General features: G+C 39.3%; 56 protein-coding genes (1 of these 56 running past the window's edge). 5 read left to right on the top strand and 51 right to left on the bottom strand.

Going from position 1 to position 51757, the window contains the following annotated elements:
* Positions 1–7: 7 nt before the first annotated feature.
* From PAV_RS32995 to PAV_RS31810, 11 genes are all read right to left on the bottom strand, one after another.
* Entirely contained in the window at positions 8–1423 is a 1416-nt protein-coding gene (locus tag PAV_RS32995) for a GGDEF domain-containing protein (protein WP_005552721.1), read from the bottom strand.
* Positions 1424–1461: 38 nt separating this feature from the next.
* Entirely contained in the window at positions 1462–2271 is an 810-nt protein-coding gene (locus tag PAV_RS32990) for a restriction endonuclease (RefSeq protein WP_005552719.1), read from the bottom strand.
* A gap of 30 nt (positions 2272–2301) precedes the next feature.
* Positions 2302–2538 carry a hypothetical protein gene (locus PAV_RS31850; RefSeq protein ID WP_005552716.1) on the bottom strand — a complete coding sequence of 79 codons (237 nt, stop codon included), beginning with the start codon at positions 2536–2538 and terminating at the stop codon, positions 2302–2304.
* A gap of 37 nt (positions 2539–2575) precedes the next feature.
* The gene (locus tag PAV_RS31845) at positions 2576–3439 is read right to left on the bottom strand and encodes a tyrosine-type recombinase/integrase (protein ID WP_005552715.1); all 864 of its coding nucleotides are present in this window, start codon (positions 3437–3439) and stop codon (positions 2576–2578) included.
* Positions 3440–4897: 1458 nt separating this feature from the next.
* Positions 4898–5704 carry a zeta toxin family protein gene (locus PAV_RS31835; RefSeq protein ID WP_005552711.1) on the bottom strand — a complete coding sequence of 269 codons (807 nt, stop codon included), beginning with the start codon at positions 5702–5704 and terminating at the stop codon, positions 4898–4900.
* 41 nt (positions 5705–5745) lie between these two features.
* The gene (locus PAV_RS31830) at positions 5746–6369 is read right to left on the bottom strand and encodes a TraX family protein (RefSeq protein WP_005552709.1); all 624 of its coding nucleotides are present in this window, start codon (positions 6367–6369) and stop codon (positions 5746–5748) included.
* A gap of 12 nt (positions 6370–6381) precedes the next feature.
* A complete protein-coding gene (locus PAV_RS32985; protein ID WP_005552708.1) occupies positions 6382–7275 on the bottom strand; it encodes a Fic/DOC family protein in 894 nt (297 codons plus the stop codon).
* Positions 7272–7448 (bottom strand): hypothetical protein, encoded by a 177-nt coding sequence (locus PAV_RS35165; RefSeq protein WP_005552706.1) that lies wholly within the window; start codon positions 7446–7448, stop codon positions 7272–7274. Before PAV_RS35165 ends, PAV_RS32985 begins: the two co-directional genes overlap by 4 nt.
* A gap of 18 nt (positions 7449–7466) precedes the next feature.
* On the bottom strand, positions 7467–8141 hold the full coding sequence (locus PAV_RS31820) for a toprim domain-containing protein (protein WP_081505881.1): 675 nt from the start codon (positions 8139–8141) through the stop codon (positions 7467–7469).
* Entirely contained in the window at positions 8084–8611 is a 528-nt protein-coding gene (locus tag PAV_RS31815; RefSeq protein ID WP_040737499.1) for a CHC2 zinc finger domain-containing protein, read from the bottom strand. Before PAV_RS31815 ends, PAV_RS31820 begins: the two co-directional genes overlap by 58 nt.
* Positions 8612–8627: 16 nt before the next feature.
* Entirely contained in the window at positions 8628–8906 is a 279-nt protein-coding gene (locus PAV_RS31810; RefSeq protein ID WP_005552705.1) for a helix-turn-helix domain-containing protein, read from the bottom strand.
* Positions 8907–9361: 455 nt separating this feature from the next.
* Here PAV_RS31810 and PAV_RS36755 point away from each other — a divergent pair, with 455 nt between their 5' ends.
* Positions 9362–9460, top strand: a complete 99-nt coding sequence (locus PAV_RS36755; protein WP_238555957.1) for a putative holin-like toxin — start codon at positions 9362–9364, stop codon at positions 9458–9460.
* Between the two features lie 75 nt (positions 9461–9535).
* Here PAV_RS36755 and PAV_RS31805 read toward each other — a convergent pair whose 3' ends face one another.
* The 19 genes from PAV_RS31805 to PAV_RS31730 all read right to left on the bottom strand — a co-directional run bounded on the left by PAV_RS31805 (position 9536) and on the right by PAV_RS31730 (position 29336).
* Positions 9536–10009: a hypothetical protein gene (locus tag PAV_RS31805; RefSeq protein ID WP_005552703.1), complete on the bottom strand. Its 474-nt coding sequence runs from the start codon at positions 10007–10009 to the stop codon at positions 9536–9538.
* 66 nt (positions 10010–10075) lie between these two features.
* The gene (locus PAV_RS31800) at positions 10076–10525 is read right to left on the bottom strand and encodes a hypothetical protein (RefSeq protein WP_005552701.1); all 450 of its coding nucleotides are present in this window, start codon (positions 10523–10525) and stop codon (positions 10076–10078) included.
* A gap of 452 nt (positions 10526–10977) precedes the next feature.
* Positions 10978–11046, bottom strand: coding sequence for a hypothetical protein (locus tag PAV_RS37845; protein WP_390916103.1), 69 nt, complete (start codon positions 11044–11046; stop codon positions 10978–10980).
* 113 nt (positions 11047–11159) lie between these two features.
* Entirely contained in the window at positions 11160–11357 is a 198-nt protein-coding gene (locus tag PAV_RS31795; protein ID WP_005552700.1) for an S-layer homology domain-containing protein, read from the bottom strand.
* Between the two features lie 24 nt (positions 11358–11381).
* Positions 11382–14024, bottom strand: a complete 2643-nt coding sequence (locus tag PAV_RS31790) for a cadherin-like beta sandwich domain-containing protein (RefSeq protein ID WP_040737497.1) — start codon at positions 14022–14024, stop codon at positions 11382–11384.
* 52 nt (positions 14025–14076) lie between these two features.
* Positions 14077–16422, bottom strand: a complete 2346-nt coding sequence (locus tag PAV_RS31785) for a DUF5704 domain-containing protein (RefSeq protein ID WP_005552696.1) — start codon at positions 16420–16422, stop codon at positions 14077–14079.
* A 103-nt stretch (positions 16423–16525) separates the two neighbouring features.
* Positions 16526–17368, bottom strand: a complete 843-nt coding sequence (locus tag PAV_RS37450; RefSeq protein ID WP_338010925.1) for an Ig domain protein group 2 domain protein — start codon at positions 17366–17368, stop codon at positions 16526–16528.
* 18 nt (positions 17369–17386) lie between these two features.
* Entirely contained in the window at positions 17387–18325 is a 939-nt protein-coding gene (locus PAV_RS31780) for a copper amine oxidase N-terminal domain-containing protein (protein ID WP_005552692.1), read from the bottom strand.
* Positions 18326–18743: 418 nt separating this feature from the next.
* Complete coding sequence (locus PAV_RS31775) at positions 18744–19736, bottom strand: hypothetical protein (RefSeq protein WP_005552691.1); 993 nt, start codon at positions 19734–19736, stop codon at positions 18744–18746.
* The gene (locus PAV_RS31770) at positions 19723–20277 is read right to left on the bottom strand and encodes a hypothetical protein (protein ID WP_005552689.1); all 555 of its coding nucleotides are present in this window, start codon (positions 20275–20277) and stop codon (positions 19723–19725) included. Before PAV_RS31770 ends, PAV_RS31775 begins: the two co-directional genes overlap by 14 nt.
* Positions 20278–20297: 20 nt before the next feature.
* A complete protein-coding gene (locus tag PAV_RS31765; protein ID WP_005552687.1) occupies positions 20298–20687 on the bottom strand; it encodes a hypothetical protein in 390 nt (129 codons plus the stop codon).
* A gap of 68 nt (positions 20688–20755) precedes the next feature.
* Complete coding sequence (locus tag PAV_RS31760; protein ID WP_005552686.1) at positions 20756–21247, bottom strand: hypothetical protein; 492 nt, start codon at positions 21245–21247, stop codon at positions 20756–20758.
* A 127-nt stretch (positions 21248–21374) separates the two neighbouring features.
* Complete coding sequence (locus PAV_RS31755; protein WP_005552684.1) at positions 21375–23432, bottom strand: hypothetical protein; 2058 nt, start codon at positions 23430–23432, stop codon at positions 21375–21377.
* Complete coding sequence (locus PAV_RS31750) at positions 23432–25288, bottom strand: hypothetical protein (protein WP_005552682.1); 1857 nt, start codon at positions 25286–25288, stop codon at positions 23432–23434. Before PAV_RS31750 ends, PAV_RS31755 begins: the two co-directional genes overlap by 1 nt.
* A gap of 1 nt (position 25289) precedes the next feature.
* Positions 25290–25913, bottom strand: coding sequence for a hypothetical protein (locus PAV_RS31745; RefSeq protein ID WP_005552680.1), 624 nt, complete (start codon positions 25911–25913; stop codon positions 25290–25292).
* A 38-nt stretch (positions 25914–25951) separates the two neighbouring features.
* Positions 25952–26128: a hypothetical protein gene (locus PAV_RS35160; protein WP_005552679.1), complete on the bottom strand. Its 177-nt coding sequence runs from the start codon at positions 26126–26128 to the stop codon at positions 25952–25954.
* A gap of 2 nt (positions 26129–26130) precedes the next feature.
* Positions 26131–26832 (bottom strand): hypothetical protein, encoded by a 702-nt coding sequence (locus tag PAV_RS32980; RefSeq protein ID WP_005552677.1) that lies wholly within the window; start codon positions 26830–26832, stop codon positions 26131–26133.
* 20 nt (positions 26833–26852) lie between these two features.
* A complete protein-coding gene (locus PAV_RS31735) occupies positions 26853–27965 on the bottom strand; it encodes an SAF domain-containing protein (RefSeq protein ID WP_005552676.1) in 1113 nt (370 codons plus the stop codon).
* Positions 27966–27983: 18 nt separating this feature from the next.
* Positions 27984–29336, bottom strand: a complete 1353-nt coding sequence (locus PAV_RS31730; RefSeq protein ID WP_005552675.1) for a hypothetical protein — start codon at positions 29334–29336, stop codon at positions 27984–27986.
* Positions 29337–29599: 263 nt separating this feature from the next.
* Here PAV_RS31730 and PAV_RS32975 point away from each other — a divergent pair, with 263 nt between their 5' ends.
* On the top strand, positions 29600–29914 hold the full coding sequence (locus tag PAV_RS32975) for a helix-turn-helix domain-containing protein (RefSeq protein WP_005552673.1): 315 nt from the start codon (positions 29600–29602) through the stop codon (positions 29912–29914).
* A 4-nt stretch (positions 29915–29918) separates the two neighbouring features.
* On the opposite strand, the gene PAV_RS32970 is transcribed toward PAV_RS32975, so the two are convergent.
* The 21 genes from PAV_RS32970 to PAV_RS31615 all read right to left on the bottom strand — a co-directional run bounded on the left by PAV_RS32970 (position 29919) and on the right by PAV_RS31615 (position 48443).
* A complete protein-coding gene (locus PAV_RS32970) occupies positions 29919–30905 on the bottom strand; it encodes a M23 family metallopeptidase (protein WP_005552672.1) in 987 nt (328 codons plus the stop codon).
* Positions 30905–32749: a VirB4 family type IV secretion system protein gene (locus PAV_RS31715; RefSeq protein WP_005552671.1), complete on the bottom strand. Its 1845-nt coding sequence runs from the start codon at positions 32747–32749 to the stop codon at positions 30905–30907. The genes PAV_RS32970 and PAV_RS31715 overlap by 1 nt, the downstream gene beginning before the upstream one ends.
* Entirely contained in the window at positions 32746–33429 is a 684-nt protein-coding gene (locus PAV_RS31710; protein ID WP_005552669.1) for a TraC-like domain-containing protein, read from the bottom strand. The genes PAV_RS31715 and PAV_RS31710 overlap by 4 nt, the downstream gene beginning before the upstream one ends.
* Positions 33430–33468: 39 nt before the next feature.
* Positions 33469–33822: a PrgI family protein gene (locus tag PAV_RS31705; RefSeq protein WP_005552668.1), complete on the bottom strand. Its 354-nt coding sequence runs from the start codon at positions 33820–33822 to the stop codon at positions 33469–33471.
* 1 nt (position 33823) lies between these two features.
* On the bottom strand, positions 33824–34720 hold the full coding sequence (locus PAV_RS31700) for a conjugal transfer protein TrbL family protein (RefSeq protein WP_005552666.1): 897 nt from the start codon (positions 34718–34720) through the stop codon (positions 33824–33826).
* A 35-nt stretch (positions 34721–34755) separates the two neighbouring features.
* Positions 34756–35100 (bottom strand): hypothetical protein, encoded by a 345-nt coding sequence (locus PAV_RS31695; RefSeq protein ID WP_005552665.1) that lies wholly within the window; start codon positions 35098–35100, stop codon positions 34756–34758.
* A gap of 21 nt (positions 35101–35121) precedes the next feature.
* Positions 35122–37020, bottom strand: a complete 1899-nt coding sequence (locus PAV_RS31690; protein ID WP_005552663.1) for a VirD4-like conjugal transfer protein, CD1115 family — start codon at positions 37018–37020, stop codon at positions 35122–35124.
* Positions 37020–37361 carry a hypothetical protein gene (locus tag PAV_RS31685; RefSeq protein WP_005552661.1) on the bottom strand — a complete coding sequence of 114 codons (342 nt, stop codon included), beginning with the start codon at positions 37359–37361 and terminating at the stop codon, positions 37020–37022. The genes PAV_RS31690 and PAV_RS31685 overlap by 1 nt, the downstream gene beginning before the upstream one ends.
* Before the next feature lie 243 nt (positions 37362–37604).
* On the bottom strand, positions 37605–40292 hold the full coding sequence (gene mobP3 / locus PAV_RS32965) for a MobP3 family relaxase (RefSeq protein WP_005552659.1): 2688 nt from the start codon (positions 40290–40292) through the stop codon (positions 37605–37607).
* Between the two features lie 5 nt (positions 40293–40297).
* Positions 40298–40696 (bottom strand): hypothetical protein, encoded by a 399-nt coding sequence (locus PAV_RS31675; RefSeq protein WP_005552657.1) that lies wholly within the window; start codon positions 40694–40696, stop codon positions 40298–40300.
* A 446-nt stretch (positions 40697–41142) separates the two neighbouring features.
* The gene (locus tag PAV_RS31670) at positions 41143–41466 is read right to left on the bottom strand and encodes a hypothetical protein (protein ID WP_005552655.1); all 324 of its coding nucleotides are present in this window, start codon (positions 41464–41466) and stop codon (positions 41143–41145) included.
* 569 nt (positions 41467–42035) lie between these two features.
* Complete coding sequence (locus PAV_RS31665) at positions 42036–42362, bottom strand: hypothetical protein (RefSeq protein WP_005552654.1); 327 nt, start codon at positions 42360–42362, stop codon at positions 42036–42038.
* 742 nt (positions 42363–43104) lie between these two features.
* The gene (locus tag PAV_RS31655; protein ID WP_005552651.1) at positions 43105–43614 is read right to left on the bottom strand and encodes a hypothetical protein; all 510 of its coding nucleotides are present in this window, start codon (positions 43612–43614) and stop codon (positions 43105–43107) included.
* 215 nt (positions 43615–43829) lie between these two features.
* Positions 43830–44390, bottom strand: coding sequence for a YkgJ family cysteine cluster protein (locus tag PAV_RS31650; protein ID WP_005552650.1), 561 nt, complete (start codon positions 44388–44390; stop codon positions 43830–43832).
* 264 nt (positions 44391–44654) lie between these two features.
* Positions 44655–44864 (bottom strand): hypothetical protein, encoded by a 210-nt coding sequence (locus PAV_RS31645; protein ID WP_005552649.1) that lies wholly within the window; start codon positions 44862–44864, stop codon positions 44655–44657.
* Between the two features lie 49 nt (positions 44865–44913).
* Entirely contained in the window at positions 44914–45228 is a 315-nt protein-coding gene (locus PAV_RS31640; RefSeq protein WP_005552648.1) for a hypothetical protein, read from the bottom strand.
* Positions 45229–45408: 180 nt separating this feature from the next.
* Positions 45409–45714, bottom strand: a complete 306-nt coding sequence (locus PAV_RS31635) for a hypothetical protein (protein ID WP_005552647.1) — start codon at positions 45712–45714, stop codon at positions 45409–45411.
* A gap of 36 nt (positions 45715–45750) precedes the next feature.
* Positions 45751–45990, bottom strand: a complete 240-nt coding sequence (locus PAV_RS31630; protein WP_005552646.1) for a hypothetical protein — start codon at positions 45988–45990, stop codon at positions 45751–45753.
* 79 nt (positions 45991–46069) lie between these two features.
* Positions 46070–46246, bottom strand: coding sequence for a hypothetical protein (locus tag PAV_RS35155; RefSeq protein WP_157267452.1), 177 nt, complete (start codon positions 46244–46246; stop codon positions 46070–46072).
* 464 nt (positions 46247–46710) lie between these two features.
* A complete protein-coding gene (locus PAV_RS31620; protein WP_005552644.1) occupies positions 46711–48060 on the bottom strand; it encodes an FtsZ/tubulin family protein in 1350 nt (449 codons plus the stop codon).
* A gap of 17 nt (positions 48061–48077) precedes the next feature.
* Positions 48078–48443, bottom strand: a complete 366-nt coding sequence (locus PAV_RS31615) for a hypothetical protein (RefSeq protein WP_040737484.1) — start codon at positions 48441–48443, stop codon at positions 48078–48080.
* A 498-nt stretch (positions 48444–48941) separates the two neighbouring features.
* Between PAV_RS31615 and PAV_RS31610 the strand changes: the two genes are divergently transcribed.
* The 3 genes from PAV_RS31610 to PAV_RS31600 all read left to right on the top strand — a co-directional run.
* On the top strand, positions 48942–49586 hold the full coding sequence (locus PAV_RS31610; protein ID WP_005552642.1) for a hypothetical protein: 645 nt from the start codon (positions 48942–48944) through the stop codon (positions 49584–49586).
* Positions 49587–49829: 243 nt separating this feature from the next.
* Positions 49830–51440, top strand: coding sequence for a CPBP family intramembrane glutamic endopeptidase (locus PAV_RS31605; RefSeq protein WP_157267450.1), 1611 nt, complete (start codon positions 49830–49832; stop codon positions 51438–51440).
* An 18-nt stretch (positions 51441–51458) separates the two neighbouring features.
* On the top strand, positions 51459–51757 hold the 5' portion of the coding sequence (locus PAV_RS31600; RefSeq protein WP_005552639.1) for a hypothetical protein. It continues 415 nt past the right edge of the window; 299 of the gene's 714 nt are visible here — the first part of the coding sequence; it begins with the start codon at positions 51459–51461; its stop codon lies off the right edge, out of view.

Raw genomic sequence — 51757 nt, 5'->3', positions numbered from 1 at the left:
TTTCCAACTATGGTCTGCTACGTGGAAACGGATTTTTAACTTTCATTTGTTGAATAATAACTTCTTGAATGCTCTGTTCCTCATTATTTAAGCCTTCAGACTCTTGGTCGCGTAAGTAATCAACTGAACTTAAACGGTGCTTAGGTACCGGTTCATCCGTTTCAAATGTACTTAGATGTGTCTCATTAGGCTCTTGATGCACCATGATTTCATGGCCTGCTTCTGTATCACTTTGCATCGGAACGTTAATCTCATCAGAAACATCTGACATATCCACTCTATCTTCTTCATTTGAAGACGATTGAGGGACAGAAGCATCCCCTTCGCTCCACTCCTGGCTAAATTGAACAACACGGTTTTTACCCAATCTTTTTGCCATATACAAAGCATCATCAGCCTGTTTAATGTAATCTTCTGCACGCTCGGTTTCATGATCAAAGATGCTAAAGCCAACACTGACCGTTATAGGATGTACATCTTTTGATAGTTCCTGTACTTGTTCACGAAACTGCTCTGCGATTTGACTAGGAGAAACTCTAGTGTTTGTGATTAATGCAACTAATTCTTCACCACCATAACGACCAGCGATCCCATATTCTCCAACACATTTCTTTAATATCGCCGATGTTAAACGTAGTATCTGATCTCCGACTAAATGCCCTTGTGAATCATTAAGTTTCTTGAAATTATCAATATCCACAAAAATAATCGAGCTTCCGCTTCCGCTATTCATGGTTTCCTGAACTTTCCGGATGAAATATGACTTGTAGTACAGCCCCGTCAGTCCATCTGTAACAGATTGATAAGATGCTGCATGAACAAGATCCACTACGCGACTATAGAAAATCAAAAATAATGTGAAGTGAAAGACGGCTTGGAAAAGCAAAGAAATAAAGATTAGCGCTTGATAGTTTGCAAACACACTCACAGTAGCTAAAACAACTGAAATGATATAGGTAGTAAGAGCGATTAAAAACATGTTTTGTTTCGGTAATTTTGGAAGCACCAATTTATAAAAAAGCACTCCACAAGCTAATGAGAACGCCACACTTACAATTGGAATTACTGTCCCTTTAACGAATAATGCTGCTAGGAACAAAATCATCCCCAGAAGTACAGCCCCAGCAAAATAAAGGAGCTCTTTCCTTGCTTTTTTCAGAAAAAAGACATAATAACCACACATGGTACAGATGCACGTTGTATTCAAAAGCAACATTTGCCTTGTCATGACATTTATATCTGCACGACTAAGAAGCACGGTCAAAAAGATTATCCATAGTACAAGCGATGCTCCGGAAGTTATCGAAAACAGTTGATAATCCTTTGTTCTCCATCGGAGAAACAAATTTAACCCCATCGTAAAAATCACAGCAAGCAGCGTTACAGAAAGCAACGCTGGAATCAAGTTCAAATGAACCGACATTCTTCAACCACCTATTCCTCATCCGTCAAATATTTACTCTACTCATAGCAATTGCATTTTCTACGGCCAGAACTTAATGCTTCATTGTGGCTTTCAAAAATCACAGCATCAGAACGAGCTTTAAGGTTCCTACCGTGTTTACAGCTTATATCATGAAAGACTTTTGAATCCGGTGCAGCGTAATATATGGATTTACTCATACTCTCTTTACTGCTGTTATACAGGTACATATTTTCAATCAGCTTTTGTCTTCCCCATAGCTCGATGCCTAGCTTCTCTGCAGCTTCTTTCACCTGTTTAGTGAAGTCACGATTCGTAACAATCCAAGCCTGGTTGCAATTCCAAAGTGCTTTCGCTGTGTGAACTTGCTGAACAGCTTCGAACGTCACATTTTTAGACCAACATTTTGCTTGCACACAAATCCGTTCTCCAGTATGTGGGATAGTTAATATACGGTCTGCTCCTTTGTCTCCTTTCCCTCCAACTTCTTCAACCTTGAATCCCAGGTCTTCAAAATAGACGGTAAGGTAATCTTCGAACTCCGATCCGGACATTTGATCAATTTTTTGAATACCGGAGATTCTCATCTTGTGATCTGATATTTTCTTTCTTCTTCTGCTGTAAATCAATTTCCCACAAACAACTAAAATGATGATGGCCTGTACCCATATAACAATGGGGAATGTTATGTTGACAAAATCTCCAATAAGACCATCCGTTTTTATTCCTGTATCCAAGACACCACGGTTTTGTAGGTAGAGTAAGATGATGAATATCGAAAATGTTTCAACGATTACAAACAGCTTTTGTTTCTCCCTCTCTTGTCTGCGTTTCGTTTTTCTTCTCATAGTTCACACTCACTGAATTAAGATTTTCGATCACACATTTTCCTCTTCCATTTCAAGGTCATATTCTTCTTTAGAAATTGGAACTATAGAATTTTCAGTATAGCCATACTCCTTTGTGTGTTTTTCAGATAAACTGAGATGCATCTTATTATAGGTATCTTGATCTGGAAGACGTTCCACATCATATTTCATCCTCATATAACATTCAGTTTCTTGCTGGCCATCAACTTGTTCACCTAGAATCCGGAAATGAAATGCTAATTCCATCTCGTAATCCCCTCTCAGAATAATGATTCGCTTTTGCCTAGCGATTCTTGACATATTCACGAATATAGTTCATATTCGCAAGCCCCAATAAATCCGCCACCTGGGATAATTTCATACCTTCTTCTATATGATTCGTAGCAAAGGTATGCCTTATTACTTGAGCCGTTAAATTCGGTATCTTCGTAATCTTGCTGATTTTTTCGTATACTCGCCTTACTGTATGCCCTGTTATCGGTGTTCCCCTAATAGATAAGAACAATTGATCGGTGTCTTGTTCTCCTCGTTCCTCTATCCAATCCAGTAAAGCTAACTTTAAACTAGCTGACATTTCAATTTCTCTTGTACCGCCATCGCTTCTGAGTGCGATATGCCCGGTATCAAAGAATATATCTCTCTCTTCAAGCCTTACAATTTGGCTCTTTTTGAGACCTGAATAAAGACTTAGGAAAACAATCGCCCGGTTGCGAGTAAAGATCCAGGAGCTCTCCAGGTCGTTTGCTTTCTCAAAATAGAACATGAGAGTTTCTCTTTCCGTTTTATTTAGCCATCTAATCGTTGCTTCTGGTTTTAGTTCTCTAAGTGGTGATAATTCATCCGATGGGTTAACTGATATCCGGTGAGTCGTATGTAGGTATTCAAGAAATGGTTTTATCGCCTTCATATACGTTTTGATGGTGTTTATGGAATACTGTTTTTGGGGGCTATTCTTTCTCTTGGTGTAGGCAGCATTCAACAGATAAATTCTCCATGCTTCAACGACCTGAACCGAAATCTCATAAAGATCTGTCCCATACTGTTGTCGAAACCAAATATTGAAATGAGAAGCAATTAAAGAGTACGAGTTGATTGTATTTTCACGTTTTCCATTCTGCCTTAACCATGCGCGATATCTTTCTTCCATTTCATTCAGCCCCCATGAATAACTACCACTACGCTCATTTTACCTTCTGTGGTAAGCTTGTTATGGCAGTTTTCGGGCGCGTTCGGACGCGTAAAGCAGATCCCTCAAAGTACTCTTGGCGGAGGTGAGGGATCCCGGAGCTGCCTTCATTTCTGTATGACAGCATCTATCATTACTACAAATATGGATTCCAATGGAACGATTTGGAATAAAAAAGGACATTTTTAATTGAAGTGGGCCATCTCCTAAATCAAAATAGGCAATCGGCTCAAGAACCCCAATCTTACACAAAGGGCAATTTATCGTCGTCACCTCCCCGTAGTAAGCACTTAATCAAGCCTAATCATCTGTTTCCTTCGATAATATCGAAACAATAACTTGTGCAATAATCCCCAAAACTAAGAATCCTAACAGCGCATATTGTTCCCATACCCAACTTGGGCTCCAAGAATCTACATATTCAATATCACTTGACATCACATCAAAACTGAGATTTCGTAATCGGAGCCAAATGAATATGCATACTGGAATAAGATTAATAAAGTAGAGTATTTTCAAATCGAAGAAGAGAAAGCTGGCGAGAATGATTGTCCAAATAAAAACGATAATATATGGATAATGATTGGCTAAATCTCGTATCCTCAATATCACGGATAACATGTTAATCAAACCAAAAACCACACCGTTCAGTATAAATGTGTACAGGATTACATTCTTATTTCTCCCATTCTGAAATAATTGAAAAAAATGATGATCAGCTCCTCATGCTTTTTCACTCATATTTACCAAAGCATATTTATTTGCAATCCCTCCTCATTCGCGCAATCAGCCACATGACTATAGTACTATAGCCTTATAGGTCTTTCGGGTTCTTCAAGTCCTATTTACCTACAGTTAAGTGGCGTACTAATAGTTCTATTATACCACATTTATCTAGTCGAAGCAGTTTTTAAGCACTAAAAAAGACACATAAATTTCTTTATGTGTCTGATAATTCCTGAGGGCTGGCTTAAGAATTGCCTTCTCCCTTAAATGAATTCAATCTTATTTAATCTTAATGTACTTTCCCCCATGATTTAGAAAGAAGTTGATTCTTTATCCTGAACCGGGGGATCTTCTTTTTGTTGTTCTCTCACTCTTTGCAGCTCTTTTTTTCTTTTTCTAGTACTTCTTTGTATTTTTCCTCTTTGTTTTCTTCGAAGTGCTTAATAACTTTATCCATGTTCATACTTATCCCTCACATTTCTAATGTTTTAGTTGCAATTTGAGTTGCATTCGCAGCCTGCTCAAGAAAATTATTTTTGGTTTCCATAGGAAGGTACGGGTATTTAACAAGTTGTAGGGATTGCAAAGTATTCGAACCCTTATAATAAAATTGCAAAGTCTCTCCGGAGTGCCCCTCCTTAACACTGTACTGAGAAACACTTCGTTTATAATCCCCCGCTGTTAGGGTTTCATCTATTGGAAGCCCCTTGCATTTTTTAGTATGTCTAATAGCTTCGCTTCTTCAGAAGGAGTTATCCATTTTTCAAGAACAGGAGTACCTGCTTTTTCATAAAACTGCGATAGACGCTCCTCGTTATGTACTTTTACCTTTCCATTATTCATCGAATAAAACTGTTCTGGATGCCTCTGAGTCGTATCATATAAGTAGAATGAGTCTACCTTATCTTTAATTTTTTGAAATGTTATTGGAACACTTTTGTGGCTTAGTTCAATTATCTCACGTGGTACTCGTCTCTTCTCAATCTCATATCGTACATCTGCTCTTCGGAACGCTTCTTGTAATGGAACATCAGCTATTACAATTGAAGTCGAATAATCAAACGATTGTGCATTTTGAATAAGACGTTCGTATTTCTCAGCGCTTTTCATTGTCCCATCGAATATAAGATTTATTTGAGATTCTAAGGCTTTTGAATATAGTGCCTCACTAATGTCACTGCTTTCATCATGCAAGATACTCGCTGCTTGCTCAGGGACTGATTTAATTAAGGTTTTATATTCAGGTAAAAGTGTCTTAATGTGATCAGAATCAACCAAAACTACACTTTCGCCTTCACTTTTAAAAGATTCGGTTAGCATCTGAGAGATTGTAGTTTTGCCCGATGCTGAACCTCCTCCTAAATAAATGGCAAGTGGTTGATCAGCTGCGGGGTTGATACCGCTTAGTAACTTATCAATCATTTCTGCATGTACTTGTTCGCGTTCAGCAGTATACCGACCATTTTTAAAGTGAACAGACTTCGTGCTCTGAATATTCATGTTAGTAAAAACTCCCGTTTATGTTTAATTGGAATCCATCATCATTTTACAAAAATACTGATTATCCATAGGACAAAAAGATGTACCGGATAAAAATATCTCCATATATGAATCGGTACAACCCTTGAGTTGAACCAATTTTTATTCCTAAAAACCAATACCATTGCGGTAGAGAATAGACTAAACATTTGAGCAACCCAGCCCTTACAAACGAGAGCTGTCAGGTTGAGTAAGTAGTGAAGAAGAATCATCTTGACCCGATCAGAATAACGATATATCATGGCCAAAAATAAGCCATAGGCACCGTAATCAAAGTGTAGGAATTCTAGTAGAGCAGCTCCGATTACTACAAAGGTAACTTTTATAAGCTTCGAATAAAATCGACCGACCAAAGTGAAAATAAGTAGATAGATGGTGAGTGAAGCGACAACGTTAATATCAATCGTTTCAAAAGACAATGAGTAAGGGATTTGCGAGATAATGGCTAAATAGAATAACCGTTTTAAGTATGACTTTCGGTCTCTCGTCAAATCGTAGCTTTTTACAAACATATGTGCATAGAATGGAAATGCAATTCTGCCGATGATCCCCCATATAAATTGATCAGCAAAAAACATTCTACCGATATGATCGACAAGCATTGTTAGCATCGCAATAATCTGCATAACAGCTTCCCCTTACATTCCCATGTCCATTCCACGATTGATTTGAACATTCTTTGCTCCGGCGGCTAAATCAAGCCATTCGTTTTTAGTTTCCCTATTCAAGTAAGGAACTTTCTCAAGGGGAACCGATCTAATATCTTTTTCCCCACTCAATTGAAATTGGATAGTTTCTTTATTCCCATCCTGTTTGATTCGGAATTTCTCTACATTCTGAATTAACATTTGTGAGCTGATATCACTATCCCCCATCGGCATTCCTTCAGCACGCTTTAAAACATCCTTAAGCTGCATTTCTTGTTTAGGAACAACCCACTTCTCAGTTTCCTGAGCGTCTTCTTTCTTCATACACCGCACAAAGACATCTGTTAAGCCTTCAATCTTGGAAGGATCATGCATCGTTGTAATCACGGCCTCCATATATTCCTCTTTAGGAACACGTGACCAATTTAGTTCATGGCCGGCATTCTTAGCAAGCTGACTAAAGAACTCTCTTATGGATCGACCATTACCTTCACGGAAAGGATGAAGATAATTTATATCGCTGTAATAGGCTGCCGCTTTTTTTGCAAACATATCTTGATCCAGACCCTTAAGATACTTATCTTGTTTCAAGTTCGCAAACGTATTGAAAGACATAGAATCAAGTGTACGATATTCAGCAAACCATTCGGTCTTCCTAATGTTTGTGGCCCGCAATTCCCCGGCCCAAGGGTACACATCTTGGAATAAGTGTTTATGGATGGCCTTTAAATGATCTAGATCAAAATTCCCCTTGATTGTATTTTCCCGTAATTGAATTGCTCTTACCATCGTGTTATTTCGCTCGAATATCTGTAGCATTTCCTGGTCTCTTATATCTGCCTTGTTTCGAAGAATGTCTGTACCAGGATAGACATATTGGTTCATTTCTTCGTAGCCTCCATGATCGCTTTTAGGTACTCTTCATCGGATATTTCACCATTCAGAAGTTTAAATGCAAGTTCCTTCTCTACTTCATTCAGTTCAGCACCTTCATAAGCCCATGACGCATTCAAATCCTTAAAATGTTTTTCGAAGTTTTCACGACTAACCTTTTCCATTTCCCCAAAACCCCCTGTTTATGCACCTTGCTTCATCGAAGCAGTGCGCTCATTTGCTTTTCGCTCGGAAATATACGATTCTAATTCACCCAAACTATAATCCTTCAAAATGTACTTCAGTTCATATAACCGGAATGGCTTTCCATCGATACTGTTTTTAAAACCATCCAACCCCTCAGTGTAAAGAAGCTCAGCTGGATCGGTACCATCGGGTAATTCTCCAATCCAAGTATCAATACCTTCTGATTGCAGGATTTTCCCTACACTGAGCATCCCATCTCTGCCAGCACTATCTCCATCGTAAATAACAAGCGCCTTTTCTATTCCCTTTTTTCGTAGCAGCTTGCCATGATCAACAGTAAATTTGTTGGTTCCGCCGGGATTCGTACAGTTATTAATCCCATTGCTTTCTGCAACCAATTGATCAATGAATGATTCATAGATGCTTACCATTTGTCCTGGCACAATGTTATCATATCCTCCAAGGAAGGTAACATCTCCATATAAATAAAGATGCTTCACGCCATTTTTCTCATCCACAGCTCTTCCATAGAGATCCACGACTTTCCCAAACATAACGATCGGAATCACAGCACGGCCATAGAATTTATCGAGACCTTTTTTATTAATTAACTTCAGCTCGTTGAGTTCCTCCTTGGAGAACCCTTTTGACTCCAAATAATTACGCAGCACCCTACCACCTGGTGCATAGCCGGCGCGGTGTTTTTTAAAACGTCTATTGAAATTCCTCTTGAAAGGAAGTACTCATAGTTATTTTGTTTTTCATAAAACTCAGCTGCTAGTTGTAAAGCATATCCTTTTCTTTTCTTCTTCTCATGTTCTGGGCCGCTTTCTTCGGGAAGTTCCATCCCGACCATATGTGAAAGCTCAACTACTGAATCATGAAACGACATCCCCACAACGTCTTTCAGAAAATGAATAGCATTACCACCTGTTCCACAAGACATACATCTATACGTCTGCGTTTTCTTTTTGATTCTTCCATTGTCAAAATCGCGTTTTCCACAACAAAAATCCGCTATATAAAAATTGTTTTTATCAGTGCCAGCTTTAACTCGAATACCATGACGCTCCATAACTTCCATCGTATCCACTCGTGACAATAGCTCATCTATATATTCTTTAGTGAAGTGAATTGCCATACTCGTCCCCCCGTTATCATTTCAATTTATTCCGTAGATAAACGAAAGCATCGTCGTTATGTAATATGATATCTTTGAAATCCGTTGGTATTTTTCCAGCCTTCACGATCATCATATAAGGATCTTCTTTGAGAGCAGCTGCTAACCTTATCAATATTTCTTCAGACGGAGGTGCCACTTTGTCATTTTCGATCTTATTCAAATATTGAGGCTTCACATCAGCTGCAGCAGCAACATCGCTCTGTTTAAAATCAAGAGCAGTTCTAAGCCCTTTAAGGTATGTTCCAAAACTCATCTATTTTCCCCCGAAAACCAAAATTAAATTATATTATCCTCCTTAATTATACCAAAAGTTGCATTGCAATGCAATGCAACAAACGGCCACAAAGCCTTCCAAAGGCAAACATCTAACCTCGTCACAATCAATCTCCAGTGTCTATATTTCATGTCGACTAACAGCGGCCGGTGTGCTTGCCGCATGGCACGCGAGAACCATGAAAGCGTAGTTTCACCAAGGTTCCGCCAGGCGCGCATTGCGCGGCGCCGGAACGGTGGAACTCTTTTGTCAAAAAGGAAAACTGCTTTAGCAGGCAAACTTTTGACAAAAGGTTCGCCATGGTACGCTGGCCAGCTGCGGCAGGGCCACGTATTTAGGCCGCTGCTTTTGAGTAATCAAAAGCCACCTATAAAAAGGCCAAAGTATTACTCTAAATCGTTTCTTACATCGAGAAGATTCTTGGAGGTGAAAGAATGTCTATTTTCGAAATTATTTCAACTATGATTTCATCTGGTGTGCTGCTCATTATGTTACTAAATTACATCCACGCGCTCTACGGTAAAAACAAATAGAACACATTGAGCATGTGTTCCAAGATCACGCAAAGAACAGAACCGATGCATCATTAGCACCGGTTCTGTTTGTATTCATTGCCATTCTTTCATACATGTTAATATCGATTTTATAAGTTTGCGCTGATTCCCTTTTCGTACTTCCTTCATAAAGTCCATGAAGAGAATTGACATCAATTCTTCTAACTTCATCTCGAATTTAGGACTCTCGAGTCCTAAATCATGAAGAAAAACTTCTCCTCGTAAAACCATATTTCTCTTCATAGGCAACTTCAGAATCGCCCATTTTGACTTGATTAGTATTTGATCAGATTCATCGATCTCTCTTTTTCGAAAATAGAACAATCTCTTTTCAATCAGTCTTTCAATCATTTGCACTGAATCATATTGACTTCTGATCTGCATCAAGAAGTCTTCATATAACAATAAGATGAGACTATTTACAGATAAGAGGTTGTCAGGATCCTCTCCAGTTAGTTTATACATATCATCGAGGAATACTTCCGCTCTTACAAAGTCAATATCTCTTGCTCTCACTTCAAGCGTCATCACTTGTGTTGCACGTTTTTTATCGGTTTAAACATTTCCTGTAAACGATTTGCAAGAGGGGATTGTTTAATATTCAACATATTTAATAACAACCTCCCCGACTTTTAAATAATTCATCATAATACGATGTACTGCACAACGTATGGATACATTCCACTTATAGGAGAGATCCTCAACTTCGTTGAAAATATTCTGGCTCAAGCGTACATGCATATACTGTCCCGTGTCTTTGTAATGAATAATGTGACATCGATCTGGATGTACGATGAGATGATTTAATGCCGCAAGGAAAATTTCTGTATTGGATTCTGTCTCATTACGATGTTGCTTTCGTTTAGACTTCGCAATACGGCGTAGCAATGTTCTTTCTTCTTCATTAACCGGAAATTTCACATCTTTCATCTTGTCAGATCTAATCTTTCGTTTTTCGGACTCCTTGCACACCTGTTTTTCTTCGTCCAATGCAGCATGCTCCGACTTCAATTTCTGAGTCTTTTGGAAGATGGAGTTTAACAAAAGTCCCTCCCCTTTCTTTGTTACATACACTATTTCGATAACTTATCCTTGGGTCATTTTGACGTTTTTCCATTTTTCCTAGTTTTAAATGTATGAGGACAAGCTACTCTTTAGAACGAGCGTTTAAGCCATGGACCATGTGGAGATAATAAAAATAAAATGGAAGGGGACGAGATAGTCATGAGTGTGCCATCAAAAAAGGAAGCAGCCGAATTTTTGAAGTTAATGAAGAAGGTAAGTCAAAGACATGACATACCCAAACTAATTAGTAATAAAAAGAAGTGATCACTTTTATAGCTTTATATGCTCGGAATAAATGATAGGATAATCTCAGTAGTTAATGAGTAACATGAAAAAGGAAGCAGCCGTAAACTGCTCCCTTTTTGTACAGTAGCCCAGGCGGTGGGCTTAGTAAAGGTTAAGGAAATAGACCATTCCTTTTGGGAGGCGGTCTATTTCTTTTTGTGTTGGGAAACCGCAATGACGAGAGTAACGACTAGTGTCAGCAGCGTGATGATCATCATGCCAAAGAAACCATTAACTCCAAAGCGTTTTTTACTTCTACAAGCATCCCATCCCTTCTTCCGGGAGAATAGAAAAATCCGGCATAGTTAGATCTACGCCGGATTATCAATTATTTCAGCTCAAGCATTCGGAATATAAGTGCCACGCTCTCTGCTCGGGTCATTTTTGCTTTAGGGCGAAATGTTCCATCTGGGTAACCCTTCACTAATTCTTTCGCAGTAAGGCCATTTACTTCTTCCTTGGCCCATGCCGCAATGAATGAACTGTCTTTAAATTCTTTCTGTTCCTCCGACGTTCTTGTTTTCATTCTCTTTCTCCCCTGGACTTGATATTATAATCCGTACGTGCTTTCAATAAATCGATAGACCATGACAATCGTTTCTGCCCTAGTTCCATTTGCTTTTGGCAGAAGCATTCCCCCATTAACCCCTGAGACAATTCCTGCTCGGATTGCCTTATCAAAAGCTTCTGTAGCCCAAGGACTTACCTTATTTCCATCCTTGTACGCTTTCAAGCTACTAATTGTAGATTCCGCCATAGAAAACCCTTCGGTTTGATCAATCAGTCTACCGAAGATAGCCGAAATTTCCTCTCTTGTTATTAAATCATTTGGTCTGAATTCATTTTTACTATTACCTTTAATAAGTCCGGCTGAACTCGCAGCATCGACTGCATCAAAGTACCAAGCAGACTGAGGAGCATCTCTATATCTAATGTTTTTGTTCCCTTTTTGGAGAGTAATAGAGTTAACAAGAATCTGCACGAATTCGGCTCTTGTGATTTTGTGGTTTGGACGGAACGTATTATCCTGATACCCACTAACTAATCCTCGATCCGTTAATAGCTTAATCTCTTTTAATGCCCAATGTTTATCAATATCTATAAATCTAATATCTAGCAAACCACCTGATATTACGCAGTCACCTACAATACTAAAGCGCTTTTTCCCTTGGGCAATTCTCGTCTTTGCTAATTTTTTGTTCTCGTATACCACAACTCGTTTGGACGTATCTTTATCAAGCTTGTAATCAAGATCAATAAATACCTCTATTGGCTTCCCTACTTCAACTTTGAAATCAGCTACAACAGGCTGTGCACCGACCGGAAGTTGGCTTCCGATCGTACCTATCCGCGATAAAGCAAAAGTGAACGCATCTGTTGGCAGATCTTTAAATTTAATAGTTGTCTTAATGGACTCCATTTCCATTGATAGGTCGATTTTAGACTCTTTTAAGTAGTTCGCTACATCTTTAGTGATATAAATTGAGTTAATAAAATCATTGGTTTGGCTAACTTTAACGAGAAAGTATTTTACGGTATTCGGATTTGATGCTGCCTTTTTAAGGCTATCTAATTTCAGCGTAAAGCTCTTTCCGATCATCCTTCCCAAATCAAGCTCGACAGTATCTTTGTTTAAAATATACGCCGCTTCTACAGAAGATCCACCTGATCCACTGCTTATTGATTTGCTACCAGAACTTAGTCGAGTAAGCTCTATATTGTACGTAGTATTTTGGCCGTGACCATTGTATAAAGTGTATCGAATAATGTTCTTCCCAACATTTAATGACACCTCAACTGAATCTCCGCTCTTAACCAGGGTGTTATTGACAAAACCATATCCAGGAGAGTCTATAACGGAAACGATTTTAACCGCATCTTTCTCAAAGGGAACGGTTCCTGTGTAATGTGTTCGGGCGACATCAAAAGATTGATCCAAGTGAACTCCATCAACAAAAAGGCCTTTAAGTGGGACAGAACGGTTTGTATTTGAACGATAAATATACACACTGTACTTTCGAGTAACGGAATTTGATGATGAAGTTTCAATGGTAATGTAGTTTGACCCAACATTTAGATAAGCCTTGTACGCAGAACCCGATGCAGCGTAGTTACCATTTATCTTTATAAATGTTGAACTATCAGCTATCGGTACGAGAGACACTTCAGCACGCTCATATGGCACGGTCGATGTATACGAATATCGACCTGGCATAAAACTCTCATTCATACTCGCATCAGTCAAAGAAAGTCCCAGCAAATCAGATTTCGTGATTTCCTGCAATCGAGTTACATTAATCACATACTTCGTTATGCTTGAATCATTCGATATTACCTCTACAATAATTGAATTGCTCCCGATGCTAAGTGGAACCGTAATACTAGATCCACTCAGTATTCCGTTTACTCTTACCGAAGCTCCTACTTCAGCTGTGGGGTAGACCGTTGTTTCATATTTTGTATAAGGAACAATAGCGGAATAATTTGTTCTCGAAGGCTGAAACTGTTCATTTATTGGGATGTCAGCCGACAATCGTGCTAGTTTCTTATCTCCTGCTGACTGACCCTCTGCAGTGTAATTTATAGATAATGGTTCCCCGGCTATACCTAGTTTGTTGTATCCCGTAACTGAGAATTTATATGTCTTTCCTGGGCTTAAATCAGTCAGTTTAAATTTCCTCTCTGCAGCAGCAGATTGACCAATAACTACTCCGTCTCTTGCAATGATCACCGTAGAAAGGTCTTGACGTTTATCAGGCATCTCCCAGATCAGCAGCAATTCCCCACCTGAAGAATTTACGCTTGGGTTACTTACAGATGGCACGGCCAGCCGATTGATCTTAACGTAATATGTTTTCTCCATTCCACTTATAGATTGAGTAGTTATCGCAATTTCAGTAACCCCGTTTTCCTTCAAGTTTATAACCTGGGATGGACTGCCGCTATTGACTGTAACACCATTCACCTTAAGATTAGACTCACTTACTGCAGTTACCCTTGTAGTTTGAATATCACTCGGAACAGAAGCTGTGTAACTCGTTACCGATTCCGAGAAAGTCTGATCTAATGATATCCCTTCAAAGACAAGTGAGCTTATCTCTTCGCTTGCAGCAGCAGCCTCAAGATCAGAATTCAATGTAAGAAAAGAAAACAGGAATGCTATGGATAGAAACACTCGGAACCTATTCTTCATGAATGGTATGCCCCCTAAAAAGCCGGGTGGGGCCCCACCCGGCACAATATGTTTAATGTGGAACCGTGCTTGTAAAATCATCCCGATATGATAGATCAGCATGATAGTACAGCACATCCCCGTCACTTAAATTGTGGACGTTTCCATAGCGATCTACTTGCTGATTTTTAAAACCCTCCATTTTCCACTGATTATCAAGTGGTGTACTTTGTCCAGGTAAGCGGTAATAGCGTAAATACGGATTATTCGCATTATTATTCCGGATAGTCTCGATGTTAAAATTAACCACAATGTACCCGTTTTTTAAGAAGATAGGCGACTTATCGTTCAATCCTCCATGTGTTCGTCCATATTCAGCTATATTAGTGCCTGCCTTTACGACGTACATAGCCGGTGGCAAATAATACTCACCGTACCACTTTTGAATGGAAGCATTCGCTCGTTGAACGTTTACTGTACTTGGTACAGACTTAGAACCAATAAACGTCCGGAGTGGATAGGTTAACATAAGCTGGCTATTATAACCCGATAGTGTTTCCTTCTTCGCTTCTCTGAGATACTTTTCAACGAATTGAGCTCGTAAGAGACCTTGTCCTCCGTAATTATCGTAAGCGAAATTAGCCGAATCAATAATCTCTTGTTTTGGAACCGAGCGCATAGGGTCATCTAGCTTTACAGTTTGGCGCGATACGTCATCTTTTGATCCGATTTTCACGAAATATTTCTTCCTTGTGTAATCATGGTAGTAAAGATCAACAGGAATACGGCCGCTGCCGTCTTTGTTCACGAAAAAGAATGACGGAACAATCCGAACCTTATCGTTTGCGCCAAACATGTTGCCACTCGTTTTAAAGTCAAACTTGAACGGATACCCAGTCTTTACTGTGACGTTTCGGTATCCAGGATTCGGATGGCTACCAGGGCGAATCGGCAGCTGCAAAGGAGTTGCATTGCTAACACGGTTCCCCTCTAAATTGCGATTCCCGACTAGATTTCCATCAATATCTCTGTCGCCAACCCAATAGACATTTCCGGAATGTTCGCGGCTGCCTTTATGTTTCCGGAAAACAGTTTCCCAATCAAAATCGGAGATGTCGGTAATGCGGAAATCATATAGCCGCCCGATTACATTGACATCGATTGTATTAATGGCAACATGATGTTGCCAGTTCGTGTTGGCTGCAGGTTGAGTAGAAAAGTCGCTTGGTGCATTTTCCGTAAAGGAACGGAACAACACAGTATAGTTCCCTTCATCAATCCATACAGGCATAATAAAGGTTTCCTGCAGCTGACTAACAGGGATATCAATCCACGTGTTTTTCAAGATGTATTTACTCTTAGTGCTGTTAAATACATCGAACGGGAATTGAACTTGTTTCGACTGCGTATATTTTGCATAGTCCCGGTTCCCGTATCCCGGATAATTCGTATGCTGCCCCGTAGTCGGCAGCGTGACCGTAAATGGACGATTCAAGATCAGTGCTGCCCTAGCCATGTCTGGGACAACCCTCTGATTATGCGGCTGATCGTCTGTAATCGTTGGATACATAACCACTGGCGTATGCACGGTTACGCTGTTAATTCCGTAAATAGGGTAGGTCTTGTCTTCTCCATCGTTGATATTACCGCTCATCAGGCCAAACTTAATGCTTCCGGAACTTGGTGTATTCGCCTTATTAACTTTGGTACTTGAAATCATGTTCCCTGGGCTATACAACACATTCTGACCTATTACAGTAGGATCTGGTATCCGCCCCGGACTCGGCCCCGTTTCTTTCACCTTACGATTGTCCATGATGGTGGATCCGTTAAACTGCAAATAATCATTCTCCACTTCCACCTTGTCGATCGCATTTTCCGCAAAGGACTTCACAGAGCTTGCTGTATCTGTAATAGCTGGCTTCGTCTTGCCCCCCGTTTTGGTTTCTGGAGTTGCTGTAACCTTACCCGGATTTTTAGGGGGATAGTATTTCCCTCTTGTTGAAGCAGCATAGCCCGGCGGCGAATAACCTGAAGGACTAATCTTGATGCCTCCGTTCGGTAAGGCATAATTCACCAAGTTAGCCTCGTCAATTTTCAATACGTGTAAAGTGTCAATCGTCCAGAATGAATATGGCCGTTCAACCGTCACCGAGAATACTTTCGTTTCAGTTTCAGTTTGCGGATCTGGTTCCTGTTTCGGTTTTCCGTCTGGGCCGGTAACCGTTTTTCCTGGATCCCATTTCAGTGTGTACGACTTCTCGACATTCACTTTGAACGTACACTTACCAGACTTCTGAACGAACTTATTCTCGAAAAGATAGTTAAGGCTGCTTACATTCCCGTATAGTGATTCAGAGGTCGGGATTCCTTGTGTTACATCGAATCGTTCGTTGCCTCGTTGATCAGCCTTAATCATTGCCGTAACCCTTGGATCCATGACCTTACCGTCAACCGTGGAAGAAGGCGCAGGATCGGTACAATCTGAGCTAGTTGTTGGTTCGCAGGCTGGATCCCCTGGCTTACACGGCTCCGTTTTTTGTCTGGTAATACATGTGGAGTGTGTATTTTTCATGAGTTCCGTTGTATGTGAGCTTATCCGGATCACGTCTAAGGATGACTCCTGAAGGATCCTTATCCGTAGTCGATTTTTTGAATCCAACATACTCGTAGTCCTTGTGCGTAGGAGGAGTAAAAACATACTCTTTTCCTACTGTCATTTCCTCATTAACAACTGGAGTAAAAATACTATTTAGCGACTTTCCATCGGTCGTAAAGTATTTGACATTGAGCTGCGTCGCCAGTTCTATTTTGAATAGAATTGGCACAAATATACGGTAGGCTTCTACCTCTGGTGCACATGATGGGCACGATTCTTTCTTAATATCTTTGGGATCTTCTGCATTAAGCAGCATATTAATAGTGATCGGAATGACCGTAGTATCAGTTCCAATCCCCTGCTTTTGAAAAGGTTTTATATCTGAGTTTTTCGTTTCGAAACTTATTGATCTCTTATAATCTAGGTATTTATCAGAACGTGATTTTTCAAAGTACTCAACCTTATCATTTTCAGGATTATAGATACGCGCTTCTACGGTTTTTATTTTTCTACCGGGAAACTGAAATTTGTATGTGAAATCAGCATCACCTCTCATTCCAGCGTTTGGTTTTCTTCCACCATCCGTCCAGGATCCGTCCGTCTTCTTCCACATTTCGTAGTACATCATTCCGACAAAATACCGATAGCTTTGTTCTTCGTAATACTGAAGTGGGGTTATTTCCGTTGCTGCCTCTAGTCGATTATCAGGATATAGGAACAAAGGTATTTGTAAGAGCACCAGCATAATAGCCAGTGCGCGTTTCAATGATCTCCCCATTGGATTTTACTTTCCCTTCCAAGGATTAACCATCAACGAAATATATTCTTCAGATGCCCCGTCAAAACCAAGGTACGAGATGTCTTTTAGACTCAGATTTTCCTTGTCTACAATCCCATGTAGAGTATTATCTGCACGTGACCATATCTTGTAGAAACTATATCTTGTACCATCGTCATTTTTAATGGTCATATCATCTAATGGATAGCGATAGCGAATATCATTTTTTGTAGTTAAATAATAGATAGGGCCAGCCGTTGCCGTTGTTTTGGATCGGATTTTTAAGTACGTTATTTTTGATTTTGGATCGGTAAAAGGTTCAATGCTTAAGGTGTCCCGAAGTAATGTTGTAGGAAGAAGGGACTCTTTAAAGATCATTACGTGCTTGTATTCTTCTCCTTTACTATTTTTAAGCAAACTCTTTTTCGTTTTAAACCACTTCATGTACGGATCAATACTCTCTTTCTTCGCCCCTAATTCATCAGGAGTATGCAAGCTTTTGTCACCAATCCAAACCCATCGACTTACCTTGTCCCATTCAACTTTCTGGCCCAAACCTTCACCAACAAGGCGTAGCGGTACATATGTCCGGCCATTACTCAAAACAATCTTAGTGCCATAGTTTTTCGTCTTACCGTTTACAAGTGCATTAGTTTGACCAACTGTCATTTCAACGAGATTCTTTTCATCCTTTACAACAACCTTCGTTACTCCGTTTTCTTTACCATATCCAAGATCAGCGCCCAAGGCTTGGGACACGAAGCGAATCGGAACCATGACGCTCCCTTGTTTGTCCTGGAACGGTTTAGAATCCCCTAGATTAATCTTCTTTCCATCAAGGACAATTTCAACTTTCTTTTCGACAGCCTGAGCTGTTCCAATTGCCGGTAACACAGAACTAAGAACAAGAGAGCTAACAAGCAAGCTAAGAAGTAACTTTTTCATAAACTATCACCTTTGCCTTTCCTTCGATTATGGTATTTTTCAATTTCAATTGGCGGCCGGTATGCTTGCCGCTTGGCACAAGCCTATCAGGTCGAGTCAGCTCTCAGTGAAGCATCGCACGTAGTTCAACTAGAGGCTCACCAAATTGCTTAAGCGATTTGGATGAGGTAGTTGAACTTAGAAGTCAAGGAGGAACGCAAAGCGGCAAATCCTTGACTTCTTCATGTGCCCTGATACGCTGAGTCGCATGCGGCAAGTGACAGATTAGGCCGCTGGCTTCAGTGGAGCTGAAGCCTACGATGCCCTCAGGCACTCGAATGTCTGACGGTTACAAACCCTGCTCATCAACCCTAGGTGAAATAATATTGAATTCAGAGACTTCGGTTAATCCCGTCAGATATCCCAAAGCCAGAATGTACTAACGTCCATTTGTGCATCTACGTGGGAAGTAACCAGCTGCAGCTGCGGCCTTCTCACTAGTGAACTTCTCGATAACTTGATCTTGAGGATAGTTACATTCACTTGAACGATAATAAATCCTTATCCCATTTTGTTCGGCCCCATATATTTGATCCGTTTTGATTAAGCGGCCCCCGCCAAATGCGTATCGATTGTATTGTTTTTGGCCAACCGGTAGGCCTTGTATGAATGCTAGAAAAGAAACGTCACTGATTGTATTATTCCATTCTTCCTGATCAATTTCGGGTAAAGTGAAAGTATAAGATATACCTAGTAACCGAGAATACTGATTATGGGCGTTTATAAAATGAGCAAGGTCTTTTTGAATTGATGTTACTATCGTTGTTCTTCGTACTTGATCAAACACACTTGGATCATTGAGTAATGGTATTCGTCCATTTACGTCTTGAGATACCATATCTCTTGGCCCCTCGTACCACTGTGATGTCGTAGCATCATAAGCAAAGACATAATCATCTAAAGTGAAACCAACACTATTTCCCTGCGCATCTGAATAGGAATACGGTTTTTTCTCCTTCCAAACAGTTCGAATCACATTTTCGCCATTTTGATCTTTCATTTTCTCTTCGGTATAAATCCAGTAGCCGTCATAGGCGACGACCGCTATAGCAGGAATATAACGCTGCATGACTTCTTGTGCTAGTTCATCATCTGAAATACCAAGATTAATATACAATGACTTATAGAATGACCTTAATGCTTCTTCTTTGTTAATCTTGAAGTTTTTATAAGAATCGTATTGAGGAGCATTTATTTTTGCTTCTTGAAACGTCAGTGATACCCCTGCATCCTGGACAGCTGTTCGGATCGCCCAATCATATTGAATTATAGTTTCAGAAGCGCTCCTTTGCTCATCGAGTCTTGCATCACTATGGAAAAACATAGGGAAAACGATGATCACGAATATAATTCCTAAATTAGATATTTTCATCTAACACCATCCCCCCATACGGGATGTAGATACGTGTCGGTTCGCTTGTAACTGAATTAGTTAAAAAATCTCTCATGAGAGTTGCATTCGTTGTATTCGTGTTTTTTACTACCACAGAAAAGTAGTCATAGGTATGAAGAACATACCGTCTACTTGGATCAGAAATATCCTTACCGTTATCAGGGAAGAGAACTTTCATAATTTGCTCCGTGAAAAATGATTCATAATAGACCTCATATTTCTCTTGAAAACTCCCTACGTTAGCAGGATCATGATAAATCGGGTTATAATTCCTCTCGTCATGCTGCATTTGAACATCATACATGTTCTGAGTAACATCTATTGTTCTAATAAAATCTTCATACATCTTTGGAGTGATATACCCATTACTTCTTACAGCATCCACAAACTCAGTTGTAGCCTTTTGTACAATATTAAATGCAATCTGATCTTGTTGATCATAGCTCTTACTTATCGGATATAAGTAAATTAGTATAACGGCGATAAAAGCAGCAAAGAGGATGGACACAACTCTAGTCATTATGACCTTCCTTTCAAATTTTACTGATAATCTATTCTTGTAATATTGCCATCAGCAGCTCTCGTATATGTTGGTTTGTACATTTGGTTGAGTTGAATTCCAGTTAGATTTGTCTCCTCAATTACTAATCCTGGAGAAAAAGATATTAATCCATTAATGGTTTGCACTGTAACCGTGATATTTGTTTCGTTAATGTGATAGATAGATTGTCTTAGAGTGGCGCCTGAGACCTCGTAATCTCCTTCAATTACCGGGTACTGGTATAAATCGAGGTCTTGATCGTAAATAAATTCATCTGCTTTTTCTAGCATTTCACTTTTGATTGAGTTCATTTCTACGACATTCCATAAACCAACAAGGAAAAGCATGATTCCAGTAGCATATAGCAGCATTTTAGAAACATTACTCATAATGACATTGACTCCTATTAGTAAAGGTTTAGCCTCCTCCCTGCAAGGAAGGAGGCCGCATAGCTAAATCATTTTTGAGTAAAGATAATTCCACGGATAGCATTATTGCTATCTCTAATAATTTGCCCTTTAAATTGTCCAGAAGGATTAATGTAGTCATTTAAAAGTTCATTTTCGGCATTTTCCATCTTCCCATTTCCACCTTTAACTACTGTACCGTAAGAAGGGTCGGAGGGGCCTGAACCAAGTGACACAGTATTTCCATACCAAGCACCTGCTTGTCCGTTATTTTTATTCTTTCCTGTGTTAACTTGAACGCCAAAGCTCTCCAATTTAGCAAACTTTCGAATGGCCGCTTTTACTTGGCTACCCGTTTGGATACCATTTTCATAAAGATTAAACTTCGTAGCTGCTAACGTTTCTTGCACTTCGCTAAAATCGTTTTGAGCTGCTTTTGTTGCTTCACTAGCTGAATCAAACAAGTTAACAACCAAAGTGATAAGTGCGATTGCCAAGAACAACCCTGCAGCTACGAATAATGCTTTCTTTGCTACGTTCATCTTTCATCTTCTCCCCTATAATAGATTAATTTAGTTGTTGCCCCACTTTTTTTAATTTCATGGAGGGACACAACTATACAGATGAATCATATCCTTACCCCCATTTATGAAATTGAATTAGCAACAGTTAAAGATTGCGTATATGGCGCATGGAAGATCCCATTTCTGAAACACTTAAATAAATCATAGGTACGACCAAATACATGGTTACAAGATAGAAAAGTGGGGCTAACCCCAAGGCGCTACCGTAGAATGCCTTTTTTTCTATAATTCGATTGTGATGTTCCTTGCGTATTTCTCGGTAATGTTCTTGTGCTCTTTCCAAATCATCGAATGCAACACGCAAAGGGACACGCTCTACGGCATTAATAAACTTATCAACAAGTCTTTGGAATTCAGGAAACGGTGATTCTTCTTTCATACTCTCCAGGGCAGACAAACACCCACTGCTATACTCATTAATGCATTTTCGAATGGGTTCTTGAAAAATAACTGCAAAAGGCTCCAGCCATTCCAATAATGTCTCGACGTCCATTCTTTCAAATTCACGAAGAATAGATATAACGGAATTAAATTGATCCACTTCATCGTGCATTTCCATTTCTCTGATCCTCTTTTGCAAAATCAATAACCATACAGGAGAATTAAAAGCTATCATGCTTATCAAAATGCCTGTGACTAATTCCCACCATTTAAAATACTCAACTTGTAATAGGTTGTATTTTTCATAGATGCGGTTTGCTGCTGACAGTACAGTCTTATCATTACGATCTACATCCGACTCCCCACTTACTACTTGAACAATCGTCTCTTTATCTACTTGCTTCATATTTTTTAATTTGCTGATGATCCCACGGTCGAATGCAGTGTTTTCTTTTGCCTTACTTAAATCTGCTTCGGATAGCTTCCCGTACATGCCAAACCCTTGAATGGGGTTATAAAGAATGTTTGATGTAGTATTAATATGCATCAACACAAAGACTGAAATGGTTACGATAAAACATAGAATTGTGACTACAATACGCTGGATATACAACCATTCAACTGTTAAATGAGAGTTTGCTTGCTTAAGTAGAAGTGATAGTTTTTTGTACCTCGAATGGAAAGACTTCGGTTTCAACGAGTCTACTACGATTCGCGCTGGTGTTTTCTCGTATAAGAATTTTTCCCACTCGATCCGATTTTTATTGCCCATATATTTTGCTTCATCGTTCTCAAGCATTTTCCTAACGATCAGGTACGAGATAAGAACAAGGGCATAAAATGAAATCAGAATTAACAACCCAGCCTTGCTGTTATAAAACTCATCCATGATCGGAAAGTTATTCTTTGCCCAATCCCGTAACGCACCAGTAAATAGAACTGGAAGAATAGCAACAGTTGCTAATCCCTTAAGGATATAATTCAATCTATCTCTTCGACGTAATTCATAATTCATCTCAGAGACTAATTTACCAATAGACTGTTTGAATAATGAACCATTCTTTACCTGACGATCCCCATATTCTTTAACCCACAAAGCCATACGAGCAAAAAATCTATACCAGCGATTAGGGCTTACAGTATGATAAGATTCAAGCGCCTTCTTTGGTTCTTTATCTTGGAGAATTTCATAAATTTTGTTGCCATGCTTTGCGGCATCTGGATGTGCTGATTGCGCTGCTTCAAATATTGCATCCTCTACGATATTCAGTTCCTCATAAATGACCGCTGTATCTTCGAACATATTTACAGAGTTTTTTAATAACCTATCTTCAATCCGATGTACAAACGTATCGGTTATTAATCCATTTATTACAACAGCTCCAAGAACAACTAAGAAGGTAGTTACTACATCTTCATTGAAGATAATGATTGCTAGTGAGGAAAATGCAACCGTACTCAGCGCAATCAATGATATCTTCATGGTTTGCTTTCTAATGTTCAATTCATCATAAACTTGCAATACTTCCAGGCGTTTACGAACTTTATTCTTATATTTTGACAAAACAGGAATCCGGTCAAAGACCACATAGGATTTCAACAGAATTCGGTTTATCCGAGCTCCTATCCGCTGCTTAGTGAAATACCTTCTCCATACATTGGCCGGGCTTGTTTTTCCATCCTCTTTCATAGCGATTATCACAAACGCCATCAAAAATAATAGGCACAGTAAAAATGCTATTCCAGTGATCTCCCACGACATTAGGCACTCACCTTCCAATGCTTTTTAAGGAAAGCATCAAATTCAACTTGATCTTCTGGTTCCATAAATCGTTTCATGTCTCTGATTTGAGTCTCTGATGGTCGATTTATAGCTACATATCTGTCGTTTTCTATGCCGATGATTACCTTAGTCTCAAAAATATCCGGAGATGTCATTCGCTTTAATAACTCAATAGCTGCTTCATGGAAGTCTGATGAAAGCGTTTGTTCAGTGATTGGAATGATCTCAGTTATATGTTCCAAATATCTGAATCCAGATCCAGCCGAGTCCTTTGTTAAATGAGCATCAAAAGGGATCGATCTTACAATCTGTGATTCAGCCGTTCTTTCATTTGAAAACATTCCAGTTTGCATGGTTGAATTTCGTAAGGAATAAATAAGGTCTCTTGTCGTCTTCGCATGATGAGAAAATAAAGAGAATAAGAAACCCACTCCTGCATTCTGAACTATCCACGATGCTTGCTTTGGAGTTGCTACCTCAGATGTAATATTTGCACTACCATCTGTTTTCTTTAAGGAATCCAAAGCTTCCTGACCTGAAACCGTATCTGTTTCTCTAACCGTTTCTATATTTCGTTCAGGATATCGGTTACGTAAATTCAGCTCGAACATCATTTCCTGGACGCGGATAGGTAACCAAGCATATATATACTTAACAAGTCCCATCATAAGAGTTGTTTTTCCGGCGCCCTGCTCACCTGTAAAGGCTGTTACCCTAGCGCCTTTCATTAAGAACTTCAAAAATTCAATCGGTAATTCCGTGTTTTCAATTTTCTTCGCGGCATTCTTCGAATCAAACCATTCTTCAACTTCGGTATATGTACCATCAAACTTACGATTCCAAAATGCCCATGACTCAGAATATGGTGGACGGAATACAACAATACGGGAGCCGTCCCACATATCATTAACGATAAAACCATTACTTTCATTAAGAGGACCTGGGTTATTGAACTTATAAATATTTTGGCAAACTCGTTTAAGCTCAATCTCTGTTTGAAAACTAAGAAATGATAAATGTATCGTCTTACCTTTGTACATGATCCAAACTGAATTGAGTCCCATTTTTGAAGATGCCAATTGTTTATAGAAATTCATTTCATCGTCTATATCGTTTATTTCACGGATTTGGCCAGAAACACCTCCGGAAACCCCATCAATTCGCATATCTCGTATCTCGTCGATAACACCGAGTCCTTTATACCCTTGATACACACGCTGTGCGATCACATGGAGTTTGTCTTCAAAAGATAATGGAGTTACGATTTCTAGTCTGTATATTTCATGTATCTCGTCTTCTATTATGATGTATGATTTCGTTGTTCCGTCCTCAATTATCTTCTTTAGGCGATCCAAATCATATTTTTTAATCATTGTTCCAAGTGCATCGTATCCATGTTCTTTCTTGAAGCAGTGCATGAGAATATCGAACTTATCCTGAACCGTCAATTTATCCGGTTCATCGAAAGGAATAACTAAATTTATCGTTTGATCAGTAAAGTCATAGTATTTGAGAAGACGGTCAAAGATGAAATCTTTTACATATATCTTGTCGTATATGTTTCCCGTCGCGCATCCCTTTTGAGCACTTTTCAGTTCAGCCCTATTGTTCATAATTCTTTCGTAATCTTCTTGATCAAGAGCCTTATCATAGATATCACTGTTTGTCATCTCATTAATTGATTGTTTAATGAACTCAGTCACTTGTTTAATTGAGAACTTTTCGTAATCAATGAGTGATGCTTTTTTGTTAGTACCATAAGGGTTTCTAAGCTTATAGACCAAGTATCCAATCAATCCCAATAAAATGAGACAAATTAGAATTAAATTTAGCATGTTATGCTCCCCTCTCAATGAGCTTCAGTTGAGTATTTACACCGAGCTCATCAAGGATTCCCTTTGCTAATCGTCGTACTTCACTCAAGAAGTAATAGTTGGCATGTTTCTTATTGATATTGCGGTTTCTTCGAACCCAACCAAGAACATCTTTATCGTTGAAGGCATCTTTAAAATCAGTACAGTATGGGATTGTATAGATAGGGATATCTACTTTAAAGTGCCGTTTAATGTTAGACAATTTATATTTTGAGTTTTGATCGTACTGACTGATGACTGCCATTACCTTTTTATTACGCATTTCAACAGGCCAATCTTTATGAACAAAAAACTGTTCTAAGACATCTATATTTTGTGTGAGACTTACGATGATTAATTCTGAGGTGCGAAGAAGTTCCTTAGTCAATATGTTATTGCTACCACTTTGAACATCCAGAATGATGGTTTGATAATATTCACTAGCTGCTTGGAACAAAACATTTACTACATGATGTAAGTTTTCATAGAGCTCGAAATCTGGTTTAGAAGTTCCCAGCAATAAATCCAATCTGTCTTTCTCTAACGGGATCGAATTATTCTTGATACTCTCTGGCGTTAAACGATTAGCACGAATTAAGCGTTCCATTGCGTCAATCCCAGTGTCAGAATAATCATACAAAGCCCCTATTTTTTCTCTTTTGACTTCAAAAAAAGTTGTTCCAAAGTTGAATTCGAAAATTTTGTTTGACTTAGTAAAGTACGAATGTCGTATTCTAAACCTGTAATGCTGGCAACAACCGCAGCATTAGCTGTATTACTGCATTGACCACTTATCGGGCTCCAAAAGGATACTTGTCCCATGATTACTTGCTCCTCTCTGCAAGCCGAAAGGCTGCTTTAATATCACCATATGGTAGTCCTGAAATTATTTGTGAGATCATCATCAATTGTTTTTTCATGTACCGGCTGAGCTTTCGCAATGTCACTCTATTTTCGTGTTGATTGTTTACCTTAACACCGTAGTCTTGCTCCTCATACAAAAATTCAAATGTCTCTTCGCCCCACGCTATTGGAAGATGATCCAATGTCGCTGTCGGGTAATTTGAATCGAGATTGCAGTCAATGGATGGATGAATAATCAGTTCAAATTCAACCAACTGCTTTTCCTTATTCTCGAAAAATGAATCAGCCAAACTGATATTATTCTCGACAGTATATCGTTCGAAATTTGAAACGATAAACTGCTTATACAATTCTCCCCAACCGGCTACGTTATCAGGATTATCTGAGTCGATTAAGACAAATTGATAATCATTTAGCTCTTCATCTTTCTTCGAAAAATACTCCGTTAATTCACTCAAGCTGTTACAACCACGAACTACATCAAAACCATCGTATTCTGTTAATTTCGTTTCTCGATCAATGGTAGGTATATGATAGAAATAACGCTGCGATAAAGTTGCATCTACGAGAAGGACTTTTAGTGAAGCAGCTGAGAGAATCTTGCTGATGTATATTAACAAATCTGATTTCTCGCACGCTCCCATAAATAAGATCTGTTTCATTCCGGCACCCCTTGTATGCTTCAATTAACAGGAACACTTTCTTTCATATCTTCGCTGAAATTATTTTGTTGACTCTCTTCTTTTGGAACGTTCAAATTTCCATCTTTAACTGGAACACCCTTATCTGATTGAGGATGACTGTTTGGAGCTGGCTGCTCCTGTTTTGGTGCATCCTTTGTCTTGTCGCCCACGATGTTTTGAGGCATCGAAGATGTCGGTTCTCCTCCCGCAACTGGCGGTAAATCATGTTCTGGTTCAGTTGTTCTTGAATTCTGACTCATCGCTGCTCCCGTTTGACGAGAAACATATTTCTGCAAATCCAACGGATCAATGCTATTTAAGTCTTTTTCTAATCGTGCCCGTAATCGTTTTTCCATTTCAATCGATGCCGTTTTGACAATGTTCGGATCTCTTCTCATCAGATCCAAGACTTTTTCATTAGCAGGATAGGTTATGGTTGATTTTTCCTGAACATAAGGATCAACGTATTGCAATGCATAGATTTGAGCATCATTAACGTAGGCATCAACAATAGCTGAAGACATACGTAATATTTCACTTTCATCCATCTCATACCAAACGACGCCGTTAGCTAGATTTTTGACTTTCTTCTTGCTCAATACGATGAAGTCTTGACCGTCTGGGAACACGACCCGTACATCCACAAAATCGTCTTTCTTAAGCTCAAGTGGGAGCATAATCACTTTAAGTTCTTGTCGACGTAAATCATCGGGAGTAATTCCTTCTTGGTACAACATAGGCTGCAATAATGCTGTATTGCGTTTTAAATCAAACTTGGTAAATTTACCGACTGCATGTTGTTCTGCTGCTATATTTTCTGGGATTAGTGTTTTCGGAACCTGAAGCACTGTTAGTTTATCTGCTGTAATTTTTTCTCCAGCTTTAACATCTGATTTCAATACCCAAACATTTTGACGAGAGTCTAATTGCTTATCTAATTTTTCACGTGTCTCTTCTAACTCTTTTTGCAAAGATGCTCGCTCTTGATTCTGTACATCTCTCAGATAGTTGAAGATAAGGAAACCAGTAATCATGCAGATCAGAAGCATTATTAATGCCCCAATTCCACCGGTCATTAAGAATTGTTTTGTCCGAGGTCGAAGTCTGGCCATAAATTAATCCCCTTTCACTTATTTCGTAAATAACAACAATAGTAAAATGATGATGATAATAGCAGCGATTATGATGACCCCATATAGTATTTTTGTTTTGCTCATGCTGCGTCGCTGTCCCAGATAATCTTGCAAGAAGGAGTACAAGATACTCTCAGTATCTTTTTGCCCTTCCCAAGGATTAGGATGAGCAGGTAGGGAAACAACAATGCCCAGTCCAATTTCCTTTTTTATATCTTTAAGCGTTAATTCATCACCGAATGGGATACAGTAGATCCATTTGGTTCGATCGCTATTTTCAAATGCTTTGTTAAACTCAAATATTTTTTGTTGTCTCCACTCACTCCCATGGCCTACAACAACATGTACCGACGCCCGCCGAAACTCTTCAATATATTTGCATTTTTCATAGGATCCCAAATCCAAGATTAAATAGTCATAGGCTTTTTCTTTTAAATGAGCCATATCTAATGTTGAGCTTGTTTTGTAGTAATCAACCTCATTTATGGAAAATGAGCGTTGCTCACTTTTATATCCCTTCATCCCTTCATATGCATACTCCATTTTTTCGAAGTCTCGCTTATCATTCGCCTCAACTATACCTACCTTATAGTCATAATCATTCAAGAAATTCGATATGAGTAAAGCTGTGTGAGTTGTACAAACATTAGATTCAACGCCGATTACAGCTATAGTAATCGTATCGAAAATGGTTTCTACCAACGTGTGACGCTCTTTAATCGGCGGTGGGAGGATCTCAATATTCTGAATTTCCTCAATCAATGAAGGATCAATACTCTTCTGAACTACTTTGGGCTCTTTATCGTTATTGCTTTCATTCTTGGTTTTTTCCTGGGTCAGATAATAATCTGTTCCAGTATCCCATCTTGCAGCATTTGCATAGCTGGAGGGCATTCGTAATTGCTGTTCTATGTAATAGGAAAGTGGATATCGTCTTTGTATTTCAACGAGCTCCTCTTCATTCTCAGAATTGTCGTCTTCATCATCATCTTCTTCTGATTCGTATGTATCCAGCATTTCAATACGAGGTGCTACAAAGTCATAGACTTGGAACTTTAGTAGCGTATTTATTGTAGTATCGCCTGGTTCTCTTCCTGGACAAATCACAACGATACGCGTGAGATCTCGTTTTAGACGATATTGCCGAACCCCTTTTATAAGGGTTGAGTCATCCGTACATCCAGCATCTATGATTAGAGTCTGAATTTGTACAGCGGCAGCAGCTTGGCAATGCTGTATAAACGTCTCTGGTGTAAAGGAACCTACTTTATCGACCCATATGTCACCTGCTCCAACTGCGTCCTTTATTTCACTGTGGTTCTCCGGACTTGAGATTATCCCAAACAACACTCACACCCCCATTTTCCATTTCTAAAAAAACAATTCTCTAGTCACGCCTATATAGTTCTATCAGATCATATATTCATTTCTATGAACAATGTCATTAGACCTATCAATTAGAACGCGACTAGGACAATAGTACTTGATGTCCTAGTATATTTTACCTTAATATAGGACATAAGTAAATAAAGTTCTGTATACAGGACAAAGTAAAAATCTTATGAATTGTGTGTTACACTTCATCTGATGATATTTACTTTTGGAGTGAGAATATGAAAATTGGAAATAAGGTACGAACGATTCGAAAAGATGCAGGATGGTCTACTGAAGAACTTGCAGCTCGAGCAAACGTATCAAAGTCTACAGTAAATGATATTGAAAGAGACTCGAGATCAACCACCCTGAATTCGCTCGAAAAGGTTTGTAACGCTTTAGGTGTTAGCGTAATAGATGTGCTGCCGGCTGAAAGCATTACCGGTAAATACTCACTCACAGAACACGAAAATCAACTTCTTGAGCTCTTTTATTCAATGACACCCGAACAAAGAAATGATCTTATCAAATTCCTTTCTGGTATCCTAAAATGAACGATTATCTATAATACTGCATAGCATCTACAGGCTTACCGCTTATTTCGATTTGAAAATGAAGGTGTGGGCCTGTACTTGCTCCAGTATTTCCTGACTTTGCTATGAGCTGCCCTGCTTTAACCTGGGCTCCTTGCTTTGTAACCAATGAATCACAGTGCATATACTTCGTAACCATTCCATCGCCATGATCTATTCCTACATAGTTACCAGCTGAAGAGCTATATCTTGCTATAATCACTTTTCCATCTCTTGCTGCATAAACAGGTGTTCCAATCGGAACAGCAATATCCGTCCCCTTATGGAAAATAGATTCTGCACCCGTTATAGGATCTATCCGATAGCCAAAAGGAGAAGTGATAGTCGTTTGGTTTTTATCAGTTGGCCATCCCATGGCTCCTTCAACGGGCTGGAATATACCTATATCTCCAGGGCCAGAAACCCCACCGCCTTTGAAAGACACCTTCCCTCCAGAAGATTCGATTGCAAAAGTGACTTTATCTCTAACTTCTTGTAACTGGTCACTTTTTAATTTCCCGTCTGCAACAAGCATCTGTAGCGTTTCTTCGAAATCCCGAGCAAAGTAATTCGTTTTTGTGTAGGAACAGTCGTACTCTTTCCCTTTCGTATCTGTACATGTCTTCTTAACGGTTTCTGTTTCTTCTCTTACAAAATACTCTTTGTAGCCATATGCTCGTTCTGCACTAGATTTTTTAAAATTTTGATTGAGTATTACAGCATCAATCGCCATGATATGTTGCCAATTGACATCAATAGTAGTCTCAACCCGTATTCGATTGGCCCCCTGAGTGTAATAGTCATATTCATCTTGGGAGCTGCCTACTGGCAAGAATGTAAAAAAAGCGATCGGTGCAGCAAATAAGAACATAACGAGAAGCATAACGGTTATTAAAACAATTAATGCAATTTTGAGGGCACGTTCCGGATCACGGATAACTTGTATACCTATCCTAACTACCCAGGCAGGCATCAGCGACCGCCACCTTTACCGAACATAGATAACTCGAACGGAGAAACTTCAAACTTGGCATGTATTCTCCTCGCTCCGGCTACAAACAAAGCCTCACTTCGGTTACCTTTTAATAAGGTCTCTACTTCTTTTTCTGATAAAGACATGAGCTTTCTAAGTGCATCAACGTCGTTATCTCCCTGTCCCATGATGATCTTGTATACCGGGTTATCCAAAAGGGCTTGACCATACCGTCTAACTGCAGGATCCATAAAGTCAATCATGTTATGAGTAATAACCATTAGGCCGCCTTCGTATTTCCGAATACGTTTTGAAGTATTACGCAAAAACTGAAGTGGCTGCGGAGCTTCTGGATCTACAAGCAAGTAAGTTTCATCTACTGCCAAAATAACCTTTTCACTTCGATCTTCTACAATCTTGTTCCACGCCCAGGAGAGTACATTAAAAAATTGCGCTTTTCGAACCTCTTCATCAGCATCAAGAAGTCCATTTATGTCTAGACAAACAAATCTAGAGTCCGCTTTAATAGTTGTTTGTCCCGCCCATAAAGCTTTATCCGCACCAATTGCAGCAGGTCTAAGATAGAGCGCGAGTTCTCTCCATTGATCTTTATCACGACTATCTTTATTGGATTCATCTTCACAGTAATTATATAAATCGACGATTGTCGGCCATCCGTCATTTGGAATAGTTGAAGGATCCGTGGACCAGTAAATTTCCTTTGCTGCGTATACATTCTCTAGAGCAATTTCAAGTAACCCCTTTTGAATCCTACTTAGTTCTTTTAGATATAAGCGGAAAAAGGTTCTAAGGGTCTGAAAGTGTAAACCTAAAGCCCCCTTACTTTCGTCTTCTTCCGTATAGAGTTTTTCTTCTTCGTCTTCGTCATCCTTCGGAACTGCGCGTACCTGCAATGGATTTATTCGCCCTCTGGAACCACCGCTACAAATAATGCGATCTCCTCCAAGGTTTTTACAAAGATCTTTGTACTCACTTTCAGGGTCGATGATAAGGACTTTAGTACCACGCGCATATTCAGCCATCAGTATTTTTTTGATGATCGTTGATTTACCCACCCCAGGCCTTCCTAATACAGTTACATTCGAATTAGTACGGCTGCCTTCTCGTAGCCAGAAATCAACGAGAACAATCCCACCTAACTTGTCTGCTCCTAGTAGAATGCCATCTCCATCATTGATCCCGGAGTAGACGAATGGGTACATCGCTGCGATAGTTTCTACCGGCATATTACGTGCCCCAATTTGTTCGATTTCCGGAACAAGATGACCATACGGCCCTACAGATTTGAAAGCATCTTCTTGCCTAAACATAGGTGTTCGTCCACGCATCCCCGATGCTGACAAAATGGATTCTACTCTCTTTACTCTCTGCTGCAGCGTATCTGAGTCATTTGCACTCACTAGTAACACAACCGTTGCAAAGAAAACTGCTTGTTGTTCCGTGTCAATTTTTTTAATCAGATGTTTCGCGCCTTTAAGCTGACTTGCTGTACGCTGCATCAATAGAGGATTTCCACCTTGAATGATTTTCCCTTCAAGTTCCCCCATTGAAATATTAATTTGTTCAATCAGTGCATAAGGGTCTGTCGGTGATAAATGGCAACTGAACACAACACCAGGAATTGTCGCTACTTTTGAGAGCCATCCTGCGTTCACACGTTCTGGGTAATCAATAACCACCAGCGTACGCTGGTAAAGCTCCCCATTGATGATTGTTTTATTTTGAAAATTAATTGCTGTAGGACTGATAATATCTAACAGACCCGTCATTGCAGGGGCAGCAGTTTGACTACCTTTTTTCTTCTTTTTGACTGTTGCACTCATTGATATACCTCCTCTGCAAAATAAACAGGCGGAATGGAAGTTGCCGTCAAAGGTGAGCGCTCATATGCAGCTTGATTTGGATTATTAAAGATAAATTGTAGATCTTGCAGTTCAGGATCACTACATACATGACTGAATAGCTCTGCAGATGTCAGGCTTGAAGCGAGTTCAGACGCCCTTTGAATTAGCATTTGCTCATCTAGCTCGGGCTTCTTACCTAATTCGGCTGGTATTAGAATATAAAAATGGCGCTCTAGTGCCTCTCCGCTAATCGCCTTGTAGGTTGCTTGTTCAATATAGTGACTTAATAGCCGTATCTCTAAATTTCCATCTGCTTGCTGCTTTGCATGTTCCATCTTGAGGATAAAGCCGTCTAAATCAACTGGTTTCGCAATAGAAAGAATCTGGAGTTTATAATTTATCCCATTTATCTGTTCTTCAAGTTGTTTTATTTTTCTACTCTTCTCATTGTTACTTAACAGATCCAAATTGACCGGCTGAACGCGTATTGTAGCTACAATCATCGAGTCTTTCCGGTACAACAAATTGTTATTGATATCTTTTATTGGCATCCATGTCTGTGTAGACGGATTCGTAGACGATGCATTACTCACTTTTTTACCTGGAGCCTTTTTGTTCTCACCTTTTGCATGCTGTTTCAACCTATCTTTCAGTCCCATACTCCTCACCTCTGATTGTAGTAAAGAGAGGTAGTGGCCTTAGCCCCTACCATCTCCGTAGCGATAAAAATATCGTTTTGGTCGAGACTTGTAACTCTGAATATCTTTTAATAGATCAAGTGCATTTTTCCCCGTTCTCGGATCCGGTTTAGCCAAGAAGAACGATAAGCCCCCAACCAAACCCACCAATACAAAGGACAGAATATGTTGGGTGAAAAGGTAGACTATAAAAGCAATAGCCAATCCAATTACTGCTCCCGTTAATGTGATAAGTAATTCTCGAACTCCAAAACCAGGCAAAAATTCAAACCGAGATCTTACGTTTTTCGGTATAAAATACACAGTTTCATTTTTCGATGCAAAATCATCTTCATCGTAGAGCTCATTTCCCAATCTACTTCACCCCTTTGGACATAACTCTTCGCATGATTGCCATTGAACCGGCCTGTTGAGCAGCTCCTGCAGTCGCCCGACCAAATCCTGTTGAATATACGTATTGTTTGAGAATGGTTGGTGATTTATAGGTAACCCATACAAATCCAACAAACAACATGACATTAACCCAAGCTGCTGCATTAAAGTTAAGGAGTGCAAAAAAACTGCACTTTATTAAAAACATTTGAACGGCTTGGGCAAGAGACAAATTGAGGACTTCTCTCCACCAGGATTGGAACGCCTGACTGTTGGGGTTAGTAAGTCCTAAAGCCATAAACGAACCTACCGCTGCAGCGACTGCTAATTCAGCTGCCCTAATGAAGGTTTGTACTAATACAATAATCAAAATGATTAATGCGAACAGAACAGCAAGTGAGATCAGCAGCGGATAAAATTGAGAACTCAAAGCCGAATGGATAAGTTGCTCAAGCGGTGTCCTCATGGTTTGATAATTAACGCCCGGTAATGCCGCAACATCTCCGGCTATGTCCGAGCCCCATTTGTAGGCTTGCCTAACGATCCATGGAACTGCACTTACAACTGCAATTGCTTGGCTTCCTCTTAAATATACTCCCGATAGATCTGCATCCGAATCCCCATCTTGACGAAGTATGTTGTTATACCATATTTCAAAGGCAAATTTCGCAACCAATATCGCTAGTGCCAATACTTGTGAATATGCGATCGCATCGATAACGACTGGTAGATCCAATACACTACTTGAAATACCATTGACAGCGTTTAAAAATTCAAGGAAAGCATTTACGGCATCTGCTGCAAGATTAGTAAACCACTTTTCTATTGATTCTTGGATCATATCACCAATCGGGTTCCACAAAGGTTGTGGTCGTAACAAAGTGTCACCCCCTATATATAGAAAAAACCGTCAAACTATTTAAGGTATGAGGTTAATAAAGCAACTAATCCGGATGCACCCATCGCTATTGAAGAATAGATGATTACATTCTTCATTTTCTTATTTCTTTCCGCCACAGCGCCGGACTCGCCATCAGCTAATGACTTCATCCAAGAATGCCATGCAAACATAAGGATAGCTGTAACCGGGATAATAGCGAGCAGCCAAGTAAAAGCAGCGTTGGCCAGGTTGATTGCTCCAGATACGATTTTGGGTTGTGACGCAAAAGCAGGCATAGCCGCAAACATCATGATCATAGTAAACATGCAGAAAAGACGAAGTGTCTTACTTTCATAAACTGCTTTCAATTTGTCTCTCATAAGAAACACACTCCTCAAGAATTAATCGACATCCATAAACATATCAGTATCAGATGATGCTGCAGTTTCTTCTTGTACTTCGAGTTCATCTGATGAGTAAGAGCTAGATTGATTCAAGTTTGGAATAAACATATCAACTTTATGAATTACTCTCTTTTCATCATCCTCAATGGATTTAAACTCTTGATCTGCTGGCCAAAGACTTAAATCAGGTAACGGTAATCTTGTTGGGTTCATCCCCCCGCGTAAAACTAGGGACATGTCCCTTGGCCATTTTAGAATTTCGTCGGGTGTTAGCAATCTTCGCCCTGTAAAAGAAGATGAACCACCACGATTCACATGATGTTGACCCACGTTATATGAGCTACCTTCCGTGGCAATGGTGTACATTCCCGTTCGTTTACTTAAATCTTCAGCTGTTTTATTGTCGTTAGTGCGTAGATAAATGGTATTCTGGGCATTACCTTTTATGGTATCTGCCACATGTTCTCCGTATTTTTGTGTCAGCTGACCATAGGCTTGGATAACCATATTCCATCGAATACCACGTCCTAGTGAAACTGTTAGCTTAGTATCAAAATCAGGGAAAGGCGGCATATTACCAAACTCATCAAGAAGCATGTTTACACGAATCGGAAGTCGGCCACCGCATTCATTTGCATACTCGACTAGGGCATCATAGGTCTGATTTACATACAGCGCAGCGTATGGATGTCTTGTAGTATCCTCGTCCGGAATAATGAGGAATACAGCTGTTTTTTCTCTACCAGCCCCAATAAGTTCGTGATCCTGGTATGAAGTAAGATAAGCAACAGAAGGATCAGCAAATAAACGCAAATGAGCTGAAACTGATGAGAAGAAACTACCTCGTGTACGTTCTGGTGCCAGAAACGCTGTTGCATACGCATCTCTTGCTGGATGATCCAGCGGCAGCCTTTCCATATAGTCATTTAGAGGTACATAATCAATAATCTGATTTCCCACTTTGACCTTTTGTACTCTTCCGAGTTCTACGAGCATTTTATAAACAGAATACATATGTTTCTGTTTTTCCGATGGAGCTTCCATAGCCACAGCTAGAATTAGTGCCGCAATAACCGATTCTGCACCATCACGCCAGATGGACTCTCCTTTATCAGAACCAGGTTTTTGGTAAACAAACATATGAGCAATCGTCCAAGCATGCTTGGTGGCCTCTGGAACATTCTTTTCACGTAATGCTTTTAAGACTGGCTCCATGTAATTGATACGATTTCCTTGACCAGGTTTACGAAAATCTATAAATCGAACGTTGTAGCCCCTTTTTCTCAAGCTTGTTGATGTCCGATCATACAGTTCACCTTTGGGATCCGTAATAATCATGGACTCACCGGCATGTGCTAACATCCAGATGGTTGGGAAGATAAGTCTTCGTGTTTTACCTGATCTTGTTGCCCCAATGATGATAGTGTTCGCATCGTCTTTATCGATATAGGCAAACTGTCTACCGCGATCAAGTAAAGCTCCAAGTACAATTCCACCTGCTAAAACCATCTCATGAAATTTCCATGTTGCCGTGGTTTTAGCTATTTCTTTTTCGGATTGCCAGCGACTGGTACCGAACTGGCCAGAACCAGCAGCTTCGGGTCCCCCAATATCTTGCATCTTATTTTTCTTGCCTGGGGTGTCTTTCCAAAAGATTAAGATAACCAAAGCAAAAACAATGAATTGCATAAACAGCCAGATCTTGAGCAAAAAACTATTATGTATGATCTGGGTGATTGATGATATAACACTAAAATCCTTAAACCAATGGGATGCAGCTTCAAATTGATATTTGACTACATATTCTGGAAGCAAAATCAGTGAAGGGAGAACAAGTATGTCTACTAGCAAAATAAAGTACAATGAAATCCATTTTGGTTTTAAGTAGTTTTTCATTATCCGTATTCACTTTCTTGAATATCGTTTTTGGCACCTACTAACTCTTTCGCAATCTGATCAATGGGCAAGCCCTGTGACTCTGCAATTTGAGTTAATAATTTAATGATGAGCTTCATTTCAAATTGAGTCCCGTGATTCAAATGATATTCAATTACTCGCTCAGATGAATCATGTTCGGATGTTAACTCGGTTAAAGCCGAAGGAAAGTGATGTATATAGTACTCAATTGAGTTTTCAAGAAGCCTCGTCTGCGCCCCTCGCGTTTTTTTAGCTTGATCCCAGCATTCTTGAGCCAATGGAGATAACATCAAACGCCCTGAGACTCTTGTTCTTCCCACTCTCCCCCCTCACTTTCAATCGTTTTTCCAAATTCGATTCAATAGACTGGTACATTTGTACCACCTCCTCTCCCAAAATAAAAGGTCTTAAAGCTCATATCTTGTTTAGGTGTATTTTCCTAAACTAATTAAGACATTGAACCAAAAGACCCATTGGTATCGGTATTAAGTATGACAAATTTTATGACAAAATGGAAGTATTTTCACGAATATTGTCTAAAATAATCCAAACTTAATGACCGTCTATTCTTTTTCTTGTTCTTTCTGAGCTTCTCGCTGAAGCCGTTTTTCATTTCTTCGTCTTAGCATCTCTCCTTGTGCAAGTGTTTTATTTCGCTCCTGATCGAGCCCGTTCCATAGCGACTTCCACAATTTCTTTGCGATATTCAAACCATTACTTTGGTTATAATCATGACTATTTTTACTGACCCAAATATAAGGAGATTGAGCTCCGAGTACGTTCGTTAACGATTCGTAATCTTTTTTACTGACAACCGGCGTTCTTCCCCAAATTTTTAACTCATTATGTTGTTTTTCAACGAACTCAATCGATTCCGTTATCTTTTCCATATTTAACTCGGACCCAGACCTGTGATTCCAATCTACAACCATGTTCTTCACTTGTTCGTATTCTAATCCCGCAGAAAACAGAATCTTGGCAAAGTTTTTTACATTTTCATAAGCTTTATCTCGTATACCAATCTGCTTCGCAAGTATCTCAATATCCCCTGATCTCTTTTCAAGAATAGGAAGCTTATCGACAACTATTTGAGGTAGATTCTGAGTGGTACGAGCCCATGTCTCAACACGATCACGAATATCCAAACGCTCTTCACTATTTTTCAAGAATGAGATATAGGTTTTTGCTGTCCATTCTGCTTCTTTGATCTCATTAATTTTATGAACGCTATTATCAATTTTTTGAATTGCTTCGCTAAATTTTTCAGCATTCAATACCATTACCTCTTTTGTAATCCACGGGTATTTAAGGTCTTGGTTAATGGCGTTACAAATCTTTTCCCATGTTCCTTTTCTCAGGAAGTTTGTATCTGATTCATCTACCTTCTTTAGAATTTTATTTAGGTTTGGAATATGGTTTTCTTTGTTCAGTTCAGTCATAATTTCTTTTCTCTCTTGAGGCGAAACCCCCAACTGTTTTAAAGCAACGGTCATGCAAAAAGCAATGTACCCCCTTTCTTGTGAATCAAACTCATTATGAAACTTCCCTTTTCGAAAACCATTTAGAACATCTTGTTTAAGCTCCTGGATTACTATTTGATCTTCTTTAATCTCCCATGGGTATTCTGCTTTAATACCCATATTGTTTGTGAACCGTTTCCAGTCTCTTTCACTAATCAATGACTTGGCAGATGCATCGAGGTTTTTGTCAGAAGCCTTCAATAACCGCTCAATTTCCGATGATTCTACCCCTGCTCTATCTAGTATATTTTTTACAGATTCCCTTTCTTGACCAGCAAATCGAAGGACATTCGCAGCTACTTCATGCATTACTTGGTCATTGTTATTCTCGTTTCGGGGCTGACTATTTACGTCTTTGATGAGTCCACCAATTGAATTTGCAGTAACTCCAATCTCTGCTTTTTCTAGCCACTTTAGAGCCAAGTTGTGCTGAAATTCAGGTGAGCATCCAATCTCACGTAACGCTTCAAATGATCTGCGCATAACCTCTATGGGCCTTGTATCAACAATCCTTCCGCTTGCCCTACTGAATTGTTGGACGGCAAGAGCTGCTCGCTGCGGATCTACTTTAAGATATACATCTTTCTTTGATTCTGCAGCAGCTCGTAATACAACCTGCGCTACCCTCTTTTCAAGATCAGCCATCGCTTTATCTTTAGCCTTTTGAATGTCTTCAGGTTTAAAAGAATACTGTTTTGTCATCCACTCCACTGAAGACAAGTATCTTTGCTTCGCATCAAAGAATGCCGGCTTATCTAGCAGCCATCTCGTTGTATCAAGTACATGCAATTTAATCTCTGGGGACATGTACTGAAAAGCTATCCTACCTCGATCTGGTAATAACTCACCAAGCCTATTCAATCGATCCGCAATATCTTGCTTATCATTCATGTATAGTTTAGGTGCAATACTGTTATCAATAATCCCCATACTCTGGTGTTCAAGCTCAACATCTTTCTGCAGCTCACGAACATCCCGTATTAGACCAACAACGTTACCTAATTGCTCTTTTGATAGTCCTCTTATGTATTCTCTTGTTGCAGTTTTCTCCTGATTAAGGATCATCCGTTCTTCAGCGAACACTTCTCTTGCAAATGACCTTTTTACATCCTCCATTAACTTGGCATTAAGAATGCCCCTTCTTCGAACCGGATTTTTCTCCCACATAACAAGGTGCACATGAGGGTGCCCCTTTTCTTGGTGGAATGCGGCCACCCAATTCAAGTTTGTTTCTGGGATCCCCATTTTCGCTGCTGCTTCTGGAACCGAAGCACGTAGTGCGTTCTCCCATTTTTCACGCTCTGTGAAGCCAACCCTCTTTGCGTCTCCTTCTGTTAGACTAAGTACAACTCGGTAAACAATTCCTTTATGCTCCTCGAGCTCCTTTTGGATTTTCATCAAATTCGGTTTCTCGTCGCTATAAGAAAATAAACCGTGAGATCCTGGACGTTCGTCTGCATACTTTACGTGTCCTGCAGCAGTCCCTGGCTCCGGCTCATGAAACTCTCCTTCTATCTCTTTATCAAAATCAAGGCTGCTATCGTTCTGGTATGCTTTCTCCTCTTCCCCAAAGTCAGAACCAGGACGTGTTGCAATATAGCCAATATGAGCAGCGTTTTTTGATTGGATTACATTCGTTCCTCTCTCCGGAATATAAAATCTGATCTTACAAACAAACGGAGCTTGAAATCTAGCATGTTCCTCACTTAAGGTTCCGTAGTTTTTGGTCATGATGATTATTCCTCTGACTCAGGCTTCGATCGAGTAAAAGCTACCGCTTTTTTTCGAGCAATATCATAGATGTCTCGAACATCACGCTGCCCCATTCTTCCCAATACTTCTAAATTCGTATACATGGTTGTCGCGGAAGCAATTGTCCCTTTTACAGCTAATTTGGCCATCCGTTCTTCCGTTGGCTTTATCGACTCAGCAACAGCTCGTCTGATTTGAGGAAGAACATATCCAATCGCTTGTTCAGCTAACTCGCGCTCAGCTTGCTCACGAAGCATTCTTCTCATTGTATCTGTCTGTGACTCATTATTCATAATCGCAATGGCCGCGATCATTCTTTCTAAATCATCTTCAAGTCGTAAGCGTTTAGGATGCCCCAAAGTGTTTATTGATTCTTTTGCCATATGTACCACTCCCTAAGTCCAGTATTCAAGTAAAATATACCATATGTAGTCATAGATTTGATGAATATAGAGCAGTTTTTCATAGAACGTAGTCAAAAAAGAGAAAAGACTCATACATCGTAGTCACTAATGTAGTCACATTAACAATATAATATAACTGGCTTTGCCAGATACGCGTAGTCACGCACGGAAACGTGCCTTATCCTGCATTACACGACTAGCACCCTCGAAAAACGTCTCGGGATGGTCGTGCTCTGCCTCGCTCAGCTCCGTTTTTTAGTACGAGCAACCAAGTTACTCATCACCAAATTTGAATTACATTCCTGGTAATTGATCATTTTATTTGTATTGATAGCAGCCCCTACTTCAAGAAAATAGAGTCCTAAAAGCTTACATATGCAATTGACCGGGTAAGCTGTAGCATCGTAATTCCGATGACCATAGTTTTACACCACTTGTAACTTTTTAATAGCATTCTGATAAGCACGGTCATATAGTTCAGTGAGCTTTGCAATGACAACTGTGAACAAATCGCAATTTCCATACTTGTTTTGAATACTGATTAATTCTGAATCAGAAGGCGAAAAATAATGATATATCAATTCAAGATCATCTCTATGAATACCGAAAAAATCACACTCTGGAGCTTCAATAACCTCTTTGTACCAAGTATCGTCACACTCAAGTTGGTCTAGTGAATACGCTTTTAGCAATCTATTACGAACAAAGGTTGAACGACCTTCTAAAATCCACGGCATTCGTTGTCTCAAAATATATACCTCCCTCACCGCACTACACACATCATAATCATATTATGATCTCTTAACAGTTATATGTGTGTCAATCGAACACACATATCAAAATCTAGGTTGGATAATACGTGTGTTCAAAGAACACGTACACATAAAAATAATCAAACATATGTATGTGTGTCCTCGGAACACACCTGAACACAAACATCAAAAAACCTTGATATAACAAGGAAAATCAATAGTGTGTTCTCAGAACACATTGGGACACACATAAACACATTCATGAAAATAATAGGTCTTCCCTTAGTGATCGTAAAAAAGAAGCTCCCTATATCGGAGCTTTAATGTCTATCTTCTGACTATAAAAGAAAACTTATAATAGAGTATGAGATTCGGAATATTACTAATTTATCCACTCACCTCATTTTTAATTTATTCATTTTGTTAGCAAACTTATAATCGAGACAATGCCAACAATGCCTACAGTGATTGAAGCAGTGATAGCAAACCCTTTTTTGAATTTTTGGTCGGTTTCTGGATCTCTCAAGTTGAACACCACCTGTTCATTAAACGTGTACTGCGTTTTCTTAAAGCTTCTCATTTTCCAGTACGTCAATAAGCATACTACTCTGTTCTTTATAGAATTCCTCTTCACTATTCGTATATTTTTGATGTCTTTCATATAAAGCAACGTAATCACCAAAAGTTGTTTCCCTTGAAGTAACTACTCCACCACATTTAGCATTTATTTGATCAGCAAAAACTTCATTATTAAAAGGAAAAGCCAATGCCTCATCGCTTACAAATTCATAACTAAACGCATTTTTTACCTGGCTTTTACGTGCCAATTCACCTGCATAATACAACTCCCCCAGTTTTACCAGCCAGTAACGATGTTTAGCGTTTCTATCCACTTTAATACACGCCCCTATTCACTTTGTATCTTCCAGCGCACATTCTGTATCATTTGTATTCTCACCGATTGCAACACGAATGATTGATAACGCTTGTTTGTACTTTTCTAAATAAATTCACTATGTTTTGGAAACTATCTCGAACGGCTTTAAATTTCTGAATTTACTCCTCCAAGGGATTAATATATGAACCTTCTTTTGGATCTATTTGTATTATTACCCCACCGAGCCTCTTACCAATTATTGACAATTGTTCTTCATGCAATTTCACCTCCATAATATTGAAGTTCTTTACAATAGACACTCAATAAACTTCATCTAATTGTTTTGCAATGTATACGAAAATACCACTACCTACAAATGCAGTGGAAATTACTACTGCATAAGCACTAAAACCTATGAAATCCCGAAAGTTATTAAAGAAAAAGAATCCAATATTTGTTCCAATAAAAACAATAATACTAATAACCGCTAAGATAAAGAATGTGCATTTCATGAATGCTCGCATAACAATTCTGTTTCGTTGTTAATAGGCGCTTCTTAGTTGCACGAATGGCTAACATATCTACTATCTCGACAACATGCGCCCCTATATTGAATTTTCGTCTTCTTCTACGATGACGCTCCAAGAATTATACGAACGCATGTCTGCTTCTGTCGCGTTGAGAGCTATAAGTATGTAGGGCAGTCTTTAAATGAATAGTTTTCATTAAAATATTGAACGACAGCATCAGTTCCCACTTTATTTCAATAGACTATTTCTCAGGCTGGTTAATAAAATTTCTTTAAATTGTTCATGAGTGAATTTTTGTTTAATCTGCCGCTCTAAATATGACTTGTCATGTGAATAATCCAAATCTACATGGAGTCCTTTATAAGTGTATGCCGTTCCACCTGTCCTGGCTTTCTTAACGGATTTTGGTGGTTCAAATGACCATTTAACAAAGCCCTCATACGTAGCGTCAGGGCCTTGATGTTTGTCATTACTGCTTCCACTGAATGAAATCTCGATAGTAAAGTCATTGATTAGCAATATTACATATTGTTCATTCCTCGAAACTGATATACTATTTCTTTTTAATGATTCTTCATTAGCACAAAGCCATGCATATAGTTTTTCAGAAATTATGTCGTTTATATTTTCTCTTGTTTTCCTAAAAGACTCATTCCGTTTTTCAGTTAACATTTGTTCCGAATTCTGTATTACATAGCATTCGAGTATTCCCTTTATTTCTTCAGATAGTGTTTTCATGGTATCTATCTCCTTACAACTTAGTTTTTAATCGGAGTTCATCATAAGGAAATCCGCAGCCATCCCCCCTCACTTGTTTGCGCGAATATAGTACAAGTCGTTCGCGCGATCTTCAAGACGAGCAGATGCTCAAAGAGTATGTAGCCATTCTTCACTATCAATGAATAACGGATGATGACCTTGCCGAAATATGACGGGGAGATGAATCATCGCTTCTAAAAAATTGCATCCCGCAGTTTCTGCGGCAAAAAACCTGCTAGTACGTACGATTTACGATTAGTTATTGTACCTGCATCGATTGACTTTGCCTTTACTACAGAATAATATTCTTCATGGCCAATGTAATTAATCGTATGCGGAACATCGAATGTAGTGTTGCATACATCAGGATCACCATACGAACGATATGTCCAACATGGAGATGGCCGGACTGGATAAACCATGCATTCTTGTTGCTCGTTGAGTAACGGACATGGTAGCTGAAGCTCAAAGTAGTTCGTCTTTATTTCTTCTTCATGTTCAAGTATGTTTTTCAGTTCATTGGTATTCCGTGGCGCTGGACCTAATGTAGCATCCAACCGATTCGCCGTATCATTAATACGTTGTTTTATAGCTTTTCTTGTCTCGTAGTCATAGTTGCGCTCAATATAATTCAGAATGACCTCGACCTCAAAACCATTCACGAGTATAGAATGACTGCAGCAAGCAGCGCATCCTTTACGACACGTAGACTCAATTTCGATATTAGCTTCAGTCTTGTCAATTAGACTGGACATATCCTCGACAAGAGTAGCATACTCACGAAATTTAACTTTCCCACCCGAAAATGCTTTTGGGACGCGTTCTTTTACATATCTGGAAAGAACAACGCCTGACTCACGCTCTAATGTTTCTTTTTTTCATTATCTAGAGACATTGAATTTCCTCCCTGATTCAACTGTTGTTTAATGCATCAGTTAAAACGTTTCTAGTTTTCTCTCTAAAGTTATTGATCTTCAGGAGAGTCTTGTTCAAAACTATCATTTCATACAACAAAGTATTCACTTTGTATCTTCTAGCGCACATTCTGTATCTTTTAATTCAGTTGAAAATTTCTTAAGAGCTGAATTGCAATCTTTTATGTCTTTTTTAACTGAATTCAAAACCGCTTCTCCCTGATCGGCTAAAGAAACCAGACGCTTACTTAATTCTTCAAGCCTTTGTTCCAAAGCGAGTCTAATTTCCGACATTTCATTTCTTGATAATTTCATCAGATAAACACATCCTTTTCAATTTAGATACTCGAACACATAAGCTACTTCAGAATCGTGAAACTTCAATATTTACATATCCTCTTTCCTTAAATTTTTCCCAAGCTTTTAATGCTGAACGAACAGCTCCTTGATTAACATCAACTTCATCACATACAAGCTCCAAATGATCTAAGGTGACTTCGATATGTTTAAATAATCTTGAACCAGATTCCCATAAGATTTTATAAACCTTTCCGTCCTCATCGACAATGAAATATATGTGATCATTGCTGAATGCTTTTCCGCGAACATAAAATTTAACTTTATGGGATTGGGCTCGCTTTCTTGATTCCTCTAATCTACTGGCTTCCAACTCGCTCATTTTTTTGATATATCATGCAGTGTGGGCAACTTCTTTATGTCCATGTTATGTACTCTCCTATTCATTCTGATTTCTTACTAATGCATCTCCTATCCAGCCCGATTTATAGTAAAGTTAAAACTAAACTAAGAGCTAGAACCCCACAATTCAATAAAGCGATATTTAGTGGAAATCCTCATATTATATACCTTCCTCCTTTTTAGATGTAGAGAGAAGAGTATTGAGAATGAAGGTTTGATGAAAAAATAAATTGCTTGGAATTTCAAAACCAACTGGATCGTGCTCAAAGTCTTCTATTAAATCGTATGTTCCCAATATAACTGTAGCAAGTTTAACTGTCTCTTCATCAAATTCATCTAGACGAATATACGCCCTGTATACTTTGCCATTGAATTCCTGTTCATATTCTTCAAAGTAATCAGGGCCTTGATTTCCGCCCCTTATATTATCTTCAAAAAAGCTATTTAATTTATCCCATCTCACCATTTGTCTGGCTCCTTAATAGCATATTTCTATTCACTATTATTCCAAGATAAGACGTTTGAAAATAAACGAATTAAGGCCGTGCTGACAGACAAGCTCCCAGCGTTCTCGTCCTAATTCATTCAGAACAAAACGAAAACTAGCTCCTTTCCAGCCATCAATTACATTCCTATCAAACTCCCACTCGTTTGGGAATTTCGATTCCGGTTGATTATTGATAATATCCGCAACTGAAGTCAGTTTATAATTTTTGAGTGTCAGAAATGCATACTCGAACATTAGGTTTTCCTCCATTTGAATTCATTCGTGTTTTTATTACTCATTCCTTCTCGTACTCACAAGTAACAACACAGCGACTTTAAGACCAATTATGTCTTGAGATCTCTTTAATTTCAAAAAGCCGAACAGCCTGTGCAGCTGCTTCATTCTCTAACTCGTATAATTTCACTTTAGAAGATAACTCATTGAACAAAATATGAAATTTCGGTTTGTCCTCACCAAGATGCTCGTACATGATTAGAAATTTCGGTTCCATAGAAGAGCCCCTTTTTTGATGAAATGACCAGCTGAAGACCAATTTGCGGCGAATCATTTGAACTTGCCCTTTGCTTCGGAACGCAAAGGAGGAATAGATGACCAATGGAACCCATCCTCCGGTACTTGGCCGGTTCCCCAGTCTAGTACCGGTAGTTCGCTTGGTCAGCCTGACTGAAACAAGCTGGGGATTAGAATGATGGTTTAACAATCTAGGAATAGATTTAAAGGCCCACTCCCCTTCTAGCTGATTATGTATTAAATCATAAAGACTTATCCAAACTGGACGGCACCCAATGGCCCCAGTCACGCCATCATAAAAAAAGAAGGAGGCTTCATGTAGTCATTCCATGCAACTTCCTTCTTCTTTGCACCTTCAGCAAACCAGCGACAATCCAGTAAAGAAAAACAGGGATAGGAACGACCACACTGGCGCCCCTATTCCTAAAAATGATGAATTAATAATTAGATTTTCTTCGGAAATGGATTTCGAATTGTTTGAGTAGTTTGGTTAGTCTGAGGTGTATTATTCATTTTAGCTTGATTACTTGAAGCATCCTTGAGGAATGGATTCCCACCTACTGTTCTTCTGGCCGTAACTGTGTTTCCCGTAGAGATCTTTTCACCCATACCGAACCCAGAGGCCTTCTTCTCACTTTCCTCACGCCGACTACGCAGCTCCTCAACCTCGGTGCGAAGTTTCTTCGCTCTCTCCGGAAGACCGGCCATTTTCGCCATTGTATAGACCAGTGCATGCTGCCGCGATCCCCACGTTGCAAAACCTGGATAGAAATTAATGTGTGGCAGCTCCTTCCCTATCCGCGTACGGATAATCTCTAGTGTATCTTGGTTTAGCATCCCCTTTTTGTCTCGAGGAATGACAACGACGAGAGCCATGCTGCTCATATCGTTTTGATAGTCAAAACCATTTGCAAGAACATTCTTTTCTTTGTAGCAACTAATGATTTCGTCAATCAAGTTCTCACGGTTTGTAACTTCATCTAAATTGATTTTCTTTTTAGCGTACGTCAGGATACCGCCGCCTAAAATGATATGATTCAATAAATCCGCAGCATCAAGTGTATAGTCGCTTTCAAGCGATGTAATGACATTCCACTCATGCATAATGGAAGCCACTTTATAATTTGAGTAAAAATCCCACGTAAGATTAGGCACTTCTGGTTTCGTAGTATGCTCCTTGATAATTTTATCATTGTCCAGTACCACCAGATTCTCTAAGGCCCGATATTGCCGGCCTTCTTCATCTTCTCGGATCAGGCTGAGTTTCGGAGTAAGTTCAGCCATTGCGTTGTACGCATTTAGGCTTTCAATCTCGTTTGGTCTTGGCAGTGAAACAATAGCCCCCACAGGGATACCTATGTAATCTGAGATAGCATCCGCTAAGACGTTTATTGCCCCTGTACCGGTGCCCCCGCCCAGGGAACCAACAACATAAATAAAGCTACATCCAGCCATCTTCTCCGCAACTGCGTCGAAAATCTCCGCCCCATTCTGCATGAATGCTTCTTTCCCAACTTCAGGATTTTTCCCTACACCTTGTTCATATCCTACCAAGGGGTGCATGTCCTTTTTTGAAATATTCTTCAGTTTCCCCATATCGCCAAGATTACTATTTATGATCATCACAGGATAAACCTGATTCCCAGCTTTATCCACAATACCGGCAACAGCGTCAACGATTTTGCTTCCACCTTGGCCAATGCCTATCCAACCGTATTTAATTCCTGGCGCGGCGTTCTTCTGCTCCAAAAAACCCTCTAATGGCCACACACCATCAATTCGATCAAATGCCATAATATATATCCTCCTTATTATTCTTCTCTATTTTCAACGACCATCACCTTACTGCCGTACATAATGGTTGGATCCTCATTAAAAATATCCGCTAGAATGATACTTGCTTCTTTACCATGTGAAGTCAAAACATATGCTGACGCTCCACCAGAAGACCAAGATTCAATCAGCATTGCTCCCTCCAGCGTAGCTATCCCAACATCAACGATGAGACGGTATTTTGTGACTTTAGCATTCGGGTCTGGATCATACTGCAGGAATTTTCGGATAATACCCCTTTTAGAAATGTTCTCATTATTCATAATGATATAGAAAATATCTAGCACAGTACCACGAATGTGCTTCTTGCATATATCTTCTACCATAATGATCTTTCCTGACACATCCTCTCCCCCTTTCTGACAGATACACGGATGTTTACGTGTGTTCATGTAACACACATGCTCATATATCTACTATATCATTGCGCAAGAACAATATCAATAGTACTTCTGAAATTAATAGAGCTAAATTATGAATAATTTATATGTTATGGCTAATTTAGTTGTAGTAAACTTTCGATAATCAATAAGTTATCGATATGTTATAGATATAAGCTACTCATAAGCTAGTGATTAGATCTAATTTACTGTAATAGTTTTCGTATAACTTATATATAATCTACCTATTAGGAATAGATTATATGCATTTTACTAAGATAAACTAGTACTAACTTATATAATAGCACTTTCTTAGTAGGTGTTGTCTCTATTACGACTCTTGATTTTCCTTTTTGTGGTTACTTTTGTTAGCTATAAGCTTGTTGGTAGCGATAATTTATATATGTTACAATAGTAGTAATATAGACGTTTGTCCTAATTTAGAATAGGGGAGGTGTAACAGTGAACGTTGCACCATTTTGGAAGATAAAAGAGTTCTCTAGCCTTGTTGGAAAGCATTTCACTACGGTAAATACGTGGTTTAAGGCTCTTGAAGAAGAGCGAATTCACTATATCCAGCGCACTGAAGCAGATAACGAGAAGATTTATGATGAAACAGATTTAAACATTGCACAATATATCGTCCAGAAAAGGGACGAGGGTTGGTCTATCAACGGGATTCATGATTCACTTAAGGGTGGAGCAGTAACTACTAGAGAGTTTCCTCCTGACTACCATAGCGAGAATACGGATTTGACTGCTTCATCGGTAGAGTACATTAAGGATATGCTCATGAAAGAGCTTAAGCAGGCTCTAAATGACGAGATGGCCATACAAATCAAGCACATTCAGGAAGATAGTAAAGCCATGCTGTTGGAGCAACGACAGAAAGAGCTCACAGCAGATATCACAAAGCGCAGAATAGAGGCAAAGCTGCGAATCGAAGCCTTAAAAGAATGGGAAAAACGACCGATTACTGAGAGATTCATTAAGACAGGATTGTTTTCTAAAGCAGAAAATCTAGCAAAGCGTGATATTTTCATCGAGGAGTACATACTCAATCATCATGCTGAAGCTACAAAAAAGGAATATGAGAACGAACAATAGGGGGCCGAGTATTCGGCCTCTTATTGTTATAGCAGTGTGTTATCTAGTGTTCAAAGAACACACTATAACACACAACAAACAGCACAACCCAATAGAAAATCCTTATATTATGGGAGATATATATGCGTTCAATGAACACATTAGAACACATACGAAACACACAGTAACACACAAAAGATGAGAAAGGGTTACATACATATGGTCTCTAAACGAATCGTATACACGGCATTGATCTGTGCCTTCGTGTTCATCACATTTCAAATTTTGATTCCTTCACAACAGGTAGAAACGTCTCCATCATTCACGAAAGAAGAGGCGATTGATAAAGCAATTGAATTTATCCATAACTCCGACGTATTCAAAGGCAAGTTACAACTAAATGATGCTGTTAGGCCTACCGTTATATATCAATCAAACTCGTCATTAACTGGCTATCTCGATAAACATCAATTATTTGATCAATACGAGAAATGGGGGACATTGGCACCGTATGATGCATACGAGGTCTTAATCGATGCCAAGTACGATGATAAGCCTTCAATTGTAAAGGTTTTTGTTCATATGAAAACCGGTAAGATCATTGGTTTTAGGAACGATGAGTTGTCTCCTAGCGCTACTTCTAACTTAGGGGAGGGTAGGAATGCTAATAATAACCACATTTCAAATAAGGTACCACTAACCGCTATATTAGGGGTAACGGAGGCAATGGGGTGGGGCGACTACACAACGAAGCTTCAGGATAGTTCGATCGAGGATAACGATATGATATATAACATTAGTGACGGAAAAGTAGGGGACGCTACATTAGCCCTCCGTTATAGTTATAAGAATGGTGAGGTAATTGCAGCTGAACCGTTATGGATCCTTCCGGATTCATACCTTAGAGAAGAACAGCACCAGTCCGCAGCAGCCTCCTTAACCTATAATTTCGTTCATGTATTGATGTCTATACTATTAAGTGCTTATACACTCTTAACTTATATCCGGTTTCGAAAGTCAATTCGGTTTGGAAGCATCACGTTTTTATTATTAGCTTGTATATCTTGTACGCTCTCGCTTGTCCATATCTGGTCTATGCTGCCCAGCTCGTCAGCGTTACGATATCAGCTGCCTATTGAACTGATTGATATGAATTCCACAATGATGTTTCAATACGGGGTTACCATTCTTCAATCCTTGTTGCTTTATCTTTCACTTCATACAGGTAAGTATTTATGGGACAGTAATGGATCTCATACAATGTGTTTGAAGTGGAGTGATCCGCCGTTTGGGAAAGAACTTGTCCGGTCATTTATTTGCGGGCTAACTTATGCTGGGATCCTTCTTGGGTTGCAAGCTATTATATACTGGACATTTAGTGTTGGCGGCTTCACCTGGTCTTCAACAAACGCCGCACAGTCTCCAATTAATTTAAGGCTTTCTTTGCTGCTACCTTTCATGGCATGGGTGGCTGCCATTTCAGAGGAGGGGATATACCGTTATCTAGGGACAGCATTATTTATGAAGTGGTTCAAGAACCCTTTTGTTGCTGGAATTATCCCAACTATGATATGGGCTGCTGGACACGCTACATATCCGATTTACCCGTTTTATGTTCGACCTATTGAAGCATTCTGTTTAGGACTTGTCTTTCTATACATTATGATCAAGCATAATTGGTGGACTGCGATGTTTGCCCATCTTATGTTAGATACATTCATTATGAATCTTCCAGGCTTCTTAGAGGGTTCAATATCTTCATTTATCTGGAGCAGCATAGCTATAGTAATTCCGGGAATTGTTGTATTTTTATTTTCAAAACTACATTTACGATTGTCAAATAAAAGAGCTATATTGAATAATGGTTACAAATAAATCTGGAGGGGATCAGACATGATGCAACGATTTATGTGGCTGTCTAGTAGTAAAAGAGATGTATTAAAGTGGGATATATCAATGTATTGCAAGGCGTACTTTGATAAGGTAGCTCCTGTCTTTGCAAATATAGATGAAGATGCTGCGAATGCAGCTGATTTGTATTTGGAGACAGTAGGAAGTGGGCAATACAACCCTAACATCGGGAATGAAGCAGACATTGCGAGCGATGCTCATTATTATGGCATTTCATACGGCATAAGCATGGAGCTCATGAAATATAATGTGCGGCTCATGAGCATTGCAACGTTGTATCA

The sequence above is a fragment of the Paenibacillus alvei DSM 29 genome (assembly GCF_000293805.1).
In the GTDB taxonomy this organism is placed as follows: domain Bacteria; phylum Bacillota; class Bacilli; order Paenibacillales; family Paenibacillaceae; genus Paenibacillus_B; species Paenibacillus_B alvei.
The sequence above is the reverse complement of the archived record's forward strand: the minus strand, read 5'-3'. Positions and strand labels throughout refer to the sequence as shown.

What these genes read in the sequence shown, in the direction of transcription:
- PAV_RS31830 (WP_005552709.1), bottom strand. Translation starts at nt 6,369, where the DNA reads ATGCAGATTATTGCGATGCTAACAATGCTTGTCGATCATATCGGTAGA.
- PAV_RS32980 (WP_005552677.1), bottom strand. Translation starts at nt 26,832, where the DNA reads ATGAAACAGATCTTATTTATGGGAGCGTGCGAGAAATCAGATTTGTTA.
- PAV_RS36755 (WP_238555957.1), top strand. Translation starts at nt 9,362, where the DNA reads ATGTCTATTTTCGAAATTATTTCAACTATGATTTCATCTGGTGTGCTG.
- PAV_RS31785 (WP_005552696.1), bottom strand. Translation starts at nt 16,422, where the DNA reads ATGATTAAGGCTGATCAACGAGGCAACGAACGATTCGATGTAACACAA.
- PAV_RS31655 (WP_005552651.1), bottom strand. Translation starts at nt 43,614, where the DNA reads ATGAAAACACTATCTGAAGAAATAAAGGGAATACTCGAATGCTATGTA.
- PAV_RS31805 (WP_005552703.1), bottom strand. Translation starts at nt 10,009, where the DNA reads ATGACGCTTGAAGTGAGAGCAAGAGATATTGACTTTGTAAGAGCGGAA.
- PAV_RS31645 (WP_005552649.1), bottom strand. Translation starts at nt 44,864, where the DNA reads ATGAAATTATCAAGAAATGAAATGTCGGAAATTAGACTCGCTTTGGAA.
- PAV_RS31755 (WP_005552684.1), bottom strand. Translation starts at nt 23,432, where the DNA reads ATGTCGTGGGAGATCACTGGAATAGCATTTTTACTGTGCCTATTATTT.
- PAV_RS32985 (WP_005552708.1), bottom strand. Translation starts at nt 7,275, where the DNA reads ATGAACCAATATGTCTATCCTGGTACAGACATTCTTCGAAACAAGGCA.
- PAV_RS31640 (WP_005552648.1), bottom strand. Translation starts at nt 45,228, where the DNA reads ATGAGCGAGTTGGAAGCCAGTAGATTAGAGGAATCAAGAAAGCGAGCC.
- PAV_RS32990 (WP_005552719.1), bottom strand. Translation starts at nt 2,271, where the DNA reads ATGAGAAGAAAAACGAAACGCAGACAAGAGAGGGAGAAACAAAAGCTG.
- PAV_RS31675 (WP_005552657.1), bottom strand. Translation starts at nt 40,696, where the DNA reads ATGGCAAAAGAATCAATAAACACTTTGGGGCATCCTAAACGCTTACGA.
- PAV_RS31710 (WP_005552669.1), bottom strand. Translation starts at nt 33,429, where the DNA reads ATGGGACTGAAAGATAGGTTGAAACAGCATGCAAAAGGTGAGAACAAA.
- PAV_RS31695 (WP_005552665.1), bottom strand. Translation starts at nt 35,100, where the DNA reads ATGAGAGACAAATTGAAAGCAGTTTATGAAAGTAAGACACTTCGTCTT.
- PAV_RS31810 (WP_005552705.1), bottom strand. Translation starts at nt 8,906, where the DNA reads ATGAGTTTTGGAACATACCTTAAAGGGCTTAGAACTGCTCTTGATTTT.
- PAV_RS31635 (WP_005552647.1), bottom strand. Translation starts at nt 45,714, where the DNA reads ATGGTGAGATGGGATAAATTAAATAGCTTTTTTGAAGATAATATAAGG.
- PAV_RS31620 (WP_005552644.1), bottom strand. Translation starts at nt 48,060, where the DNA reads ATGGCATTTGATCGAATTGATGGTGTGTGGCCATTAGAGGGTTTTTTG.
- PAV_RS31630 (WP_005552646.1), bottom strand. Translation starts at nt 45,990, where the DNA reads ATGTTCGAGTATGCATTTCTGACACTCAAAAATTATAAACTGACTTCA.
- PAV_RS31715 (WP_005552671.1), bottom strand. Translation starts at nt 32,749, where the DNA reads ATGAGTGCAACAGTCAAAAAGAAGAAAAAAGGTAGTCAAACTGCTGCC.
- mobP3 (WP_005552659.1), bottom strand. Translation starts at nt 40,292, where the DNA reads ATGACCAAAAACTACGGAACCTTAAGTGAGGAACATGCTAGATTTCAA.
- PAV_RS31835 (WP_005552711.1), bottom strand. Translation starts at nt 5,704, where the DNA reads ATGAATATTCAGAGCACGAAGTCTGTTCACTTTAAAAATGGTCGGTAT.
- PAV_RS31735 (WP_005552676.1), bottom strand. Translation starts at nt 27,965, where the DNA reads ATGGCCAGACTTCGACCTCGGACAAAACAATTCTTAATGACCGGTGGA.
- PAV_RS35160 (WP_005552679.1), bottom strand. Translation starts at nt 26,128, where the DNA reads ATGGGACAAGTATCCTTTTGGAGCCCGATAAGTGGTCAATGCAGTAAT.
- PAV_RS31690 (WP_005552663.1), bottom strand. Translation starts at nt 37,020, where the DNA reads ATGAAAAACTACTTAAAACCAAAATGGATTTCATTGTACTTTATTTTG.
- PAV_RS32995 (WP_005552721.1), bottom strand. Translation starts at nt 1,423, where the DNA reads ATGTCGGTTCATTTGAACTTGATTCCAGCGTTGCTTTCTGTAACGCTG.
- PAV_RS31795 (WP_005552700.1), bottom strand. Translation starts at nt 11,357, where the DNA reads ATGAAAACAAGAACGTCGGAGGAACAGAAAGAATTTAAAGACAGTTCA.
- PAV_RS31770 (WP_005552689.1), bottom strand. Translation starts at nt 20,277, where the DNA reads ATGACTAGAGTTGTGTCCATCCTCTTTGCTGCTTTTATCGCCGTTATA.
- PAV_RS31845 (WP_005552715.1), bottom strand. Translation starts at nt 3,439, where the DNA reads ATGGAAGAAAGATATCGCGCATGGTTAAGGCAGAATGGAAAACGTGAA.
- PAV_RS31765 (WP_005552687.1), bottom strand. Translation starts at nt 20,687, where the DNA reads ATGAGTAATGTTTCTAAAATGCTGCTATATGCTACTGGAATCATGCTT.
- PAV_RS31775 (WP_005552691.1), bottom strand. Translation starts at nt 19,736, where the DNA reads ATGAAAATATCTAATTTAGGAATTATATTCGTGATCATCGTTTTCCCT.
- PAV_RS31815 (WP_040737499.1), bottom strand. Translation starts at nt 8,611, where the DNA reads ATGGCAATTCACTTCACTAAAGAATATATAGATGAGCTATTGTCACGA.
- PAV_RS31790 (WP_040737497.1), bottom strand. Translation starts at nt 14,024, where the DNA reads ATGAAGAATAGGTTCCGAGTGTTTCTATCCATAGCATTCCTGTTTTCT.
- PAV_RS31745 (WP_005552680.1), bottom strand. Translation starts at nt 25,913, where the DNA reads ATGGAACGCTTAATTCGTGCTAATCGTTTAACGCCAGAGAGTATCAAG.
- PAV_RS35155 (WP_157267452.1), bottom strand. Translation starts at nt 46,246, where the DNA reads ATGGAACCGAAATTTCTAATCATGTACGAGCATCTTGGTGAGGACAAA.
- PAV_RS31780 (WP_005552692.1), bottom strand. Translation starts at nt 18,325, where the DNA reads ATGAAAAAGTTACTTCTTAGCTTGCTTGTTAGCTCTCTTGTTCTTAGT.
- PAV_RS32975 (WP_005552673.1), top strand. Translation starts at nt 29,600, where the DNA reads ATGAAAATTGGAAATAAGGTACGAACGATTCGAAAAGATGCAGGATGG.
- PAV_RS31750 (WP_005552682.1), bottom strand. Translation starts at nt 25,288, where the DNA reads ATGCTAAATTTAATTCTAATTTGTCTCATTTTATTGGGATTGATTGGA.
- PAV_RS31850 (WP_005552716.1), bottom strand. Translation starts at nt 2,538, where the DNA reads ATGGAATTAGCATTTCATTTCCGGATTCTAGGTGAACAAGTTGATGGC.
- PAV_RS31760 (WP_005552686.1), bottom strand. Translation starts at nt 21,247, where the DNA reads ATGAACGTAGCAAAGAAAGCATTATTCGTAGCTGCAGGGTTGTTCTTG.
- PAV_RS31650 (WP_005552650.1), bottom strand. Translation starts at nt 44,390, where the DNA reads ATGTCCAGTCTAATTGACAAGACTGAAGCTAATATCGAAATTGAGTCT.
- PAV_RS35165 (WP_005552706.1), bottom strand. Translation starts at nt 7,448, where the DNA reads ATGGAAAAGGTTAGTCGTGAAAACTTCGAAAAACATTTTAAGGATTTG.
- PAV_RS32970 (WP_005552672.1), bottom strand. Translation starts at nt 30,905, where the DNA reads ATGCCTGCCTGGGTAGTTAGGATAGGTATACAAGTTATCCGTGATCCG.